The sequence below is a fragment of the Novosphingobium sp. TCA1 genome, from assembly GCF_009811895.1.
GTDB classification, from domain to species: Bacteria; Pseudomonadota; Alphaproteobacteria; order Sphingomonadales; family Sphingomonadaceae; genus Novosphingobium; species Novosphingobium panipatense_A.
Map to the genome: position 1 here is coordinate 1 of NZ_BLJH01000013.1, position 57,671 is coordinate 57,671.

A 57,671-nucleotide genomic window follows, 5' to 3' on the forward strand; every position below is an offset into this window, starting at 1 on the left:
GGTCAACACCCGTACCATCCGCCTTCACGCGCGGCTTTACGTTGTAGTCGATCACCCGCTTTACGGGCACGAGGATCTTCATAGCGCTCACTCCATTTCGAGGATGACGGCGTCCACGGCGAGGCTTTCGCCCGCCTTGGCATTGACCGCCTTCACGACGCCCGATTTCTCGGCACGCAGGATGTTCTCCATCTTCATCGCCTCGACGACGGCCAGCGGCTGACCCGCTTCCACCTTGTCGCCCTCACCCACATGGAGCGCGACGAGCAGGCCCGGCATCGGGCAGATTAGGTACTTCGAAAGATCCGGCGGGATCTTTTCGATCATGTGACTATTCAGTGCGGCAACGCGGGTGGGCAGCACCAGCACGTCGTGGATCGCGCCGCGCGTGGTCATCTTCAGGCCCGTGCGCGTGGGCGCGACGCGGATGCCGATGGCCTCGCCGTCGATCTCGGCATCGATCAGGCGGTCGCCCGGCGTATATTCCATTGCCAGCTCCACCTGAACGCCGTTCACGGTGACGTCCTCGTCATCGATGACGACTTCATACGGCGCCTTGTCGATGGTGACGGTCCACTCCGAAGGCGGCGAGAGACGGCGCGGCGCCAGCTGACCATCGACGCGGCGCGCACGGTCGGCCCGCGCGGTGGCGACGAAAGCAGCGACGGCGGCCAGCTTGCCCTTCAGTTCCTCCGACGCAGGCGCGCCGGTGAAGCCTTCGGGATATTCCTCGGCAATGAAGCCCGTGGTCAGCTCGCCCGAGCGGAAGCGCGGGTGCTGCATGATGGCCGAGACGAAATCGATGTTGTGGCCAAGGCCTTCGATCTCGAACAGGTCGAGCGCGGCAACCTGCTTGTCGGCCGCCTCGTCGCGAGTCTCGCCCCAGGTGACTAGCTTGGCGATCATCGGGTCATAGAACATCGAGACTTCGCCGCCTTCGTAGACGCCGTCATCGACGCGAATGCCGTCCACGCCTCGGCGGCCATTCTCCGAACCGTCGTCGGTCCAGCCGTCAACCGGCGGCTGATAGCGCACGAGGCGGCCGGTCGAGGGCAGGAAGCCGCGATAGGGATCTTCGGCATAGACGCGGTTTTCGATGGCCCAGCCGTCGATCTTCACGTCGGCCTGCGTCATCTCCAGCTTCTCGCCAGCAGCAACGCGGATCATCTGCTCGACCAGATCGACGCCGGTGATCGCTTCGGTAACCGGGTGCTCGACCTGAAGACGGGTGTTCATTTCCAGGAAGTAGAAGCTCTCTCCCGTCGGATCGGCGCCCGAGACGATCAGTTCCACCGTGCCCGCCGAATAGTAGCCCACCGCGCGCGACAGGGCGACACACTGCTCGCCCATGGCCTTGCGCATTGTCGGGGTCACAAAGGGCGACGGCGCTTCCTCCACCACCTTCTGATGGCGGCGCTGGATCGAGCATTCGCGCTCGTTCAGGTAGAGGATGTTGCCGTGCTTGTCGCCCAGGATCTGGATCTCGATATGGCGCGGGTTGAGGATGAACTTCTCGATGAAGACGCGGTCGTCACCGAAGGAGTTCAGGCCTTCGCGCTTCACGCTCTCGAAGCCCTCGCGTACGTCCTGCTCGCTATAGGCAAGGCGCATGCCCTTGCCGCCGCCGCCCGCGCTGGCCTTCATCATCACCGGATAGCCGATCTCGTTAGAGATGCGCACGGCGTGTTCGGTATCCTCGATCTCGCCGACGAAGCCGGGCACGACGTTGACGCCGGCCTGCTTGGCAAGCTTCTTGGATTCGATCTTGTCACCCATCGCGGCGATGGCGCCCACAGGAGGGCCGATGAACTCGATGCCCTCTGCGGCCAGCGCCTCTGCGAAGGAAGTACGCTCGGACAGGAAGCCGTAGCCCGGATGGACCGCTTCGGCGCCGGTCTGCTTGCAGGCCTGGATGATCTTGTCGGCAATCAGGTACGACTGCGCGGCGGGCGCGGGGCCGATGTGGACGGCCTCATCGGCCATCTGCACGAAAGGCGCGCGGGCATCGGCATCCGAATAGACGGCCACCGTCTGGATGCCCATGCGGCGCGCGGTCTTGATGACGCGGCAGGCAATCTCGCCACGGTTTGCAATCAGGATCTTTTTGAACATGTCACCTCGAAGCCCCATTCGGGGTCATGCTTGTTGTCGGTCGGAAACAGGAATTGCAGCGCCTGTGGCGAAAGGACGTGATAGGCAGTCGCGTGCGTCAGGTCGGTGCGCGGGGACAGGCAAACGAGCGAGCCCCCCACACCGGCAACACGCTCTGCCGCCTCGGCCGTCTCGGGCCCCTCGTTGGAATAAGTGAGGAACAGGGAACCGCGCTTCGGTTTGGCCGCAAGAAGCTCCGCCGCCGCTTTCGAAAGCGCGCCGTCGTCCCACCACAGGCTCGCATCGATGGCGGCATAACGGTGGAACAGGCTGGGTTCACGCAGCCAGGTTTCAACGATGAACAGTCCGGCGAGCGACTCGCCGATCACGCCGTCATCGCCATTGGTGCGATAGCCCGCTTCGATCAGGGGCTTGACCCGGTCGCGCAGGAAGGCGCGGAACTGGGCCGAATGCCCGGCGGTGGGATACTGCTTGTGCTCCGCAGCGTTACCCGGCGTGCCGATCAGTTCGGCGCGCCGGTCCTTGCTCTCGATTCCCACGACGATGACCGGCAGCGAGCGTCCCCACAGGGCATTGAGCGCGCTGGATCCGGCGACATGCAGGAAATCCTGAGAGAGCCCCCCATCGATCAGATAGAGGACGGGGTAACGCGCGTTTCCTTTCGCATAGTCTTCGGGAAGGTAGACGTTGACCTGTCTCTGATCGCCATCTGCAAAGGTGACGATGTGCGTCTCGCCGATCGTGATCGGAGACGCAGCGGACGTCGCGGCAATCGCAACGCCCGGCATGAAAGCTGGGCAGGACAGCGCCAGCAGCATCGATCCTGCCCATCTGATCATTCGGCAGCTTCCAGTTTCGCGCAGCCCTTGGGCATCCGCTGGGCTTCGACTTGCGCCGGGGTCAGTTCGATCGCCATCGGCTTGATGCCGAGACGGGCAAACATTGCCGCGTCATTGTCGTCGCCCGAGTTCGGCGCGGTCAGCAGCTTGTCGCCGGTGAAGATCGAATTCGCACCGGCCATGAAGCACATCGCCTGCGTCATTTCGGACATCGATTCGCGGCCCGCCGAGAGGCGCACCATCGAAAGCGGCATGGTGATGCGCGCCACCGCGACGGTGCGCACGAATTCCACGTCGTCGATCTTGGCGAGCGGGGTATCGGCCAGCATGTCGCCCAGCACGGTGCCCTTCACGGGAACCAGCGCGTTGACCGGCACCGACTGCGGGTGATCGGGCAGCGTCGCCAGCGTGTGGACGAAGCCCACGCGGTCGGCGCGCGTCTCGCCCATGCCGACGATGCCGCCGGAGCAGACGTTGATGCCCGCCATGCGCACGTTCGACAGCGTATCGAGGCGGTCGTCCATCGTGCGCGTGGTGATCACCTGATCGTAACGCTCGGGCGAGGTGTCGATGTTGTGGTTGTAGTAATCGAGGCCGGCTTCGGAGAGCATGTCCGCCTGATCGGGCGTCAGCATGCCCAGCGTCATGCAGGTTTCCATGCCCATGGCGCGCACGCCCTTCACCATCTCGATGATGGCGGGCATGTCGCGGTCCTTGGGGTTGCGCCAGGCGGCGCCCATGCAGAAGCGGGTGGAGCCCTGATCCGCCGCCTGCGCCGCGCGCTGCAGCACCTGCTGCACTTCCATCAGCTTGGTCGCCTTGACGCCGCTGTTCGCCGAAACCGACTGCGAGCAATAGCCGCAATCTTCCACGCAGCCGCCGGTCTTGATCGAAAGCAGCGTGGAAAGCTGCACTTCGTTATGCGGATGGCTGGCGCGATGGACTTCGGCTGCGCGGAAGACCAGTTCGGTGAACGGCAGGTCGAACAGCGCCGCGATTTCCTCGCGGGTCCAGTCGGTACGTGGGGTGACGGCGGGGGTCTCGGTCATAGTCATTCCTCAGGCGGTGCGCGCGGGATGACGCGCGGCCAAACCCCGGTCATAGGGCCAAGCGCGGCATCGATCCAGCATCACCGTCCTTATTCCGCCGCTTCCAGCGAAGAACCGAGCGGCGGCATGTTGTGGCCAAGCAGGCGCAGCACGTCGGCGGCGCATTCGACCACGTTGGAGCCCGGGCCGTAGATGCCCTGAACGCCCGCGTTGCGCAGGTATTCATAGTCCTGCGGCGGGATGACACCGCCCGCGATCACCTTGATGTCGCTGCGTCCGGCTTCGCGCAGTTTCTGGATCAGTTCGGGGATCAGCGTCTTGTGACCGGCCGCAAGACTGGACGCGCCGACCACGTCGACCGCGCTCTCCAGCGCCAGTACCACGGTTTCCTCGGGAGTCTGGAACAGCGGACCCGACACGACGTCGAAGCCCATGTCCCCGAAGGCGGAGGCGATCACGTTGGCGCCGCGATCGTGGCCGTCCTGCCCCATCTTGGCGACCAGCACCTTGGGCTTGCGGCCGAGACGGCGCTCCACCGCAGCCACGCCGTCCAGCACCTGCTGCCAGCGGCTGTCGCCTTCGTAAGGCGCGGCATAGACGCCCTTCACCGGGGTCGGCTGCGTGCCATAGCGCTGGAAGCTGTCTTCCATGGCCGAGCTGATCTCGCCCAGCGTGGCGCGCGCGCGGGCGCACTCCACGGCGAGCGCAAGCAGGTTGTTCTCGATGCTGGCGGGCGCGGCGGCACCGTCGCGCAGGGCCGCCAGCGCAGCCTGGCACGCAGCCTCGTCACGCTGCGCCTTCATCTTGTTGATGCGGGCAATCTGGCCTTCGCGGACCTTGGCGTTGTCCACTTCCAGCGTTTCCAGCAGATCTTCGCTGGCAAGGCGGTACTTGTTGACGCCGACGATCACGTCGTCGCCCCGGTCCACGCGGGCCTGACGGGCGGCGGCGGCGGTCTCGATCATCGCCTTGGGCCAGCCGGCGGCGACGGCCTTGGCCATGCCGCCGTCGGCCTGCACCCGCTCGATGATCTCCCAGGCCTGGTCGACCAGTTGCTGGGTCAGCGATTCAATGTAGTACGACCCACCCAGCGGATCGACGACATTGCACATGCCGGTCTCTTCCTGGATGATGATCTGCGTGTTGCGGGCGATGCGGGCCGAGAAGTCGGTCGGCAGCGCAATCGCTTCGTCCAGCGCGTTGGTGTGCAGCGACTGGGTGCCGCCCAGCATCGAGGCCATCGCCTCGATCGTGGTGCGGATGACGTTGTTGTAGGGGTCCTGCTCCTGCAAGCTCACGCCCGAAGTCTGGCAGTGGGTGCGCAGCATCTTCGATCGTTCGTCCTTGGCGTCAAGCTCCGTCATCACCCGGTGCCACAGCACCCGTGCGGCGCGCAGCTTGGCGACCTCCATGAAGAAGTTCATGCCGATGGCGAAGAAGAACGAGAGGCGGCCGGCGAACTTGTCGATATCGAGGCCCGATGCCACGCCGTACTTCACGTATTCCGCGCCGTCGGCGATGGTGAAGGCCAGTTCCTGCACCTGCGTCGCCCCGGCTTCCTGCATGTGGTAGCCGGAAATCGAGATCGAGTTGAACTTCGGCATCTCGCGGCTGGTGTAGCCGAAGATGTCCGAGATGATCCGCATCGAAGGCTCTGGCGGGTAGATGTAGGTGTTGCGGACCATGAACTCCTTGAGGATGTCGTTCTGGATGGTCCCGTCGAGCAGCTTGCGATCGACGCCCTGCTCTTCGCCGGCCACGATAAAGAAGGCCAGAATCGGGATCACTGCGCCGTTCATCGTCATCGAGACCGACATCTTGTCGAGCGGAATGCCGTCGAACAGGATCTTCATGTCCTCGACGGAATCGATGGCGACGCCCGCCTTGCCCACGTCACCCACGACGCGCGGATGGTCGCTGTCATAGCCGCGATGGGTGGCAAGGTCGAAGGCGACCGAAAGGCCCTTCTGGCCCGCCGCAAGGTTGCGGCGATAGAAGGCGTTCGATTCCTCGGCCGTGGAGAAGCCCGCGTACTGGCGGATGGTCCAGGGACGGCCGGCATACATCGAGGCGCGCACGCCGCGCGTGAACGGCGCAAAGCCGGGAAGGCCGGGATCGACGGTCACGTCCTCGGCGGTGTAGAGCGGCTTTACCGCGATACCCTCGGGCGTGTTCCAGGTCAGGTCCTTGCCCTTGACCTCCTTGTCGGCGGCTGCCTTCCAGTCGTTGATGTCTGCCATCTTCGGCTTCCTGCATCGTCGTCCCGGACTCGATCCGGGACCGGTGTCTGTCTTTAGGCGGGCGCTGTCTTCGGGGCGCCCTGCCGCGAGGTGGGCCGTTCTTGGCCAGCGGTCCCGGATCAAGTCCGGGACGACGTGAAACTTAATGCGCGCCCTTGGGCGTTTCCATGACCTCGGTGAGCTGACCGCCCATGTCCTTAGGGTGGACGAAGAAGATCAGCGTCCCGTGCGCGCCAATGCGCGGCTCACCCAGCACGCGCTTGCCAAGGCCTTCGAACCACGCCTTGGCGGCGTGAATGTCCGGCACTTCGTAGCAGATGTGGTGCTGGCCCCCGAGCGGGTTCTTTTCCAGCCATTTCCCCACGGCCGAGTCCACCGCAGTGGGCTGGAGCAGTTCGATCTGCGTACCGGCCGTGCCGTCCTCGCCGGGCGTGTTGACGAAGCAGACGCGCACTTGCTGGCTTTCCAGCACGAACGGCTCGGTAATATCGGTGGCGCCCATCACGTCGCGATAGAACGCGATCGAGGCGTCGAGATCGGGCGTGGCAACGCCGATATGGTTGAGACGACCCAGCTTCACGCCACATTCTCCAGCACGAGAGCAATGCCCTGCCCGCCGCCGATGCACATGGTGACGAGGCCGTACTTCCCGCCGGTGCGCTTCAACTCGTACATGCACTTGATGGCGAGCATCGTGCCGGTCGCGCCGACCGGATGGCCGATGGAGACGCCCGAACCATTGGGGTTTACCTTCTCGGGATCGAAGCCGAGTACCTTGGAAACGGCAGCGGCCTGCGCGGCGAAAGCCTCGTTGCTCTCGATCACGTCCATCTGATCAAGCGAGAGCCCGGCGCGCTTGAGTGCCACCGGCACCGCCTTGATCGGGCCTTCGCCCATATAGGCGGGCTCGACACCGGCATGGCCCCAGGCGACGATCTTCGCCATTGGCTTGAGGCCCCGCTTCTCGACTTCCGAAGCGGTCGCCAGCACCACGGCGGCAGCGCCGTCGTTGATGCCGGAGGCATTGCCGGCAGTGACCGCGCCGTCCTTCTTGAAGGCGGGCTTCATGCTGCCCAACGTCTCGACAGTGGTGTCGGCGCGGACATGTTCGTCGGTGTCGAAGACGGCGACGCCCTTGCGGGTCTTCACTTCGATGGGAAGGATCTGGTCCTTGAACCGACCTTCCGCAATCGCGCGAGAGGCGCGCTGGTGGCTGGTCGCGGCAAGCATGTCCATGTCCTCGCGGGTGACGCAGTGGCGTGTCGCAACGTTCTCGGCCGTGATGCCCATGTGGTAGCCGCCGATGGCGTCCGACAGGCCGACGGTCAGCGCGTCTTCCTGCGTGTTCGCGCCCATCTTCTTGCCCCAGCGCACGCCGTGGTCGTGATAGGGCACGTTCGACATCGATTCCGCGCCGCCCGCGACGGTGATCCCCGCCTCACCCAGCTTCATCATCTGCGCGGCCGAAACGATCGCCTGCACGCCCGATCCGCAAAGGCGGTTGAGCGTCAGCGAAGGCACGTCGAACGGCACGCCGGCATTGATGCCGATCACGCGGCTGAGCATCTCGTCCCTGGCGCTGGTCGGCATGACCTGGCCGATGACGATATGACCGACGTCCTCGGGCGAAACGCCCGCACGGGCCAGCGCCTCGGTCACGACCTTGCCGCCGAGATCGGACGGCATGAACGACTTCAGCGAGCCGCCGAAATCACCGACTGCCGTGCGCACGCCGCTGACGATGTAGATGTCTTCCATGACCTGACTTCCCAATTTTGCTGCTGACACATGCCGTCTTTCGCGGCCTAAAGAAGATCGCGGAACTCTCAAAAAAGAGGTGTCCCGCGGTACTCATGCGCGATCAGAGCGGAATGTTATCGTGCTTCTTCCAGGGGTTTTCGAGGCTCTTGCTCCGCAGCTTGCGCAGCCCCAGCGCGATGCGCTTGCGGGTCGAGTGCGGGTAGATAACCTCGTCGATATAACCCCGGCTCGCCGCCACGAAGGGATTGGCGAAGCGGTCTTCGTATTCCTTGGTCTTCTCGGCAATGCCTTCGGGCGAGAGGCCGCGGAAGATGATCTCCACCGCGCCCTTCGCGCCCATCACCGCGATTTCGGCGGTCGGCCAGGCGTAGTTGAGATCGCCGCGCAAATGCTTGGAGGCCATGACGTCGTAAGCGCCGCCATAGGCCTTGCGGGTGATCACGGTGATCTTCGGCACGGTCGCCTCGGCATAGGCGAACAGCAGCTTGGCGCCGTGCTTGATGATGCCGTTGTGTTCCTGATCGGTGCCCGGCAGGAAGCCCGGAACGTCCACGAAAGTGATGATCGGGATGTTGAAAGCATCGCAGAAGCGCACGAAACGCGCGGCCTTCTTGGACGAGTTGATGTCCAGCACGCCCGCCAGCACCATCGGCTGGTTGGCGACGACGCCCACGGTCTTGCCCTCGATGCGGCCGAAACCGACGATGATATTGCCGGCATGCAGCGGCTGAACCTCGAAGAAATCACCCTCGTCGAGCGTCTTCCTGATCACCTCATGCATGTCGTAAGGCTGGTTCGCCGAGGGCGGAATTACCGTGTCGAGGCTTTCCTCGGCACGGTCCCACGGATCGGCGCAGGGACGCTCGGGCACTTCCTCACGGTTGTTGAGCGGCAGGAAGTCGAAGAAATCGCGCGCCGCCAGCAGCGCCTCGATATCGTTCTCCAGCGCGAGGTCGGACACCGAGGTCTTGCTGGAGTGCGTGACCGCACCGCCCAGCTCTTCCTGGGTGACGACTTCGTTGGTGACGGTCTTCACCACGTCCGGCCCGGTGACGAACATGTAGGAGCTGTCCTTCACCATGAAGATGAAGTCCGTCATCGCCGGCGAGTAGACCGCACCGCCCGCGCAGGGGCCCATGATCAGCGAAAGCTGCGGCACCACGCCCGATGCGAGCACGTTGCGCTGGAACACTTCGGCATAACCGCCGAGCGAGGCCACGCCTTCCTGGATGCGCGCGCCGCCGGAATCGTTGAGGCCGATCACCGGCGCGCCGACCTTCATCGCATTGTCCATCAGCCTGCAGATCTTCTGCGCGTGACGGTGCGACAGAGAGCCGCCGAACACTGTGAAGTCCTGGCTGAACACGAAGACCAGACGGCCATTGATGGTACCCGAACCGGTGACGACGCCGTCGCCGGGGATGCGCTGGCTTTCCATGCCGAAGTCGGTGCAGTCATGCTCGACGTAGAGGTCGAATTCCTCGAAGCTGCCTTCGTCCAGCAGGATGTCGAGACGCTCCCGCGCCGTCAGCTTGCCCTTGGCATGCTGCGCGGCAATGCGCTTCTCGCCACCACCCAGCTTCGCTGCGGCGCGGCGCTTCTCCATCTCGGCTATATTGGCTGACATTTCCAAACCCAATGACGATGACTTTCCTTGGAAATGATGCCTCCCACCTGACTTGTCCAATGCAATTTTGCAAAGTTGCAAATCACAAGTTTGCAAAGTAGGCTCAAAAAAATGGGCATACGCAGGACATTTGCCGGAGCGAATCTGAAGAGCCTTCGCTCGAGCCGAAACTTGCGCCAATCGGAATTGGCAGCCACGCTCGGCATAAGCGCCTCCTACCTCTCTCAACTGGAAAACGACGATCGCCCGCTGACGCTCAGCCTGGCCGACCGCCTGCGCAAGGCATTTCCCGTGGAATGGCAGGACATTCCCATCGATAGAAGCGCAGAGCTTTTGCACACTTTGGAAGAGGCGATTTCCGATACCGCACAGCCTCGAAAAACCGTCACGGCAAATCTGAGCAAGCTCGTCGAGCAATTCCCGGAGTTCGCCGAAAGGTTCGTCGAGCTTCACCGAAGCCATCGTGCGGACCAGCAGCGCCTGGAAATGCTCGATGAAGCACTCGGCGCGGACAACACCGCTGGAGGGCGCCTGCCTTGGGAAGAAGTCAGAGACTGGTTTCATAACGTTAACAACTATGTCGACGAACTGGACAGACACGCGGAAGCATTTTGCGCGACGCTGTCACAGAAATCGGAAACGCCGTCGATCGACCAGATGCGAGAGTGGCTCGAACGTCGGAATATCACCTTGCAGTTCGAACGTCGCGGCCCGGTTCGTCGCTATGACAGTGCCACAAGAACCTTGATCATAAATAGCGCCCAGGCGAACGACAGCGTGAAGTTCCATATCTCTTGGCACATAACTACGGAATTATTTCGAAAGGAAATAAACCAGATCGTCGAGAATGCCGAATTGAAATCGGAAACGGCTCGGCAATTGCTGGCAATCGGGCTGGGGAACTACATGGCTGGGGCCTTGATAATGCCCTATGAACGGTTCCGGCGTGCCGCCGGTGAATTTCGTCACGACGTCGATGAATTGCGACATCTGTTCGGAACGACTTTCGAACAGGTCTGCCACCGCCTGTCGACGTTACAACGACCAAATGCCCGAGGCACGCCGATGTATTTCTGTCGTGTCGACATGGCCGGCAATATTACGAAGCGACATTCCGCCACGCGGTTACGCTTCGCACGCTTCGGCGGCGCTTGCCCGCTTTGGATCGTTCATGAAGCGGTAGCCGTCCCGGATCGCATTCATGTGCAACTCGCGGAAATGCCTGACGGTGTCCGCTATGTTTCGATTGCCAAGGGTCTTGTCAAACAGACGGGCAGCTATGCCCGCCGCGAGCGCCGATTTGCCGTTGCCCTGGGATGCGAGGCGGCCTTCGCAAGCGAATTCGTCTATGCGGACGAACTCAACCTGAACTGCAAGCAATCCGTCTCCCCCATCGGGGAATCGTGCAGGATCTGCCCCCGCGGCGATTGTGATCAGCGGGCATTTCCCCCCAATGACAGGGAAATAACGGTCGATCTCTCCAGGCGAGAAATAGTGCCTTATCAAATCAGTTCACGATGAATTGGCATTCGACAGATCATACCGACGACGATTTATTCATGAACTCAGGCTCCGCCTGATCTCATCCAGATCAAGGCCATGTCGCGCGACCTTGTAGTAGAACGTCTTGCGCGCCAGCCCCAGGTCGGCCATCGCCTTGCTGATATTTCCGCCCGCCACGCGGATCGCTTCCACCAGGATGCTGCGCTCGAAGGCGTCCATCTGTTGGTTGAGCGGCAGACGCGCCTGACCGGCCGTGGAGCTGTCCTCCAACCCGAGAACGACGCGTTCCGCGAAATGCGCCAGTTCCCGCACATTGCCCGGCCAGTCGTGGTCGACCAGCCTGGCCCAGGTCTGCCTATCGATCACCGGCACGTCCCGGCGAAGGCGACTGGCGGCAGCTTCCAGCAGGTGGGCGAAGATCAGCGGCACGTCTTCCCTGCGCTCCCGCAGCGGGGGGATCCGCAGGCGGATCGCCGCGAGACGATAGAGTAGGGCCGGTTGCACCTGCATTTCAGCGACATTTTCGCGCATGCAGGCGATCACGCGAACATCGACGGGCTGCGGTTCGCGGGCACCTTCGGGAAGGACCACCCTGTCCTCCATGAATTGCACCAGGTTTGCCTGAAGCGTGTCGCCGGCCTGGTCCACGTCATCCAGAAACAGGGTTCCGTCATGTGCCTGAAGGAGCTTGCCGTCGACCGGGCCATGCCCCGAACGCAAGCCGCCATGCAACATCGGCCGGGCGATCGCATCGGACAGGGCGCCGCAGGCGATGGTAACGAACCGCTGCCGCGCTCGCAGGCTGCGCTTGTGGATCATGCGCGCGACAAGCTCCTTGCCGGTGCCGGTTTCTCCTTCGATCAGCACGTCGATATCGGTCGCCGCCAGGCTCTCGATCGTCGCCCGGAGCCTTACGATCGCAGGGAAGTTGCCGATCAGCGGCGATGTCGGCTCGCTCACCATCTGTCGCAGCAGCCGGTTCTCCAGCACCAGGGCACGCTTCTCCGCCGCCCGCCCGACCGATGCGACGAGGCCGTCGGGATCGAACGGCTTGGTGAGGAAATCCCAGGCACCGCCCTTCAACGCAGCGATCGCCATTGGGACGTCACCGTGACCGGTGACGAGAATGACCGGAAGTTCGGCATCCATCGCCGCGATCGCACGGAACAGTTCGATACCCGACATGTGCGGCATCCGCACGTCGCTGACGACAACCCCGCGAAAACTTGCGTCGATGGCCTTGAGCGCCGCGCGCGGATCGTGAAACGACATGACCTCGTAGCCGGCGAGAGTCAGGGTCTGGCTCATGGCATCGCGCATGTCCTCGTCATCGTCGATCACCGCGACGCGGCGGATTTCGGGCAAAGGTTCGGTCATGCTCGGCGTAGCTCCATCTCGAAACAGGCCCCTCGTTCGACGGGTACCAGCCGCAGACCTCCGCCGAGATCCGCCATGATATCGCTGGCGATCACCAGCCCCAGGCCAAGCCCGGCCGGTCGGCTGGTGGCAAAGGGGGTGAACAACCGCTCCTGCATGTCCTGCGGGATGCCGGGACCGTTGTCCCGCACGCGGACGAGGACCCGTTCGTCCCTCGCCTCAACATCGATCGCGATCGCAGGAGCGGAGATGGTGTCCAGCGCCTCGAGCGCATTCTGCAGCAAGTTGACCAGCACCTGCTCCAGCCGGATCGCATCGGCCATGACGTGCAGGTCGTCGGGTATCTCGGAAATGGTCAGTTCCACCCCGCTCATGCGGGAGCGCAAGATCAACAGGCTGCCCTCGACCGGCACGCGGAGCGGGATCGCCGATATGGCACCCGTCGCCTTGCGGGAAAACCCGCGCAATTCGGCCGTTACCCGGCCGATCCGCTCCGTCAGCCGCTCGATCGTGGTGAGATTTTTCACGACCGAGGCAGTGTCCCCGCGCTCAAGGAGCTGACGGCCGTTGGCCGCATAAGCCCGGATCGCGGCCACCGGCTGGGCCGTCTCGTGCGCGATACCGGCGGTGATCTGCCCGAGCGAGGCCAGCCGATTGGCCTGGCGCAGCCCTTCGCGCAAAGCCTCGGCGCGTTCCTCTCCGGCGGCGCGTTCTTCCATTTCGCGGCGCAGTTCGCGCGTTCGTTCGGCAACGAGAGCTTCCAGTTCGCCGGTCCGCGCCGCGGCAAGCGCCGCGCGTTCGGCCCGCCGCAAGGCACGGTCCCGTGCGATCCAGCCCAGACCGGCCAGGACGACCAGCGCCAGCAGCGCGGAAATCCGCGCGGTGCGGGCGGCCCGATCCACACTGTCGGTCGACGTCAGGAGGTTGAGATGCCAGCCCGGCATGGCCATCGGTTCCGACGTCCACAGGAACCCCGCGCGCGCGCCTCCATCCAGCCTTACGATGCCGGATTCCATGTGCGTCAGCGGGGTTCTGGCAAGAGACCCCTTGCCGGACTGGAGTTCTGCCCGAAACTGTCGCCGGGCCATCGGTGAAAGTGGCCGCGTTGTCGTGAAGCGCCATTGCGGCCGGCTGGTGATAAGCACGATCCCTTCGGGTCCGGTGACGAATGTGATCTCACCCAGCCGCGCCCATTTTCGCTCGATTTCCTCGAACTCCAGCTTGACCACGATATAGCCGCCGCCACGCGTGCGCTGGGCAAGGTAGAGTCCCGGCCGTTCACTGACCGTGCCAAGCGCGAACTGGGCCCCAGCCCCTTGCCGCGCGGCGCTGCGGAAGTAATTTCGGAAGGCATAGTTCTGCCCCAGGAAACTGCGCGGCGTGGACGCATTGCTCGACGCCAGCGTCGTTCCCCGGGCATCGAGCAGATAGATCTGCGCCGCCCCGGTCGTCACCGCCAGGGTTTCCAGCTTGCGCGCGACCTGTCTCAGCGCGGCCTGCGATCCGGCCAGACCGGCAACGATATCGCTGTCGTCGGACAGGGCGACGGGAAGCAGGCGGAAGCGCTCGATCTCGCTTTCAAGGTAAGCCTCGCGCAGCACCGCCGCGGCGGCGGCATTCCGTTCCAGCCGCGTCCGCTCGCTGCTTGCGGCCATGCCGCCCGCAATCCAGACAACCGCGCCGCCGAGCATGAGCAGCACACATAAGCAGAGTGAGGGAATCAGATATCGGCGCGCCGTCATCCCCCGTCGATAGCGCCACGCGGGCACTGTGCCAATAGTGACACAATCTGAAAGACAACCTGTGCCAAAACCAGCACGAACAGGCATGGTCGCGATATCTAAAATATTTCTAATACTATGTTTAATAATGATATTTTTCTAGCAATTGGACAAATTGCATCAGCGTTCGGGCTGGAGATAATGCCGCAAAAATCAACCTCCCCGGCCACTCAACCATCGACGCGTGATCTGGCCGGGCCGGAAAGAGCCTTGCCATGCCTGCCCGTCCCCCGATCCGAAACCTCCGACAAGACCGCCTTTCAGGCATGCGCGACAATGCCTCCGCGTGGCCCGTTTCCGCCTAGGACCGTCGATCGTGCCAACAGTTCATCCGCGCCGGACGGTGCGCCTGGGCCTGAGTGCCTGCGCGGCAACCATGCTTCCGCTCACCCCGGCCTTCGCCGCTACTGACGACGAGACCGAAACCTATCCGGCCGAGGCGATCGGCGAAGGCAGTCTTTCGAAAGGCTACGGGCCGTCCCGCTGGGCCGAGGACTGGCGCCGCTATCGCGATCCGGCCAGCCGCGATGACCCGCTCGACCGGCTCAAGTTCCTGCCGCTGGACGGCGACGGCGACATCTACCTGTCGCTTAGCGGTGAACTGCGCCTGCGGATGAACCGCACCGGCAACCTGAACTTGCGCAATGCGGGCGACCAGCGGCAGGACATGATCCGCGTCATGGGGGCCGCCGACCTGCATGTCGGCCCGCATTTGCGGTTCTACGGAGAGCTGGCCCATGCCGGGATCTCGGGGCACAACATCGGCACGCCCGCCGGCTCGATGCGCAACGACCTCGTCGTGCTGCAGTCCTTTGCCGAGGCCCGGGGCCAGCTCGGCAATGTCGACATCGGTCTGCGCTATGGCCGTCAGGAGTTCATGGACGGCAGCAGCCTGCTGACCGCGCAGCGGGACAACAACGGGATCCGCTACGCACTGAACGGCGTGCGGGCCTGGGCCCGGACCGGCGCGGTGCGGATCGACGCATTCGATCTCAAGCCGACCCGCCTGGGCACCGGCGGCACGGGCGACGATAGCGTCGATCATGGCCAGCGTTTCTCGGGATTCACCGCAGGGCTGCGCATTCCGGCCAGGGCGCTGGGCGGATCGCGGCTCTACCTCGATCCGTTTTTCTGGCGACTGCGGAGCACCAGCATTACCCGCGGCGACACTTCCGCGCGGGAGGAGCGCCGCTTCACCGGCGCGCGGCTATGGGGAGAAGCGGGCCGCTGGGCGATAGACTGGACCGTCAATCACCAGTCCGGCCGTTTCGACGGGCGCAGGATCGATGCCTGGCAGGCCTTTCTGGCGCAGTCCTACAAGTTGCAGGGCCTGCCGCTTGCACCGCGCGTCGGGTTCCATGCCGACCACGCCGACGGAGGCGGCAGCTATACTTCGGGCAAGCTGACCGCGGCCACCACGCCGCACGGCAACAACGTCTACTTCAGCTATCAGCTCGCGCTTACCCCCACAAATCTGCGTACTGTCGCACCCAATCTGTCGCTGGCGCCCCTGCCCGGGGTGCGGGCGCTGCTGGAATACCAGTTCGCCTGGAGGCCCGATACGCGCGACGCCGTCTACCGCGCCAACCGTTCCGCCTATGCCGGGACCGAGCAGGTTGGCGGCCACAAAATCGGCGAATCCCTGCGTGCACAAGTGGTCTGGTCGGTCACGCCGCGCGTATCGATCACTGGCCGCTACGAACATCTCGATGCCGGCCCCGTGCTCACCCGCGCCGGCTTCGGCAATTCCGATTTCTTCGCCGCCTGGCTGAACCTGCGTTTCTGACGGGCGCACATCCATGAACCCCGCCCATTTAAGCCCCCGATCCGGTCCTTGCCAACCCTCTGTCCGCAAGGCCCGCAGTCCTTCGCAAACCGGAAGATCAGACACATGAACACTCCCATCAGACCGGCGCCTAGACCTCGCTCCCGGCGCGGCCTCAAGATTGCCGGCGGCGTAGTCCTCGCGCTGCTGCTTGCCTTCGTGGCCTTCCTCTATCGCCCGCTCTACTTCGGCGCGGCGCCGGCAGCCGAGAACGAGAAGCCGGTCGATGTCGTGGTGATCGGCGGCGGCATCATGAGCGTCACCCTGGCCACTTACCTCCAGGAACTGGAGCCGGGCTGGCAGGTGCGCCTGTTCGAGCGCATGGACAAAGTCGCCGCGGAAAGCTCGAACGGCTGGAACAACGCGGGAACCGGGCATTCCGGCTTCGCCGAGCTGAACTATACGCCGGAAAACGACGACGGCTCGATCGCGACCGCAAAAGCCGTCGAAATCGCGGAACAGTTCGAAGTCTCGCGCCAGTTCTGGTCCCACGAAGTCGCCGAAGGCCGCTTGCCGAAACCCTCCGCCTTCATCAATCCGACGCCGCACATGAGCTTCGTGTGGGGTGACGAGAACATCGCCTATCTGCACAAGCGGCAGCAGGCGCTGGTGAAGAACCCGCTGTTCTACGGCATGCAGTATTCCCAGGACCATGCCCAGATCGGCAAATGGGCGCCGCTGGTGATGGACGGCCGCGATCCTGCGCAGAAGGTCGCCGCGACGTACATGCCGCTTGGCACCGACGTCAATTTCGGCGTCATCACGCGCCAGCTCGCCCACTCGCTCCAGCGCAACCCCAACTTCCACATGCAGCTCGGCCATGAAGTGCGCGGGCTGCGCCGGAATGCCGACAGGACCTGGAACGTCACCGTCCGCGACCTTGCGACCGGGCATGACACCACGATCAAGTCGCGCTTCGTGTTCATCGGTGCGGGCGGTGCATCGCTCAAGCTCCTGCAGCTCTCCGGCATCCCCGAGGCCAAGAACTATGCAGGCTTCCCGGTCGGCGGCCAGTTCCTGGCGTTCCAAGCTCCTGCGGTCACCGGCCGTCACGACGTGAAAGTCTACGGCAAGGCGGAAGCCGGCTCGCCGCCGATGTCGGTCCCCCACCTCGATGCGCGCAAGCTCGACGGGCATGACATCACGCTGTTCGGCCCCTTCGCGCTGCAGAGCACGAAGTTCCTCAAGAACGGATCCTGGAGCGACCTGTTCGGTTCGGTGAACAACAACAATGTCGGCGGCATGATCAAGGTCGGCGCCGAGAACCTGGACCTCGTGCGCTACCTCTCGCAGCAGGCGATGCTTTCCGATGCCGACCGGCAGGCCGAACTGATGAAATACTACCCCAAGGCCCGCCGCGAAGACTGGAAGCTGATAACGGCGGGACAACGCGTGCAGATCATCAAACGCGACCCCAAGAAAGGCACCGTCCTGCAGTTCGGCACCGAGATCGTGACCGACAAGGACGGCACCATCGCCGCGCTGCTCGGCGCCTCGCCCGGTGCATCGACCTCGCCCGGCATCATGTTGGCCGTGATGGAAAAGGCATTCCCGCAGCAGATGAAGGGCGCATGGGGTGCCCGCGTTCGCCAGATGGTGCCTTCCTACGGGATGAAGCTGAACGACAGCCCGGCACTGACCAACCGTATCCGCCGGATGACCAGCGAGCGCCTTGGCCTGCCGTTCATCGCCGTCCCGGATAGTCTGAAGCAGGCGCCCCCTGCCCGCCGAAAGCCGGAGGTCGGACAAGACCGGAACCTCAACCGGGAGCAACAGGCACTGTGAATGAACGGCGTGCTGGGTGGATATCCGCCCGGCACGTCGCCCCTGCCTGAACAGTTGCCCAGTTTCTGTTCGAAGTTGCTTCAATTATATTATACGATATACATGAAGTGCTTTGACGGAGATGAGACTTGGACAGCGCTGATGAAGATACACTCGGCCCATCGCTCGAAAGTCGCCGCATCCCTCGCCGCCAGCTCCGCTCCAAGCCCTTCGGCGCGCTCGACCGACGGGGGGTGATCCGCGCGGGGCTGGCGGGTGTCTTCCTGCCTGCGCTTGAAGGGCAGTTGCAGGCCGCCCCTTCCCCGGCACCCGCGCCGCGAAAGATCGGCTCCCTACTCTCAGGTCGCGATAAACCCTTCAAGCTCGGCTTCGACGGCGGGCGTGTGACCAGTCTCACCTGCGCATCGCAGGCCGTACCGGGAGATTTCATCCATGCGGGCGCAGGTCTCGGGAATGCCACCGGGACCTACCGCATCCCGGATGGCCCGTGGCAGCGCTTCGAAACGCGCACGCTGGAGCCCGAGCACGTCAGGCAGTCCGAAAGCGGGGTGGAGACGCGCTACCTCCTCGCGCCCGGCATCTCCGTCACGAGCAGTGTCGCCCTCGAAGCCGAAGGGCTTTATCTGACCCTGACGCTTTCCAACGAGACCGCCTTGCCGGTCGAGTTCGGCGATCTTGCCCTTCCGCTGCCGATCAACATGATCCACGCGGCAAAGGGCGATCCCGACGCTCTCCTCAAGCATAGCTTCATTTCGGGCCGCAGTTCGCACATTTTCTGGCAGCGCAAGGACAGTCTCACCCCCTGGCTCGCCATGCTCCCGGAAAAGGGCGCGGCGCTCGAATACTGGGATGCGCCCAAGGATTCGCCAGACCTCTACCGGGTGTTCTTCCACGCCGCCGCCGAAGTCGCCGCCGTAAAGGCAGCGGGTTCGCGCTGGCGCCTGCCTGCGACCAGCCTCACGCTTGCGCCGGGGGCAACGGCCGGGCGAGGCGTGCGATTCCTGCTCGTGGACGGCTACGCGGCGATGCGCCGGACCATCGCCGAGCATGGGCTGATCGACGTCGAAGTGGTGCCGGGCATGACCGTGCCCACCGATCTCGACGTAGCGCTTTCGCTGGCATCCAGCGTATCGGTCGTCCGGCTGGAGCCCGAACATCCCGCGCACACCGAATGGACGCCGCTTGGAGAACGGGCCGGGCGGAAGCTCTTTCGGCTGCGCTTCGCCCGTCTCGGTGAGAACCACGTCACGCTGCATCAGGCGGACGGCGGGCGGACGACGCTGGAATTCTTCGTGACCGAGCCGGTCGAGACGATGATCGCCAAGCGCGGCGCCTTCATCGCCGCCCACCGTCACCGCGATCCCGCGAAGTGGTACGACGGCCTGCTGGCCGAATGGAACATGGAGAGCCAGACACTGCTCGGCCCGGACAATTACGACCGGATCAAGGGCTGGCGCATCTACGAAGTGACCTGCGACGATCCGGGCCTTTCCAAGCCCGCCTTCCTTGCCGCCAAGAACGCGGAATACCCGGTGCAGGCCGAGATCGACGCACTGGACGACTATATCGAGCACTTCGTCTGGGGCGGCCTCCAGCGCACCACCGAAGAGCAATGGCCTTACGCGCTCTACGGCATTCCCGACTGGAAGCGGAACCGCGACAGCGCCGATCCGGGCGAGAAGGGCCGCAAGCACTTCTGGCGGCCTTACGACTATCCGCATATCGCGCTGATGTATTTCGCGCTCTATCGCATCGCCAGGGACCGGCATGGCTTCCGCACGCGTCTTGCCGCCGCCGACTATCTCCAACGCGCCTTCGGCACCGCGCGGGCCATGTTCGTGATCCCCAAGGAGATCATCGACTGGACGGCGGACTCCACCGGCTTCTACAATGAACTGGTCATTCCCGACGTGATCGAGGCCCTGCGCCGCGAAGGCCTTGTAGCACAGGCGGACGAACTGGCCGGGCACTGGGAGCACAAGGTCGCGCACTTCGTGAACGAGGTCGACGATCTCTTCGCCTCGGAATACGCGTTCGATTCCACCGGCTTCGAATCGACGCAGGCGATCGCCCGCTATGCGCTCGACCGGCCGGAGCGCTTCCCGCCGGAACGTGCCCGCGCTTTCGCCAAGCGTCAGATGGACGCCAACCTGTTTTGCCGGGGCTGGCTGCAACCCTCGTATTACACGCTCGGCAGCGATTACCGCGCGCAGGCGGGCGATGCCTATACGCTGAGCTACATGGCGCAGATGGGCGGCTGGGCCATCCTCGATCATGCCCTGAACGACGCTTCCGATCATCGTCCCCTGCTGCGGCTTGGTCATGCCTCGGCGCTGAGCAGCTGGGCCTTGCTGAACAGCGGCACGCCGGAGAGCGGCTACGGCTACTGGTATCCCGGCAAGGCCAACGACGGCGGCGCGGGGGGCGGTTTCGAACCCGCCGCGCTTGGCGAGACATGGCTGGACCAGACCCACCGGCACGGGTCCTGGTACTATTCCTGCGAGATCGACCTCGGCTTCTGCGGCGCCCTGCGCGCGGCGGCCACCACGCTGGTCGACGACGAACTTTTCGGCCGCGTGGCACTTTCCGGTGTGCTGGAAGAACGCGATGACCAGCTTCTGGTCCATCCCCGCGACGGTGTGCGTCGGCGTTTTCACGCGCGCCTCGAAGAGCGTTCTCTCGATATCCAGTTGCTGGACGACGGCCGGTTCGCGTCCGACATGCCGATCCGGGTCAGCCCTCTGCTCGATCACTGCGAATTCGCGATCGACCACTCCTCCGGTCCCGCCCGTACCTTGCGGATCCGCATCTCCGGCAGAAATTCTTCGCGCTGGAATTTCACGGGAGCGGCCAAGGCCCTGAGCGCGGGCGAATACGCCATCGAGGTGAAGGAGGGCACGCGGCGAACGAACCTGAAGGCGCGAGCAGACCGGACAGGATAAGCCGCTTTTCCCGACGTGATGCGACGGTGCGTTCGCATCACGGGTCAAGCCCTACTGCGCGCGATAGCGGCTCGGCGGCGCACCCAGGACGCGTTTGAACATCGTCGAGAAATTGCCCGGTCCGTCATAGCCGAGATCGAGCGCGATCGCCGTGACGGAATCGCCTGCTGCCAGCCGCTGCAATGCTTCGGAGAGACAAGCCTGCTGCCGCCACTCGGCAAAGCTCATGCCCGTTTCGCGCCGGAACAGCCGGGTAAAGCGCCGACGGTTCATCGCCAGCGCATCCGACCACTGATCGATCGTCTCACTCGCCCGCGGACATTCGAGAAAGCGATGGCAGCGCTGCGCAAGCGCCGTATGGCGCGGAAAGGGCACGACGATCGGGATCACCGGCGCCAGGCAGATCTCCGCCACCAGCAGCGCCATCACCAGTCCGTCGCGTCCTTCCTCCACGTATTCGGCTGGCACCTCCGACGCCGCCACAAGAAGCTGGCGCAGCAGGGGGGATACCGAGACGACCCGGCAAGTATCGGCAAGGGTTGCGCTTGCCGCCTGGTCAATCAGCACACTGCGCGTCCGCACCGCGCCGACCATTCGCACCGAATGCGGCGTTCCGGCCGGAATCCAGACCGCACGCTCGGGCGGCGCGACCCAGGCCTTCGGGGGTGCTGACCGCCACAACCCCGCTTGCGGCATAAAGGAATTGCCCGCGCCGGTGGGTATGTTCGGCCAGTTCGAAAGATGCCGGATAATCGTTGCCTACCCCGACCACCGGGCGCGGCACATCCTCGAAATCGGCAGACTGGCGATGCTCGACTGGTTGTCCCATTTTCATAATTGATTGACCCATATGCCGAAGCGGGACGATCCAAAAGGGAATAAGTGCCGTCTTCTCAAATCGGGACAGGATGACAAGGAATGGCGACGAGTAGAACCAGTTCAGAGGCCGGGGCCAGGGCCGGGGGCGCGATCGACGGAACGGTGTTCGGCGTGATCGTCGCGATCAGTTTCTGCCACCTTCTGAACGACATGATGCAGTCGCTGCTTCCGGCGATCTATCCCGCGCTGAAAAGCGACCTGAAACTGAGCTTCGGCCAGATCGGACTGGTGACGCTCGCCTATCAGATCACCGCCTCGATCCTGCAACCGCTGGTCGGGCTCTATGCAGACAAACGGCCCACGCCGCTGGCCTTGCCCGGCGGCACACTGTTCTCGCTGGCCGGACTGACGGTGCTCTCCGCAGCGCATAGCTATTGGCTGGTGCTCGTCGGCGCCTCCTTGCTGGGCATGGGATCGTCCGTGTTCCATCCCGAATCCTCGCGCGTGGCACGGATGGCCGCCGGTGGACGGCACGGCCTTGCCCAATCCTTGTTCCAGGTCGGCGGCAATGCCGGACAGGCGCTGGGACCGCTGGCCGCCGCGCTGGTGGTGGTGCGCTGGGGCCAATCCAGCCTGGCCTTCTTCGCGCTGTTGGCGCTGCTCTCCGGCGCGGTGCTGTGGAACGTCGCCGCCTGGTATCGCAGCCACGGCCTCGAACGCCTCGCCGCCGGTCGCAAGGCCGCACTCTCCGGCGCCCTGCCGAAAGGACAGGCCGCGCGCGGCATCGCGATATTGCTGGCGCTGATCTTCTCCAAATACGTCTATCTCGCCAGCCTGACGAGCTACTTCACATTCTACCTGATCCACCGTTTCGGACTCTCCGTGCAGAACGCGCAGTTCCATCTGTTTGCCTTTCTGGCAGCCGTCGCCGTGGGCACGGTCATGGGCGGGCCGCTGGGCGATCGCTTCGGCCGCAAGTACGTGATCTGGTTCTCGATCCTGGGCGCCCTGCCCTTCACCCTGCTCCTGCCCTATGCCAGCCTGTTCTGGACCGGCCCGCTGACCGTGGCGATCGGCCTGATCCTGGCTTCCGCGTTTCCCGCTATCGTCGTGTTCGCGCAGGAACTGGTTCCCGGCAAAGTGGGCATGATCTCAGGCCTGTTCTTCGGGTTCTCGTTCGGAATGGGCGGCATAGGCGCCGCTGTGCTGGGTTGGCTGGCCGATCGCACGAGTATCGAAACGGTCTACCATATCTGCGCCTTTCTCCCGGCAATCGGCCTCCTGACCGCGTTGCTTCCGCGTCTCGACAAGAACTGAGCTATCCGCGAAATCACGGCCAAGGGGCTACTCTCGTCCCGTCAATGCGAAGACGTTGCCATGCGCTCACGCAGCCAGGCCATGGCCGGATCGTGCTGGGTCCGCTCATGCCAGGTGAGCAGCTTGGTGAAGCCCGGCACATCCAGCGGCGGATCGCGCAGGCATAGCCCTTCCAGCCCGCGCACCAGCCGCTCGGGCAGCAGTGCGCAAGTGTCCGAAGCGCGGATCAGGTCGAGCACGAAGCCGAAGTTGGGCACGGAGAGCACGACCCGGCGGCTGCGGCCCATGGCGTCGAGGGCACGGTCGGTAGCACCATGGAACTGGGTGCCGTCATGCGACATGAGCGCATGATCGAGCGCACAGAAGGCATCGAGATCGAGCGGACGCCGCGTTGCCGGATGGCCATGCCGCATCACGCAAACGTAGCGCTCGTCGAACAGTCGCCGGGCGCGAAGATGCTCGGGCGCCATTTCCGGGGTGATCAGCGCGAAATCGAGGTGCCCCTGCTCCATGTCCCGTGCCAGCGTGGCCATGTCGACCGGGCGGATCGACATGCGGATACCCGGTGCGATCCGCCGCAACTCGGTGAGGAACGGCAGGATAACCACGCGCTGCGCATAGTCGGTGGCGGCAATGCTGATCGTCATTTCAGCGCTGGCGGGATCGAAAGCCTCGGGCTGAAGCAGAACCTCGATCTCGCGCAGCGCCGCCTTCAGCGGCCCGGCCAACGCTTCGGCGCGCGGGGTGGGCAGCACACCGCGCTGCGCTCGAACGAACAGCGGATCGTGAAAGGCTTCGCGCAGGCGGGTCAACATGCCGCTGACCGCCGGCTGGGTCAGCCCGAGTCGCTCTGCGGCGCGCGTGACCGAGCGTGTTTCCAGCAGCGCATCCAGCGCCTTTAGGAGATTGAGGTCCAGCCCCCTGATATCACCCTGCATGATGATGGAAATACCACTTCCTGATTTCTCTTATATCAAATGCCCGCTTATCTGTTCCCCAGTCAAGCTTTCCCCCCCGAAGCGCAGGAGACCCATGTGAGCGACATCCTCTGGCCGGCCGGCTATGTGCCCGGCTTCACCGACAATTTCTGTTCCAACGAAGTGATCGTGGCAGGCCTGACCACGGCCGATGTCTGGCCCTTCCTGGCCGAACCGCTGCGCTGGTCCGACTATTACGCCAACAGTTCCGACGTGGCGTTTCACGATGGCGCGGGCCCGATCCTCGAACAGGGTGATCGTTTCTTCTTCAAGACTTTCGGCTTCCCGGTCGAATCGCAAGTGGTCGAATGCGTGCCGCCGGTGGAAGGCCAGCCCGCACGGATCGCGTGGCATGGCTGGTCGGGCGAAGGTGATACCCGGCTCGACGTTCATCACGCCTGGCTGATCGAAGACCTCTCGGCCGGGCGCGTGCGCATCCTCACGCAGGAAAGCCAGAAGGGTAACCCCGCCAAGGAACTGGCCAAGACCAAGCCCAACCCGATGATCAACGGCCATCAGGACTGGCTGGACGGCCTCGTCACCGCCGCGTTCGCAGCCAAGGCGTAAGGAGAAACGGCATGAAAATCCTGATCGTTCTCACCTCGCACGCACAGATCGGCGAGACCGGCCGCTCCACCGGCGTCTGGATCGAGGAACTGACCACGCCCTACTACGCCTTCATCGATGCCGGAGCTGACGTGGACCTGGCATCAACGGCGGGCGGCGAAGTGCCGGTCGATCCCGGCTCGATGGCCGAGGCGGACCGTCCGGAAAGCGTCGCCCGTTTCCTCGCTGATGCACCGGCGGTGAAGAAGCTGAAGCACTCGCTGAAGGTCGCGGACCTGACCGCCGAACCCTACGATGCAGTGTTCCTGCCCGGCGGCCACGGCACCATGTGGGACTTGCCCGAAAGCACCGCGCTGGCCGATCTGCTGACCACGGCGTTTGCCGAGGGCAAGGTCGTCTCCGCCGTCTGCCACGGCCCGGCCGGCCTCGTGAACGCCAAGGATACCGAGGGCAAGCCGCTGGTCGCCGGTCGCAAGGTCAGTGCCTTTACGAACAGCGAGGAAGAGGCCGCCGGGCTTACCCACGCCGTGCCGTTCCTGCTGGAAACGCGCATCCGCGACCTTGGCGCGCTTTACGAACGCGGGCCGGATTTCCAACCCCATGCGGTGCGCGACGGCAATCTCGTCACCGGGCAGAACCCGGCCTCATCAACGCGCGTGGCGCAACTGGTGCTCGAAGCCATCGGCTGAGCCCGCCTACTCACTTTCGTTTTCTCTCTCCCCAACCGGAGGACGCATGTCCGCGCTTTTCACTCCCTTCACGCTCAAGGACGTCACCTTGCGCAACCGCATCGCGGTGCCGCCCATGTGCCAGTATTCCGCCGAGGACGGTGTCACCACCGACTGGCACCTTGCCCACTACACCGGCATGGCACGCGGCGGTGCCGGCCTTGTCATCGTCGAGGCGACCGGCGTTTCGCCCGAAGGCCGCATCACTCCGGGCTGCACCGGGCTCTGGAATGACGCGCAAGTGCCCGGCATGGCCGCCATCGCCGCCGAAATTCGCAAGGCGGGCGCGGTGCCCGGCATCCAGATCGGCCATGCCGGTCGCAAGGCCAGCGCCAACAAGCCGTGGGAAGGCGACGACCATATCCCCGACGATGCCCCCGGCGGCTGGCCAACGATCTCGCCGTCCGCCCTCGCCTTCGGCGGCGGCCTGCCCAAGGTGCCGAGGGAAATGACGCTGGACGACATCGCCCGCGTCAAGGCGGACTTCGTTGCCGCCGCAAAGCGCGCGCGCGATGCCGGGTTCCAGTGGCTGGAACTGCATTTCGCCCACGGTTACCTCGCGCAGAGCTTCTTTTCGGTCCATGCCAATACCCGCACCGACCAATACGGCGGCAGCGCCGAGAACCGGGGCCGCTTCCTTATCGAAACGCTGCAGGCCGTTCGCGAAGTCTGGCCGGAAAACCTGCCGCTCACCGCCCGCTTCGGGGTGCTGGAATTCGACGGTCTGGACGAGGAAACGCTGGTGGAATCGATCGCGCTCGTGAACCGCATGCGCGCGGAAGGGCTGGACTTCCTCAACGTCTCGATGGGCTTTTCGACGATCGAGGCGAAGGTGCCGTGGGGCCCCGCCTTCATGGCCCCGATCGCCCAACGCGTACGAACCGAGACCGGCCTGCACGTCGCCACCGCATGGGGCATGGACGTTCCCACCGATGCCGAGCGCGCGATTGCAGAGGCGCAGATGGATCTGGTGATGGTCGGGCGCGGTGTGCTGGCCGACCCGCACTATCCGTTCCGCACGGCGCGCGAACTGGGCGTACCGAAGGCCTCCTCGCTGCTGCCGGAGCAATATGCCTATTGGCTCTCGCGCTATCCGGGGCCGCAGAACGGCGAAGTGATCGATTGAGGCGATCGCCCTTCCGGTGATCGATCCCGCCGGAAGGGCGCTCCCGTGGTCGGCCTTTGCCCTGTCAAGGCTGTAGACTTTCGTGACCCGCCATATTGCGAATTGATCGCAAGAGAGCTAGGCGCGCCCCAAATGCACTCCAACGCCGCTGCCTTGACGCGCCTGCTGCTGACGGAACGCCGCTCGCTTCTGCGGCTGGCGCAGCGCATCGTCGGCAGTGTCCCGGCAGCGGAGGATGTGACGCAGAGCCTGTGGTTCCGGGTCCAGCGGGTAGAGGACGATCCGCCGATCGTGAACAAGCGGGCCTTCCTCTACCGCCTCGCCACCAACCTTGCGACCGACCATGTCCGCGCCGCCACGCGCCACGGCAAGCTGTTCGAGGGCGGAGATCTTCCGCTCGACGTTTCCGCGAACACGCCTTCGGCAGAGACACGGCTGGTCGATAGGGAAAGGCTGCAACGCCTCGAAGCGGCGCTGGAGGAACTGCCGCTGCGCTGCCGACAGGTCTTCACGCTGCGCCGGATCGACGGCGTTCCGGCCGACGAAGTGGCGCAGCGGCTTGGCATCACGCTCAACGCCGTCGCCAAGCATGTGCGGATCGCGGTACGCCATTGTCATGCCAGACTTCAGGATGATCTTCAGGATGATACGGGCGCATGACTGCCTATTCTCGCCGCGAAAAGTCCCGATCCGCGCGTGCCGGACGTCTTGCATATGAAGGCCGGTGCGGCGCCTTGGTGCGCCGCACGGCAAAGGAACCGCGCTGGTGATGGCTGACAGTCCCATTCCTAAGGAAATCGCCGATGAGGCCGCACGCTGGTTCGCCGATCGCGACAGCGGCCTGCTCGAAGATGAGACCGAACTGAACGCCTGGCTGAACGCCGACCCGCGCCATGCGCAGGCCTTTGCGGAGATGGAAGTCGTCTGGTCCGATCTGGGCGGGGTGACGGTCCCTCCCGCGCTGCGTGCTTCTCTCGCCCCGCCCCCGCCCCGCCTGCCGTCCGGCCTGCCGTCCGCCTCGGTACATCCGCGGCGCGGCCTCTCCCGCCGCTGGGTGCCGACAGCTCTGGCCGCAAGCCTTGCCCTAGTAGTGGTGGTCGGCGCGGCGAACGACTGGCCCACGCGCTGGCGGGCCGATGCGATGACCGCGCCCGGCGAACAGCGCACGATCGCCATGCCGGATGGTTCGCATATCCTGCTCAATACCCGCAGCGCGGTGGCCTTCGACTATGCTCCGGGTCGGCGCACCGTCCGGCTGCTCAAAGGCGAAGCGGCCTTCACCGTCGCCCCCGACCGCAGGCGCCCGTTCACGGTGGAGGCAGGTGGCGGGAGCACGACCGCGCTAGGCACCCGTTTCCTCGTCCGCACGCTGGACGACGGCGCGCAAGTCAGCGTCACCGAGCACCGGGTGCGCGTATCCGTCCCGGCTGCGCAAGGCAGGACGGCGGAAGTCGGCGAAGGGCAGAGCATCCGCTATCGCGGCGAACGGGGCCTCGGCCCCCTCGAAACCGGCAAAGTCGCCGATGCCGATGCCTGGACACAGGGCTTCCTGACGTTCGAGGATCGCCCCCTATCCGAAGTCGTTGCCGAACTGGGGCGCTATCACAGCGGCTACCTCCAGGTGATCGGCGGGGACGTCCGCGCCCGGCGGGTGAGCGGCGTGTTCAACATCCACGATCCGGTCGGCGCCATTGCCAAGCTTCAGGCCTCGCTCGGCCTCAGATCGACCCGCCTGACCGACCGCCTGATCTTCATCTACAGCTGATTTTCCGGCCCTTTCGGAAAAATCCGAAAAAATTGCATCCGGCAAAGTCCCGTTTTTGCAGGGTCGCTCGTCTGATGAATGAGAGCGCGTCGCAATAGCGAAGTCCGCGCTCGTGTTCTGTCATGATCCGGGGGTATTTTTCCGTGAATTCGAACCGCCTGCACCGCCCTGTCCGTTCGGCGGCGCGCAGCCTTGCTTTCGCTCTGCTGGCCACCACCACGCTTTGTGCCGCGTTGCCGGGCACCGCTGCAGCCCAGAGCGCTGCGGCCTATGACATTGCCGCCGGGCCGCTTCCCGCCGCGCTCAACCAGCTTGCCCGGCAGGCCCGGATCGAGCTGGTCTACGACGCACCGCTGACGCAGGGCATCTCGACTTCCGGGGTCAAGGGCAGCCTTGCCCCCGCCGAAGCGCTGTCGCGCCTCCTGGCGGGCACGGGCCTCACCTTCCGCCAGACCGCGCCGCGCACTTTCACCATCGAACGCGCGCCGCAAGTATCGGACGGCACCACTCAACTCGGCCCGGTCCGCGTCGAGGGCGGCAGCGAAACTGCAACCGGCACCGGAACCGACGGCGCCGGGCTTGCCCTGACGATGACCGAGGGCACGAAATCGCTGGCCGGACAGTACGCCCAGGTCGGCGGCAAGTCCGCCGAACGCCTCCGCGAGATTCCGCGCAGCGTCACCGTGCTGACCGCGCAGGAGATCGAGGACAAGGACATCACCACCGTCACCGCCGCGCTAGATCAGGTGACCGGCATCTACGTCGCCTCGTACAATACGCGCACGCCGGTGTTCTATTCGCGCGGGTTTCTGCTCCAGAACCTGACCATCGACGGCGGCAGCCCGATGCGCATGCATGACGGCTTGCAATCGATCATCAACGGCGTCGGCCTGCCCAACCTGCTCGCCTACGATCACGTCGAGGTGATGCGCGGCGCGGACGGGCTCTATTCGGGCAACGGCGATGCCAGCGGCACCGTCAATCTCGTGCGCAAGCGCCCGACGGCGGAGCGCCAGATCAAGTTCGCCGCCTATGCCGGAAGCTGGAACAACTACCGCGCCGAACTGGACGTGGGTGGCCCGCTCAACCAGTCCGGCACCCTGCGCGCGCGCGTGGTTGCGGGCTGGCAGGACGCCGATTCCTATTTCACCGGCGCCTATACCAAGGACAAGTTCGGCTACGGCATCATCGAGTGGGACGTCACGCCCGACACCACGTTGTCTGCGGGCCTGAGCTATGACGATCTCAATGCCCAGAAGTACGAACGCACGCTGGCATGGCGGGCGGGCAGTCTTGGCACCCCGGAGAACCTGCCGATCCTGTCCAAGCGGGATTCGTGGATGCCCGAATGGGCCTACGACAAGGCGCAGACGCTCCAGTACTTCGCCAAAGTCAGCCACGACTTCGGCGCCGACTGGAACCTGACCGTCAACGCCACTCGCAACGAAACCGATTCCAACGAACTCTACGGCTACTACGGCATCGGCATCAATTCGGACGCGGCGACGCCCAGCGGCTACTTCATGCGCTGGATGTCGCACGGCCATGCCAACCAGACCCTGCTGGACGCCAACCTCAAGGGCAAGTTCACCCTGTTCGGCCAGCAGCACGACCTTGCCGTGGGCGCCAACTGGTCGCGCAGCCAGGCCAATTCGACCAACCCCATCGGCGGCATCGCCGGGGTCACGGTCGAGGATTACCTCACCTACTACCGCTACGCGAAGCCAACCAAGGCCGAGATCGCGACGTGGAGCGGCTATGGCACCTGGGGCAGCGTCTATAGCGACAACGGCTGGGATACCACGCGCTATGGCTTCTGGGGCACGCTGGGCATGCATCTGGCCGACCCGGTCAAGCTGATCGTCGGCGGACGCTACAGCCGCAACGAGAATTTCCGCGGCCAGTCCATCGGCAAGTTCGTGCCCTATGCCGCCGCGACCTACGACTTCTCGCGCGACTGGACGGCCTATGCCAGCTACGCGCAGATATTCGAGCCTATGCAGAACATCGTGCCGATCGGTCAGTGGAACGAAGACCCGGCACTGATCACATACTCGGACAAGCCGACCACTGGCCGCAACTACGAAGCGGGCGTCAAGGGCGACCTCGCCGGAGGGGCGCTTCAGGCCGCCGTCTCGGTATTCTATATCGAGAAGAACAACGTCTATGTGAATGACGAGGAGCAGGGGCAGGTCGTCATCCCCGGCTATGGCACCACCTACATGCAGCGCGTGGCCAAGCTTCAGACCAGCAAGGGCTTCGATGCCGAACTGAAAGGCGCGCTGACGCGCAGCTGGCAGATTTCGGCGGGCTATACCTTCAACGTCACCAAGAACAAGGAAGACGATGGCGCGCCGATCCTGCTCTGGGCGCCCAAGCATTCGGCGCGGGTATGGAGCACCTACCAGCTTTCCGGCGCGCTCGAAGGTCTGCGGCTGGGCGGCGGTGTCCGGGTGTTCGGCAACAGCGATTTGCGCAAGGGCTATGCCGTGATCGGCGCGAGTGCCGACTACGAGATCGACCGTCACCTGACGCTCGGCATCTATCTCGACAACCTAGCCAACGAGACCTACCGCGTCTCCACCAGCAGCGCGGCGACTTACGGCAATCCGCGCAACTTCATGGTGACCCTGCGCGGGACCTACTGAGGCGATGCCGGGTGCGAAATCTCCGGGCTTTCGCCAGTCGATGGCGGCGCTCCACACCTGGGTGGGGCTGCTGCCCGGCTGGCTGCTGTTCCTGATCTTCCTGTTCGGGACGACGGCCTATTTCCAGCAGGAGATTTCGCGCTGGATGCGACCGGAAATGTCGTCCGGCGCGCTGTCGATGAAGGCATTGGCAGCGGCCGACACACTCCTGCACGACCGGGCTGGCGGCGCGCAGGCGTGGACCGTTTCGCTGCCCGCGCGCGGCGGGCAGGTCGTGCGTGTTTCGTGGGAGGGGGCCGAGGGAGAAGGCCCTGAAAACGAGGGCAAGGCCACGCTCGATCCCGCAACGGGCCGCGACGTGAAAGTGCGCGACACGCAGGGCGGCAATTTCCTCTATCGCTTTCATTACGACCTCTACGCCGTGCCGCGCCTCTGGGCGCGCAGCCTGGTCTGCGTGGCGGCGCTCGCGATGCTGGTGGCGATCCTCTCCGGCGTGGTGACGCACAAGAAGATCTTCGCAGACTTCTTCACCCTGCGCTTCGGCAAAGGCCAGCGATCCTGGCTGGACGGCCACAACGCTACCGCCGTGCTGGCCCTGCCGTTTCACCTGATGATCACCTACACCGGCCTTGCCGCGCTGCTGTTCACGATCATGCCATGGGCGATTTCCGCGAATTTCCCGACCCGCGCCGCCTACAACGACGTGGTCTATCCCGATGCGCCGGAATATCCCGCGGCCGGCAGGCCAAAGCCCATGCTGCCCCTGTCCCTGCTGGCACAGCGCGCCCAGGCGGCGTGGGATGGCGGCCATGTCGGGGGCCTTACGATCACCCATCCCGGCGACGTCCAGGCAACGGCATCGTTCTACGCCCAGCGCGACCGTCTGGGCATACCGGCACCGCGCCTGATCCTTTCCGCGATCGATGGACATGTACTCTATCGCGCGCCTGCCGAGGGCGGCGCACGGGCGGCTCAGGACGTGATGATCCTGCTCCACCTGGGCACTTTCGCCGACACCGCCTTGCGTTGGCTCTATTTCGTGTCGGGCGTGTCGGGAACGGCGATGGTGGGAACGGGTCTTGTCCTGTGGACCGTGAAGCGCCGCGCCCGCCTGCCCGATCCCGCCCGCCCCCATTTCGGATTCCGGCTGGTGGAGCGTCTCAACATCGCCATGATCGTCGGTCCAATGGCCGGGATCGCCGCCTATTTCCTCGCCAATCGCCTGCTGCCGCTGGACCTTGCCGAGCGCGGCGCGTGCGAGATCGACTGCCTGTTCCTGACATGGGGCGCCTTGCTCCTCTGGACACTGCTGCGGCCCGCTGCCCGGGCCTGGATCGAAGCGCTCGCTCTATCCGCCTTGCTCTATGCACTGGTGCCGCTTGTGAATGCCCTCACGACCACGCACGGATTGGCCGCAAGTCTCCTCGCGGGGGATTGGGTCTTCGCCGGGTTCGACCTCATGATGCTGGCGACCTCCGCCACATTGGCATTCGCCGCACGGCGGCTCGCCGCGCGCAAGGTGCGATCATGACCCTTCGTACTTGCTCCCGGATCCTGGCCGGGACGCTGGGCGCCTATGGACTGACGGCGCTGGCGACGGTGGCCGTCTCGCGCGTCCTGATCCGCCTCGGCGCCGATCCGGTGGAAGCAGTCACCGGCGTGACGCTGGCCAGCTTTGCCCTGTTCGCAGGCGTCTCGATGACCATCTTCCATGCCCGCAGCACGGCCCGAGCCTGGTTCTGGCTGCTGGCCCTCACCCTGCCTTGCGGTCTTGCCGTTCTGGCCTTGTCCGCCGAGTGACGCCGATGCCGATTCTCCCGCCTGCAACCCGCTTCGCCGATCGGCCCACTTCTCCTGCCGCGCGCCTGGCAGGACTGTGCGGCACCGGATCGACCGGACTGGCCATTCTCGCAGGCCTGTTCCTGACCTGGCAGCACCATACCGCCGCCCTGCCCGCCTCGACGTTGACGGCCTTCAACGTCGCACCACCTGCTGCACCGCCCGAACCCGTTCGCGAAGTTCCGCCGGGCCCAGAGCAGGCAAGGAAGGACAAATCCGTCCCGCAACCGCAGAGAGCCACGATAGAGGCACCGGAAATCGCCATTCCGACAAGCAATGTCGTTGCAGCAGCCCCACCTGCTCCGCCGGTAACGCCCGATCCCGGGCCGCCGGTCAAGGAAACCACCGCCCCCGTCAGCAAGCCGGCCCCGCCCGCCCCCCAAGTCTCCAGCGGCAAGCCGACCTGGCAGGGCCTCGTGCTCGCCGCGCTCGACAAAGTGAAGCGCTACCCGCGCGCTGCCCACTTCGCGCGCCAGCAGGGCGTGCCCTATATCCGCTTCACGATAGACAGACAGGGCAAAGTGCTGTCGGTCTCGCTGGAGCGATCCTCAGGTTTCCGCTCGCTCGACCAGGAGGCATTATCGCTGCCCAAGCGTGCCCAGCCGCTGCCGAAACCGCCGGAAGACGTGAAGGGCGAGACCATCGAACTGGTCGTCCCGGTCGAATTCTTCATGCGTTGAGCAGGAGCGTTTCATGACTCACAGCAACCGCACCCTGCATCGCCGCCCCCGCATCGAACGCCGCGTGCTGGCGATCCTGAGAGGCGCCGAGCCGTTTGACGGCGATGCGGAAAAAAGTAACGCCTTCCGCCGTCTTCGCCACATCGCCGCGCGCAAGGATATGGAAATCCTGTCGCCGACCTGAAGCTCTATCCACTAACGCTCTACAGGCCTTGGCTGCCGGTCGCCCAGTGACCTGCACGGATGAAGCGGGCGCCGCGCCGCTTCAGCGATCCGATCCCGGCCCATAAAGCCCTGTTGTACCGCTCTCGAAACCTGCAATCGTCTTTTCCAGTTCCGCGATGCGTTCGTGGAGGGGACGAACCGCCTGTTCGATCTCCCGTTCCGTGAAGCGCGGGGTGATGTGCTGCGGGCAATTCCAGTCGAACGCCGCCAGTCGCAACCGGAAGATCCGCTCGGGCCGGGCCTTGTATCCGGGATCGAGGACAAGCTCGGTCAATGCCGGATCGGCGTCCAGCGACAGCTTCTCGACATGGGCATAGATCTTCAGCCGCATGCGCCGGGGATAGTCCATCAGGATCAGGCAGGCCCGGTCGTTGGCGGCGAGATTGCCGGTGCTGATATACTGGCGGTTGCCGCGATAGTCGGCGAAAGCGAGAGTACGTTCGTCCACCAGCTTGAGAAACCCCGCCGGGCCGCCGCGATGCTGGACATAGGGCCAGCCGTCTTCCGATACCGACCCCATGTAGAAACTGTCGCGCGCGGCAATGAAGGCAGCCTCGTTGCGGGTGAAGCGGTCGAATTCGCGATCGCCCTCGAACGCGGCCCATTGCCTGTCGGCGCCCATTTCCGCCTGGGCTGCGCGGACGCTGGGGGTCGTGGCGATATCCAGAAATCCGTAAGACATGATGCATCTCCGATATTGGCGCCGGGGAGCCTTTTGCGGGGCCGCCCCGGCCGGTCGGTCAGCGGGGAGCGACCTTGCGATCGAGGAAGTCGCGGATCAGCGGGCCCATCTCGTCCAGCTTGTCCTCCAGGGCGAAATGCCCGGTATCGAGAAGGTGGAGTTCCGCCTCGGGAAGGTCGCGCAAGTAGGGGTGGGCGCCCGGTTCGGGAAAGATCTTGTCGTTCTTGCCCCAGACGATCAGCGTCGGCGGCTTGCGCTCGCGGAAGAACTGCTGGAACTGCGGGTAGAGCGGCACATTGGTGCGATAATCGTAGAACAGGTCGAGCTGGATGTCCTTATTGCCCGGCCGGTCGAGCAGGGCCTGATCGTGGACCCAGTTGTCCGGGCTGATACGCGACAGGTCGCTGACGCCGTCGGTATACTGGAATATCGTAGCCTTCTGCGTCACCAGCCAGGCCTGCGCCTCGCGGTCCTTCGCCGACCCGCTCTTCCAGTAGGCCTTGATCGGATCCCAGAACGCGCCGAGCCCTTCGTCATAGGCATTGCCGTTCTGGACGATGAGCCCGCTGACCCGCTCGGGATGCTTGATCGCCAGCCGGTAGCCGACCGGCGCGCCGTAATCCATGACGTACATGGCATAGCGCTGCGCACCAATCTGCCCCATCAGTTCATCCACCATGTCGGCATAGTGTCCGAAGCTGTAGACGAACTGCTTGTGATCGGGCGCATTGCTCTGCCCGAAGCCGGGATAGTCGGGCGCGATCACGTGGTAACGATCGGCCAGCAGCGGGATCAGGTTGCGGAACATGTGCGAGCTGGTGGGAAAACCGTGCAGCAGCAGAACCACCGGGCCGTCGGCCGGGCCGGCTTCGCGGTTGGCCATCTTCACGCCGTCCACGGTTGCCGTGCGGTAGTGGACGGTAGTGGGCGCGGTGCTTGTGGCTGCAGCAATTTGCGAAGGCGCCGCCATCGCGCTTGCCGGCGCGGTAACTACTGCGGTAACTGGCGCGGTCGCCAGCATCAGGGAAAGGATCAGTCGCTTGGTCATGTCTTCCACCTTGTTCAGTGCCGCTGCGCGATCGGCGTCAGCTTCTGATGGAAGATGTAATTGCTGCGCCCTGCCTCGTTAATTCTCCATTTTTGAAAGACATTATTCCGTAAATAGGAACAATAGAGTCATTGCAGCAAGGCATTGTCGCGTAGCCGCTCCACCACGAGGTCGATGAAGGCACGCACCTTGGCCGTGGCATGCCGTCCCTCGACATGGACGACGTGAACGGGGATCGGACTGTCCGCATGATCGTCCAGCACCGATTGCAGACGCCCTTCCGCCAGTGCCGGAGCGACCTGGTAGGACAGCACGCGGGCTATGCCCCACCCTTGTTCCGCCGCGGAGATGGCGGCCTCGTTGGTATTGCAGAACAGGCGCGGATGCACGGTGACGCTGGTGCGCCCGTCCGGCCCGAAATGCCATTCGGGAGAGGTCCAGGCGCCGGTGGGCATGATGATCCGGTGTCGCGCAAGCTCGGCAGGCGTACCGGGAACCCCATGTTTATCGAAATAGGATGGCGCCCCGCAGATCGTGCGACGAACCCAGCCGACCCGTGTGGCGCTCAGACCCGAGGGCGGAAGACTGCCGATCCTGACGGCAACATCGATCCCTTCCTCGACGATGTTTACCGGACGATCGACGAACAGCGTCTGCCCCGCCACGCCCGGAAAGCGATCGAGATATTCGAGCAGGATGGGAAGCACATGCATTCGCCCGAACATGACCGGCCCGGTGACGGTAAGCGTGCCTGTCGGGTTACCATGCGTCCCCGCTGCGGACGCTTCGGCTTCGGCAATGTCCGCCAGGATACGGCGACAGTCCTCGAAGTACCGCTGCCCGGCCTCGGTCAGCTTGACCGAGCGCGTCGTCCGGGTGAGCAACCTCACGCCGATCTGCTCCTCCAGCGCGGTTATCGCCCGTGTGACGGCCGGCGGACTGAGCCGCATCTGCCGTGCGGCTTCCGCAAAGCTCGCCGTCTCTGCCACTCGGGCAAATATCCTCATGGATTGCCAGCGGTCCAAACCCCATTGCCCTTCGTCTGCGCTCTAAAATACTGGAATATTGCGCGGAACTGCACGCCATCGTCAATCCGAGGGTGCGCCACCTTCAGCTCTCGCCCAGACCGTTCAGGATGAAGTCCGTAAATGCCGCCTCGATCTCTGCGTCGGAGGCGATCCCCGGCGGGAAGAGCCAGTCGCGAAATGCCACGGCGCCAAGCACGGCGGCAAAGGACACGCGCACGGCCATCCGGTGCCCCCCCACCTGACCGCCTCCCTGATCGCTCTCGCCAAGCCGCTTCGCCCGCATGGCCGCTCCCGCCTCGAAATATTGCGACAAGGCCGCGATCGGCCCGCTTTCCTCGCCGCCTGCAAAAGCCTGGGAGGCCAGGAGCGCCACCATCAGTTGCCGGTTGTCGCCAAGGAAAGCGATGAGATCCTTGATATAGCACTCGGCTGCGCTGCGATCCCCGGCAACGAACGGCGACTGCGCCGACTGGAATTCCGTGAAATGGGTATTCAGCGCGCCGAACACGGCTTCGCGGAAAAGCGCGGCCTTGGTCGGGAAATATCGGAACAACTGGGCTTCGGTCACGCCAGCACGGCGGGCGATCGCGGCCGTGGTGGCACCGGTCGGCCCGCGCTCGTCGAACTCGGCTCGGGCCGCCGCGAGTATCGCAGCGGTCAGTTCACCTGCCCCCCGCCGCTTGCGATGCGATTTGCCGTCTGGATGGTCTGATCCGTCCAACGCCGTCTCCTTGCAGTCTTGCCACACACAATGATAGTACGTACTATCAAATGAACAGACACGATAGCGTCGGATTGGGAGATCGACCACCATGGCCTTGGCATTGCCGCGATCCACGCTGCCTTCCGCGCCCGGCAAAGGTCTGCTCCAGACGGAGCATTTCCAGATCGCCTATGCGACCAACGATATCGAGCGTGCCTGCGCCCTGTTCCGCAATCAGCTTGGCATTGGAGAGTTTCGCCGGCTCGAAGGCCGAACCCCGGCAGGCGGCACGGTCCGGGTCGAACTCGCCTGGATCGGCCCGGTCATGTACGAATTGCTTACAGCGAGCGGTCCGGGCTCGGCGATCTACATGGACCGCCTGCCCGAAGGTCCGGGATTCGCCCTGAATCACCACCACCTCGGCTATCTCGTCTCCTCCCACGGCGAATGGGATGAACTCATCGCCGGAGCGGCGGCGGCGAACTTCGCAGTGCCCTACCGGAACGACAACCCCGGATTCCTGCGCAGTTGCTTCATCGATGCCGCGCCGCTCGGGCACTACCTCGAATATATCCTGCCCGAGCCTGCCGGGCTCGACTTCTTCAAATCCATCCCACGCAACTGAGGAACCGGCCATGCCAATCATGCACGATTTCACCGGTAAGATCGTCGTCGTGACGGGCGGCGGCGAAGGCATCGGGGCCGAGACCGCCCGCCAGTTCGCACGCGCCGGAGCCACGGTGATCATTGCCGGGCGCACGGCCGCGACGCTCGACCGTACGGCTGAAGCCATAGCATCCGAAACCGGGAGCACCTGCATCGGCATTCCCACCGACGTGACCGAAGAGGCCCGGTGCATCGCGTTGGTCGAGGCAGTGGACACCCGCTTCGGCAGGGTGGACGTGCTGGTCAACAATGCCGGAGGCGCGCGGCAGGTGCCGATCCGCCAGTTCCGCAGCGACAAGTACCTCGCCGAGTTCGACCTCAACCTGCATTCGGCCTTCTACTGCGCAAGGGCAGCGGCAGAGCGGATGATCGCGCAAGGAGAAGGCGCGATCGTCAACGTCTCTTCGTTGGCGGGCGTCCACGGCACCATGGGCGTCGCCCCATATGCCACCGCCAAGGCCGGGCTCCAGATGATGACGCGGGTTTCCGCCGCCGAATGGGGACCTTGCGGGATCCGGGTCAACTGCGTTGCGGCGGGGTTGATCGCCACGGAGAAGGCCAGGGCGAAGTGGGCGCGCGCCGGGTTCGACGAAAGCGGGGCGACTGCCGCCATCCCGCTGCGGCGGGCCGGGACACCGGAGGACGTGGCGCAGGCGATCCTTTTCCTTGCCGGTGATGCTGCTTCGTACATCAGCGGGGAAACAATGGTCGTGGGCGGCGGGCCCCAGCTCAGGGGAATGATCGATGTCGACTGACCTGCACCTTACCCCTCTGCTTGCCCCGCTGGAGGAGGCGATCGCTCAACTGGGCGACACCTGGCGCCCTGACGACCCGGCCTACCGGGCCGACGTCCTGCGTCAGACGATGACCAGCCTGTCCTATGCCTGTTTCGCCTATTTCCACGCCGATGCCGAGCATCCCGACTGGGCCCCGCTCTGGAACCCGGTCTACACGCTACAACCCAACCCGGACGACATCTACCTCCAGTCCCCGATCCGGGGCGACCTGACCTACCGCGTCTCGGGCAACCGCGGCACCTGCCGGATTCTCAGCTTCACCACACAGCGGGCGCTGTCAGGCACGGTCGACGAAATGCCCCGGCCCAGCGGCCACAACGAGGTGGACGACGCCGACCTGGGCCTGGCTCCTGGCGAGGACTTCGAGGTGATCTTCAGCGCCCGGCGCCCCGCCGGCTATACCGGGCGCTGGGCGCCGATCGATCCAGAGGCGCGCGGCATGATCGTGCGCTACCGCAGTTACGACTGGCTCAACGAGGTCGATCCGGTGCTGTCGATCGAGTGCCTCGATCCCGTGCCTCCCAAACCGCGCCTGACGCCCGACGATATCGTAAGCCGTATCGGCGAAATGGCGCGTTTCCCCGCCCGCAAGACCCGGCTCTACTATCCCATGCAGAACGGCGTGAAGGAGCGGGTCGGCTTCAACGTGTTCGAGCCCGTGCGAATGCCGGGGGCGCTTGCCAAGCAGGTCTACTGGCCGGCCTGCTTTCAATTCGATCCCGACGAGGCGCTGATCATCGAAACCGAACTGCCGCCGGACCGGCCCTACTGGAACATCCAGCTCAACGATCCGCTCTTCAACGCGCTCGAATATGTCTACCGCCTGTCGAGCACCAACGGCCACTATGCCCGCGCAAGCGCCGACGGCAAGTTGCGGGCGGTGATCGCGCTGACCGATCCGGGCGTGCCCAACTGGCTCGATCCGGCGGGCTACACCGAGGGCGGCATCTACGGCCGCTGGTACGATTGCAGCAGCGCGCCGACGCCGACGATTACCCGGGTCAAGCTGGCCGCGCTGCGCGACCACCTGCCCGCCGACACCCCCGTCGTCACCCCGGAGCAGCGGGCGGAGGAGCTGCGCCAGCGCGTCCGCGCCTGCCAGCGCCGCCGCCGTTGGTAGGAGGACTTCGCATGACCACGATACCCGTTGCGCCCGCGCGATTCCGGGATGCGGGCGACCAGCTCCACGAGCTGGTCGCCCGCGAACTCGGCTGCGACGATTTTGGCCCGGCCGACTATCGGTCCGGGCTCGACATGCTGCTCCACTCGATGGACTACGACCCATCCTTTACCGCCAGGGGCCGCGAAATAGCGTGGGCCCAGGTGCTAGGCGTGTTGCGCAGCCGCGCGGCTGCCTACCGATCGATGCGCGAGCATCCCCACTACGCCGATACACCGATCGTCAGCCCGGTGGTGATCACCGGAATTCCGCGCACCGGCACGACCGCACTTCATAAACTGATGGCGCTCGATCCCCGCTTCCAGGGGTTGCAGACCTGGCTGCTTGAGGCGCCCCGCCCCAGGCCGCCGCGCACCACCTGGGAGAACTATCCCGAGTTCCAGCGGACCGCGGCACGGCTGGCGCGCCGCCATGCCGACGCACCGGTCAAGCACACCGCACATGCCATGGCCGCCGAAGAGGTCGACGAATGCTGCCTGCTGCTTTGGCAGAGCTTCGTCTCGAACCTGTGGACGGCGGGATGGTCGGCGGCCAGTTACGACGCCTGGTGGCAAACACAGACCGAGGCGCCCGCCTATGCGCACTACAAGCGCTGCGTGCAGCTAATCGGGTGCGGCGAACCGGATCGGCGCTGGCTGCTCAAAAACCCGGGACATATCGACAACCTCGATCTGCTCCTGGCGATCTTCCCCGATGCCCGCATCATCCAGATGCATCGCGACCCGGCCAAGGCGATCCCCTCGCTGGTGTCGCTGCTGATGGCGGGCCACGATGCGATGGAAACGGGACGGCGCGAGCAGCGCGGACAGATCATGATCCGGCGCGAAACGGCGAAGTGGGCGTGCGCGCTGGTCCGGGCGGATCAGGTCCGATCGCGGCATCCCGATCAGGTGCTCAACGTGATCCAGCGCGATCTGCACCGCGATCCGCTGCGTGTGATCGAGCGTATCTACGCCTTCATCGGCATGGATCTGCCCGGCCCGGTCGCAGCGGCGATGCGGGTCCATGCACAGGGAGGGCAGGACGGCGCGGCACATGGCGAGCACCGTTATGCCATTGCCGATTACGGGATCGGCGCAGAGGCCGTGCGCGCCGCCTTCGGCGATTATGCCGAGCGGTTCGCACTGATGGAGGGTGCGCGATGAAGGCGGCAATCTATCCGGGACAAGGCGGCACCGTCAGGATCGAGACCCTGCCCGATCCTGTGCCCGGCCCCGGCGACGTCGTCATCCGCGTCGATCGCTGCGGCATCTGCGGAACGGATCTGGCGATGACCCGCGGAGGCGCCTGGGACTATGCCCCGGACAGCCAGTTCGGGCATGAGTTCGCGGGCGAGGTGGTAGCGGTGGGGCGCGAGGTCGACAGCATCAGGCCGGGCGATCGCATCGCCGTGCTGCCCTCGGTCGCCTGCGGAACCTGTGCCCAATGTACAGGTCATGGCAACAATGTGCTGTGCCGGTCCTCGTCCGAAACCCTGACCGGCGGCTTTGCCCAATATGCCCGCCTGCCCGCACGCAATACCACGCTGCTTCCGGCAACGCTCTCGCTGGCCGACGGAGCACTGATCGAACCGCTTGCAGTCGCCCTCTACGGCCTGCGCATGGCCGGAATCGCGCCGGGCGAGCGCGTGCTCGTGCTGGGCAGCGGATCGGTGGCGGCTTATGCGATCTATTGGGCGCGGCGGATGGGTGCGGGGCGGATAGTCGCCCTGTCTCGCTCGACCCGCCGAACCGACCTGATGCGTCTGATGGGCGCCGACGCATTGCTACCCTTCGGTCCCGACGAAGTCGGCGAAGCGGAGGCCGCGCTGGGAGGCTCGCCATCGGTCGTCCTGGAATGCATCGGGGCCGAAGGCATGCTCGGCAAGGCGATCCAGCATGCCGCCCCGTTCGCCCGGGTGGTATCGCTGGGCTTTTGCACGGCGCCCGATCCGGTCGTGCCCGCTGTCGCTGCCTACAAGTGCCTGTCCCTGCACTTCTCGGTCGGTTATTCGATGCGCGAATTCATCGACGTGGCGGACGCCATGGACAAGGGCCACTGCGATCCCAAGGCGTCGATCACAGCCACGGTCCCGCTCGCCGCGCTACCCGCAACGATCGAGCGGCTGCGAGGAAACCATGCCGAAACCAAGGTTCACGTTACTCCCTGACGGACGACGCCTCAACCGCCCGCACCATTGTGGACGTCGCTGCCATCCCCATAGTTGCGATTCATTCGCAAGATCGATAGGGCGCACTCGCCATGTCGAGCAACGCCGCCTTGCTATCCCGTCTCCTGACCGCCGAGCGCGCCGCGCTGGTGCGCTGGCTGGCGAGGATGGTGGGCAGCGTCCCGGCAGCGGAGGATGTCGCGCAGAACCTCTATCTGCGCGTGCAAAGCGTGAAAGACGATCCGCCGATCATCAACAAGCGCTCCTTCCTGTTCCGCCTCGCCTCGAACCTGGCGCTGGACCATCTGCGCGCCGCGCGGCGACAGGCAGCCCTGTTTGCCGAGGAAGCCGATGGTCACGGCGTCGCTTCGCCGGATCCCGATGCTGAAACGCGCCTGCTCGATCAGGAAAAAGTCCGCCAGATTGCTGCGGTAGTCGATACGATGCCGCTGCGTTGCCGGCAGGTCTTCGTGCTGGTCAAGATCGACGAACTGAGCGTCTCGGAGGCAGCGGAGCGGTTGTCGATCAGCCAGGACATGGTCCGCAAGCATATCCGTCATGCCCTGCTGCTGTGTCATCAGGCTTTGTCGGATGCGGCCGAAGCATGAGCGAGCCTGTGATGACACCCTCTCGTTTTGCTTGCGCCGAACGTCATGGGATGAAAGCGAAATGCAGATTGGCGGCAATTTCGCATGGGAAATGACTGTAATGCCGGGTGATACCGAGGCTCCTTTGCCGAATTCGCTTGCCGATGAAGCGGCCTATTGGGTTTCCGCCGATTTCGACGGCGAACTGCCTGCCGAAAGGCGCGCCGAGCGCGATGCCTGGCTTGCCCGAGATCCAGAACACGCGCGCGCCTATGCCCGGATGCAGGACCTGTGGATGCAGATGAGTGCTGTGCCGGAAACTCCGGCGCTGCGCGCCTCCCTGCCGCCAGCGCCCGTCCGCAAGACCCGGAGGCTCGATCCGGCAAGGTCCCGTGTGCGGCGACGTTGGGCGACCTCCGCCATCGCTGCGAGCCTCGCCTTTGTTCTGGTCTGGTCAGGGCAGGACTGGGTAACGATGCTCCGGGCCGACGTGATGACCGACACGGGAGAGCGGCGCACGATGCAGCTTGCCGATGGTTCCACGATGCAGTTGGGGACACACAGCGCAGTAGCTTTCGATTTCTCAGGCGACCACCGCGTTGTGCGCCTGCTGACGGGCGAGGCCGCTTTCACTGTCGCGCCCGATCCTTCGCGCCCGTTCCGCGTGGAAGCCGGGACGGGATCGGCGACGGCGCTCGGCACCCGCTTCCTCGTGCGCAGAAACGGCGCCGAAACGCGCGTGACCGTCACCGAGCACAAGGTCCGCATCCGCTATCCGGCCGAGGGCGGCGCCTCGGCCGTGCTCCCCGAAGGCCAGAGCCTTTCCTATGGACCGGCAGCGGGGATCGGCCCTGCTTCCAGGATCAATCCGGGAGATGCCACGGCCTGGACCGAAGGGGCGCTGGTATTCAAGGATGCACCGCTCAACGAAGTCGTCACCGAGATCGGGCGCTACCACCGGGGCTATCTGGGCGTGCTGGGAAAAGCGCGTAATTTGCGCGTCAGCGGTGTGTTCCGCATCGATGACCCCGTCGCAGCGATCGACCAACTCCAACGCTCGCTAGGTTTGCGCTCGGCACAATTTACCGACCACATGATATTGATTTTCAACTGATTTTTTCGAACGATCGGTCTGCGCAAAAATATTTGCGCTCGGACCTCTCGTTTCAAAATCTCCAGACGTCTTAGGTGCAAGGCGTTCTCATTAGCAACAACGCCTGGGGTTCAACGACGTTCGGGGATGATCCAGAGTGACGATTTCGATGAAGACGCGCGGCGGGGCGCGCGCGAGCGGCAGGTTGATGGCTGCCGTACTGCTTGCCGGTACGACCATGGGGTTGTCGGCAGGACTGGCCGCTCCGGCGCTGGCACAGGAAGCCCGTAGCTACGATATTCCCGCCGGCGCACTCGCCGATGTTCTCAACACTTATGCCCGGCAGGCCGGTGTGGAACTGGCCTATCGCGCGGAATTGACAGCGGGCATTTCCAGTCCCGGCCTCAAGGGCAGCTTTTCCCCGGCGGAAGCGCTGTCGCGCATCCTTGCCGGTAGCGGGCTCACATTCCGCCAGACTGGGCCGCGCGCCTTCACGCTGGAGGCTGCGCCCCGTACTGCGGACGGCACCATCCAGCTTGGGCCGGTGCAGGTTCAAGGCAGTGATGGCGGAACCGGCGGCAGCCTGGCTGCACTGACCAGCGATCCTGCCGTCAGCGAGGGAACCCGTTCCTACACCGTACGCAGCACGTCGACCGCCACCAAGCTGGCGCTCTCCCCGCGGGAGACGCCCCAGTCGGTCTCGGTCGTCACGCGCCAGAAGATGGACGACCAGAACGTCCAGTCGCTCGACGATATCGCCCGCACCACGACGGGCATCACTTATACCGAGCTCGGCACCGATCGCTCGACCTACTACGCGCGCGGATCGGAGATCACCGATATCCAGTTCGACGGAATTCCGAGCAACATTTCCGAGAACTACTCGATGGACGTCATGTCCACCGCGAACATGGCGATCTACGATCGGGTCGAGGTGGTACGCGGCGCCAACGGGCTTCTGCAGGGGACCGGCAATCCTTCCGCGGCGATCAATCTCGTGCGCAAGCGGGCGACGCGGGACTTTCAACTGGGTGTCGAGGCAGGCGTCGGATCATGGTCCAACTATCGCGGGCAGGTGGACGTTTCGGGCCCTATAACCAAGGACGGTGACGTGCGGGCGCGCGCCGTGGCTTTCTATAACTCGGCGGACAGTTACCGTGACGGCGCCAGCAGGGACAATCGCCTGCTCTACCTGACGGCGGAAGGCAATCTTACCCCCGGCACGCTGCTGCGCGTCGGCGGCACCGCGCAGCGGGACTACAATAACGGTTACGACTGGGGCGGGCTCAACACCGACGTCAGCGGCGCCTTCTACGATCTGCCGCGTTCCGCCTCGCTGGCGGGCAAATGGGCTTATCTCAAGCGCCGCAACTATTCGGCGTTTGGTGAGCTGCAACAGCAGATCGGCAGCGACTGGAAGATCGTCGTCGCCCCCAGCGCAATCTGGTCGGACGCGGGCTTTCGTTCGTCCTATCCTGCCCGCTCCTCGGGGAACATCTACCGGCTGGTCGTCTCCGACGTGGACTACCGCGATCGGCAGGTGGGGCTCGATGTCTATGCCACCGGCCATTACCGGCTGCTCGGCGGCGAGCATCAGCTTGTCCTTGGCGGCAGCTTGCGGCGCGACAAGTTCGATTTCACGATCCACACCGCATCGAACACGCCGACAGTCGATATCACCGACTATGACTATGCGTCGATCACGGCCCCGGTGCTCAATACCGCCAGCACTTATTACAAGTATAACCGCAAGGAGGGCGGCCTTTACGGTTCGACCCGTCTGGGCCTGTTCGATGGTCTTCATGCCATTCTCGGCGCCCGCCTGAGTTGGTCGAGCTACACCGTCCTGAGCCCCTATGTGGATGACGAATACCGCTCGAAAGCCCGGTTCCTGCCCTACGCCGGTGTTGTCTACGACCTCGACGACCACCATTCGCTCTACGCCAGCTACACGGAAGTCTACAAGACGCAGAGTTACTACAGCGCGGGCAACACGCTGCTCGATCCGATCCAGGGGCAGAACTACGAAGCCGGCGTAAAGGGTGAATACTTCGACGGGCGCCTGAACGCGTCGCTGGCGGTGTTCCAGTCCAGCCTGCTCAACATGCCCGAGGCCACGACGGCGGACAGGACTTGCGGCGTCACCGGCACTTCCACCTGCTACGTCGAAGGCGGCCGGGTGCGCAATCGCGGCTTCGAGGTCGAGGTTTCCGGCTCTCCGCTGCCGGACTGGAACGCGACGCTCGGCTTCACCTACAGCGACCCCGAATATGTCGCGGGCCTCAACAAGGGGACGGACTACAACACCCGCATCCCGCGCAAGCTGTTCAAGTTCTCGACCGACTACCGCCTGCCGGGCAGCTTCAACCGCATGCGGCTGGGCGGCGACCTCTATGTCCAGAGCAGAATGTACACGCAGACCGCGAGCTACACGATCAAGCAGGGCGGTTACGCGCTGGTTGGACTGCACGCGCGCTATGATGTCAGCGAAGCGGTCGAACTGGGGCTCAATGTCAACAATCTGCTGGACAAGACCTATTACCAGTCCATCCCGACTTCGAACAATTTCGGCGGGCTGTTCTACGGCGACCCGCGCAGCGTGATGGCGACGGTGCGCGGACGTTTCTAAGTGGCGTCCAACAAGCCGATGATACTGTCACCCTCCTCGGATAGCCCTGCGCTACCCGAGGAGGATACCCCTGCGCGAAATGACACTGTCGGCAGGCGATTTGCGAGCGATTCAAGAACCCTTCGCTACGCGGATCAACCGGATTCGCTGACCACGCGTCTGGTCGGATTGGGCGGGACAAGCGCGATCGGCCTGGCGATTCTTGCGGGGCTGTTCCTGACCTGGCAGACTTATAGGGCCACGCCGCCGCCTGCGACGCTGACGGCGTTCGATGTCGCACGCCCGGCTGCTCCGCCCGAACCCGTTCGCGAAGTGCCGCCAGGGCCGGAGCAGGTGAAGAAGGACAAGCCCGTCCCGAAGCCTCGAGTACCCGAGATCGAAGCGCCGAAGATCGTCGTTCCGACCACCAATGTCGTTTCAGCGGCGCCGCCTGCCAAACTCGTACCGCCGGATCCCGGCCCTCCGGTCAAGGATACGACGGCCCCGGCCAGCAAGCCCGCACCGCCTGCCCCGCAAGTGTCGAGCGGCAAGCCGACCTGGCAGGGCCTCGTCCTCGGCGCCCTCGACAAGGTGAAGCGCTATCCGCGCGATGCCCATTTCGCCCGGCAGCAGGGCGTGCCCTATATCCGCTTCGTCATGGACCGGCAGGGGAAGGTGCTGTCGGTCAGGCTGGAGCGCTCGTCAGGGTTCCGTTCGCTGGATAACGAGGCCCTGGCCCTTCCGAAGCGAGCCCAGCCGCTGCCCAAGCCGCCGGAGTATGTGAAGGGCGAGGCCATCGAACTGGTCGTGCCGGTCGAGTTCTTCATGACTTGATGGCGGCCGTTCCATCGTTGCCTCGATGAAGGTCGGCGCCTTTGCAGAGCCGATCGAAAGCTATATCGCGACAAACAAAGCACAGCATCGCCCGGCGCAAGCCCCGAGCAATCAATAACTTTCTTCAGACAGACATGAGATCTATTGTGACAAGACCTGACCACATCCGCCGCTGTTCCGCCCTGGCGTGCGGTGCCTTTGCCATCTCTCTGCTCGGCGGCGCCCAGGCATCCCTCGCCGAAACGACTGAGGATATCGCCCAATCCATGGGTGAGGCCGAAAGCGGATGTACCCAGAAGGAATTCAACCAGTTCCTCGACGCATTCATCGCCTCACCCGCGGTACGCGCCAGATACACAGCGCCGCAAGTCGAACAGCGAGGATTTCGGCAACCTTCGAAGGCAACCGGCAGCAGCCTTCCTGCCAGTGCATACCAGTCTTTGAACGTCTCACACGTAGACTGGCAATTCGCCGATAGTGCATCCGTCGCGCGCTGGCGGGCTGACCCGAACCAGCCCTACACCGCGCTTGATGTGAAATTCGAAGACCTGCCGGACGGCAGTTTCAAGTTCACTTATCAGCCTGCTATCCTGCGCGACGACGAAGAGGGCGACGGCTGGACCGTGGAACGCCATATCGGAAAACCGGCGCCTATCTGTTCTCATGGCGAAGCGGCTGCTGGCAGCTGACGCAGGACTATCGCTGACAGGGTTGTAACGAGCCACCGCTGCAAGTGGCGGTAGCCCGTTACAGAAGCATTACGGTAGAGTTCAACACGCCTTCGCGGGCTTTGCCGGCAATGCCAGGCGTGCGGGATGATCGTGAAACACATCCGCACCGATCCTGTGGCTGTTCGCGTATACCTCGCTCAGGACGGCGAAGAGCATCGGATCATAGGTCTGCAGATCCCTGTCGGAAACGACCATGCCGCCTTCGTGCCGGAACGCCTTGTTGGAATTGAACCAGAACTGCGTGCCCTCGGCCCAGTATTCCTGCACGGTGACCGAGGCATAATCGCCCTTCCACAAGCCCTGCTCCAGAGCATGGCTATAAGCCGCCTCGACGCGCCCGTAGAGGGCGGGATCGACCCTTTCGATGGCGGAAAGGATATTGTGCGAGAACTCGTGGACGAGGATGTTCTCGCCGAAATAGCGCGTGTCCGGCACGCCCAGCAGGTTCTCGGCGGCTCCGGTCGTATAGAGGCCGCCCATGCCGCGTGCCCGGCTGTTCCAATACTCGGCATCGGTCATGGCGGCGATCCTGGCGTAGTTCGCCCGTTCGCAGGGCGTCAGGCGCGGATCGTCCGCAGCAGGTTTCTTCCAGTCCCGCTGCTCGGGAAGATGCATCGTCCCTTCGTCGATCGCCATGACACCGACCCGCGCGCCGCTGCGGACCAGCTCGCGGCGAATGTCGGGCCGCTCGGCAGTCTCGGCAAGCACGATATCGCGGGCGATCAGCAAGGCGCTGTCCGGGACTTTCGCGGAAGAGACCACCGGGATGCCGCCCGCATCGGCATACTTGGCGTAGAAAGGATCAAGACCGAGCGCGGCGGGCGGCGCGCTTATCGTCCAGCTTTCGTAACTTCCGATCACGGCATGGGCCATGCGCGCATCCTTCCCCGGCGGATGCGTACAGGCCGCGATGAGGAGCGGCAGTACAAGGGCCAGGCGGTGCGGGTTCATCGATGTTCTCCGGTTTCGAGGATCGGCCCGGATCTGCCGAGGCGGAACCGGGCCGGCCATTATCAGCGGTGGAAGCGCAGGCTCAGGAAGAACGTGCGGCCGATCACGTCGTAGACGCCCGACTGGTAGCTCAGTTCGAAGTTGGCCCCGCCCGCCTCGGCGCCCGGTATGCGCGGCGGCTTGCGGTCGAAGGCGTTGTTGAGGCCGCCCGACAACTCGATATTGTCGGTCAGCGCCACGAAAGCCGAGAAGTCGTTGTAGAACACGTTCGGCGTCCAGACCTTGCTGTACTTGTCCGGCGTGATCGTGGTGGCGGCCTTCATCGGCGAGAAATGACGCAAGGTCCAGGTCACGCCCATGCCCTCGCGCGCATAGCTCGTGCGCACGACACCCTTCCACTTGGGTGACCCGAAGATACCGGCATATTCGGTGATCGAATTGGGATCGGTGGGATCGAGCGTATAACGGCGTTTGAGCAGGCGGGTGTAGTTGGCGTCGATCGAGAACTTGCCCGCATCGTCGGACAGCCCCAGCCTGGACAACGGCAGGCTGTATCCCAGCCCGAAATCGATGCCCCGCGTCAGGTACTGTGACAGGTTCAGCTTCTGCGTCATCACGGATTCGAGATTGCCGTTGGCATCGCGCTGGATGAGCGGGCAGAAGATATTGTCGAGACTGGACTGGTCGACGCACTTGTCGATCAGCATCTGGGCGCCGAATGCGTCGATCGCATTGCGCAAGTCGATGTTGTAGTAGTCGACGGTAAACGACAGGCCGGGCACGAAGCGCGGTTGGAGCACGGCGCCGAGCGTCAGGGTTTTGGCGGTCTCCGGCTTCAGGTCGAGATTGCCGCTCGATATGATGTCGCGGTAGAGCCAGTAGCTGACGGTATCGGCGGGATTGATCGTGGCGCAGTTGGCGGCCGTATACTGGGTGCGGGTCGCGCGGTTGGCCAGATTGTAGGTATTGCAGGGATCGGTGATCCACAGGCCCGAAATGCTGTCCGCCGTATAGAGTTCGCCGATATTGGGCGCGCGGACGGCCTGTCCGTAAGTGGCGCGGAAGCGGATGTCGGGGATCGGCGCCCATTCGCCGCCCACCTTCCAGGTCGTGGTCGATCCGGCGGTGCTGTAGTCCGACAGGCGCAGGGCACCGTCGACCGAGAGCGTATCGAAGAACGGCGTGTTCTTCAGGATCGGCACATGGACTTCGCCGTAGACTTCCTTGACCGAATACTTGCCCACCAGCGTGCCCTGCATGGTGCCGATCGTCGGATCGTAGAGCGGGCTGTCCGGGTTGTATTCGGGGATTGCGCCGATATCGTTGCGCTCCTTGCGGTATTCGCCGCCGAGCACGACCTGCACTGCCCCGCCCGGCAGGTCGAACAGGCCGCCGGAGACGTAGCCTGAGAGCACCTGCTGGGTCAGCGTCGATCTCGACCAGTGCGAGGTATAAGTGATGTAGTCGATCATCTCCGGGGTCAGCGTGACCAGCGGGTTGATCGCCACGCAGTCGTTGCCGGGATCGTCGAGCGTACTGCGGCAGACGGCTTCGCCGTTGGCGCCGGTCGTGCTGTCGATGCCCAGATACCAGCGGTCATAGGCGGTCGAATTCACATCGCGCACGCGCTGGGTGGTCTTGCCGTAGGAGTAGTAGGTCGAATAGTTCCAGGGCTGGGCAAAGAGCGTGAAGTCGCCTTCCGCCCCAGCCACGGCCTGGAACAGCTTGCGGTCGTATTCGGTGCGCGGGGCGGGCAGTTCCATGAAGCGCCGCGCGAACTGGACACCGCCCGCAGGCACCGCGCCGCCATTGGCCGCGCGCATCTCGTCGGTGATGAAGGGGCTGTCGGCCGGCACGACGTCGGTGCCGAACGCGGTCATCTGGAGAGAGCCCGAAGTCGAGGTATTGTGCGCGAAAGTGGCATTGGCGAAGAGTTTCAGCGCATCGCTGACCTCGAAACTGGCCGCGGCGCGGGTGTTGAAGCGTTCGGAGGGGACCGAAAGAAACCAGCCGTCATAGCGGCCGTTGTATTCGCCGCCGTCGGTCAGCAAAGTGCCGAGCGGGTCGGTAGATGTGCCGAGGTTGACCGGCACGACGTTGACCAGGCCGCCGGGTCCGAGGATGGGATCGCGCAAGGTGCCGCTGTCGCGGCCCACCGAATAGAGCTTGCCGCCCAGCACCACTTGCGCGGCATCGGCCGTGTTGATGTTGCGGACGTGGTCCTGGATGAAATAGGGACTGGAGCTGCTGGTGCGGGCGTAGATCGGGTAGCCGTCCGCCGTCCACGGCCGATCGGAACCGCTCACCGTGCCGGGCGTGTTCTCGTAGAAGCCGTAGACCGTGACGTTGCCGCGCCCCTCGGAGAAGTTCGTGCCTGCCAGAAGGTCGAACCCGTAAGTGTCCATGTCGCCGCGCGTCGAGGCGCTGTAGCGGGTGTTCGCCTCGATACCCTGGAAGTCCTTCTTGAGGATGAAGTTGGCCACGCCCGCAACCGCATCCGCACCGTAGAGCGCCGAGGCGCCGCCGGTGATCACTTCCACGCGCTGGACCAGGCTGGAGGGAATGTTGCTGAGATCGACCGCAGAAGTGCCGGGGATTGCCGCGACCTGGCGGCGGCCATCGACCAGCACCAGCGTGCGCTGTGTTCCCATGCCGCGCAAATCGAGCGCATTGACGCCTGCATTGCCCGCAAGGTTGCTGGTCTGATTGGTCTGGGTGACCGCCAGCGCCGGAAGCTGGTTGACGACATCGGCGATGTTCTGGGTGCCGGTCGCCTTGATCTGGTCGGCATCAACCACGGCGATGGGCGATGGGCTGTCCGCAGCGGCGCGGCGGATGCGCGATCCCGTGACGACGATGTCGTTGGCAGGTCGTTCGGCTGCGGCATCGTCCTCGGTAACCGGGGCCGTCTGCGCGTAGACCCCGGTCGAAAGGCCAAGACAACTGAGCATGAGTAACGTCCGCAGCCCTGCTGCGGCGGTCCGATGATTGTTCATGTGGTTTATCGCTCTCTGACCCGCAACAATCCGTTACGAGCGAGTCGTATACGATATTTTTAATACAAATTTGTCAAGGGAGATCGGGTCGGGATTCGGAACGACATGACGTCGTATCGCTTGTCCACTCAGCTTACGTGATCAAGATAATAGCCGGGCAGCGAAGCTCGCGATGTGAAAGGGCTGGCGAAAGACTTGTAGCCAGAACTCGCCGGTCAGTTCACGAACCTAGCTCGGCTGTACCCACATAACGGGCTACCATGCGGCCCAGCCAGGGGCCGACCACGATCACTGCAAGCAGACGGGTGACCTGCATGGACATCACGAACGACACATCGACATCGGTCGTCGTGGCGATGACGGCCGCGAAGTCGGCGCCGCCCGGGCTGGTTGCGAGGTAGGCCGTCAGGGGATCCACATCGAAGACATGGGCAATCAGGAAACCACAGCCCCCGCAGAAGGCGATCAGGGACCCGACAGCGGCCAATAGCGCCGGCGCGGCCTTTCGTGCCGTCGCGATGACCGGAGGCGTGAACCCGAGACCGATCCTCATGCCGGTGAAAAGATAGGCCCCGCCCAGGAGCCAGCCCGGCAATTGCGGCTGCGCCAGCCCTGCGCCCGTTGCCAGCGCGCCGAGAAACATGGGGCCGAGCAAAGGGGCGGCAGGCACCCCCAGTCGCCGGGCACCCCAGACACCGATGAGCGCGATGACAACCGTTTCGCAGAGGCGGCGCGGTTGCAGATCGGGGAACCACGCGCCGCCCGGAGCCCCTCCCCCAACTGCGCTCCCCCCGGAGTGTGCGGAAAAGGACAAGGCCAGAATCGAGGCGATCCCGGCCACCAGTATGACCCGCAAATAGGCCATCACGGCAACGAGTTGCCAATCCGCATCCTCGTCCCGGGCCATCAGCACCATGGCGGTCGCGGCGCCCGGCATCAATCCCCAGATCGCGGCCGTGCCGGGAAGTACCCGCATCCGGGCCGCGATTGCTCCCATACACGTGGCGGCGACCACGATGGCGATCGTCGTGCCCAAGAACATCCAGGGTGCCTGCGCCACCCGCGTCAACGCAGGGAGAGTGAGCGACCGCGCGATCATCAGTCCGATCATCGCCTGGGCCGCCATGGCCAGCCAGGACGGAAGGCGCAGCGCGCCCCCGCGCGAGGCGAAGATGACGGCCGCCAGGAGCGGCCCCAGCAGCAGGCCGGCAGGCATGCCGAGCACCTCGAAAAGCCCCGCGAACAGGGCGGCGCCCGGCAGGAGGCGGATCCACGGCAGCACGCGGCTCATCGCACCGGTCATTGTGCGGAACGGCACCGCGCCATCACGGGCGGGGAAGCTGGGCCGCGGTCTGCCGTGCGATTTCGCCTGCCGTCAGGAACGTCACCTCGGGTTTTTCGCGCAAGGTGCGGAGCAAGTCTTCAAGCGCGCCGATGCGGTAGGGCAGCCCCATGATGTAGGGCGTGAGATGCAGTGGCAGCATCCGCGCGCCGAAGCGGGTCGCTTCGTCTACCAGCCATGCGCAGGCGTCTTCCACCTGCTGCCGGTAACTGTCGGCCGACTGCTGCTGAACCGTGACGATCTGGCGGTCGGACAGTTCATGGTTGAGAGGAACGTTGAGAACGGGTCCTGCAGACGTCGTCATCCAGTAGGGAAGCTCGTCGTTGACCCAGTCCAGCATGTAGTCGAGCCCGGCATCGGCGAGCAGCCCCGGCGTGGACCAGCTCTGCGAACGGGCGATCGACAGCCAGCCGCGAGGACGGGACCCCGTTGCCGCTTCCAGGGTATCGAGCGCGCGGGCGATCAGGTCGCGCTCGTCCGCCTCGTCCATCCCGCTGGCGATAGTGCCGTTCATGTCGGTGGAGTGCGCGGCGATCTCGTGTCCGGCCGCGACGATGTCGCGGACGATCGAGGGATAGCGCTCCGCGATCGCGGCGTTGACCGCCACGGTCACCCGCGCATCCACCGCCGCGAAGGCATCGAGTAGTCGGTAGAAGCCGACCCGCGTGCCATATTCGCGCGCCGTGTAGTGGCGATAGTCGGGATAGGCCGTCTGCATGTGCCCCGGCGCGCGGAACGGCGTGTCGGAGGGTTGGATAGGAAACCACTCCAGCGAGACCACGATGGGCACCGCGACCTTGGCACCGCCATCCCAGGCGAGTGGCTTGCGGGCGAACAGGTTCGACCAGGGGTAGAGATCGTGGTCCATCCCGCGGCGGCGGCGTTCGTAGACCAGATAGGAAGGATCGAGGCTCATCGTGCGTTCTCCGCTACGCGGGCGGCATCGGCGGCCACTGCGTCGTAATCATGCCGGAGGAAATGGTCGGCGATGTCGCCGCTGCGGGTGATCCATGCGCGGCCGTCCGCCGCAATATGGCGCAGCACTTCCTCGAACGCGCCGATGCGGTGGGGCTGGCCGATCAGGTAGGAATGAAGCGGGATGCACATCACGGTGCCGGACGTCTCACCCTCGGCGGCGAGCCTGTCGTACTGGCGGATCAGTGCGTCGGCATAGTCGCGCGGGCTCATGTTGTAGACGAAGAAGCCGTAATGGTCGTTCACTTCCAGGCTGTAGGGCATGGAGATGAGGCGGTTCGATTTCACATGAACCGGCGCGGGCTGATCGTCGTGGTAGAGGTCGCAGGTGTAAGTCAGGCCATATTCGGCGATCAGGTCCAGCGTGCGCGGCGTATGGGTCAGCGCCGGGGCCAGCCAGCCCCGGATGGTCTGCCCGGTCGCCTCGCGGACGGTGCGGATCGAATCCTCTATGATCGCACGTTCCTGCGCCTCATCCATGCCGTAGGAATAGCGCGTGTTGTAGATGCCGTGGCTGAAGAACTCCCAGCCGCGCGCGTTCGCATCCTCCACGACCTCGGGGACATGCTGGCACAGCGCCACCGAGAGTGAGACGGAACCCGGAAAGCCGTGCCGGGTCATGACGTCCGCCATGCGCCAGTGCCCGACGCGGTTGGCGTGATCGCGGTGGCCGTAACCGACGACGTCGGGATGGGGTTTCGCCCAGCTCTTGCGGTGCGGATTTGCCGGCGGGTCGATCTCGTAGAATTCGAGATTGGGGGACACCCAGACCGCCACCGACTTGCCGCCGGGCCAGCGGATCGGCGTCCGGTTGCGGTAGGGGCGGAAATCGTAGAGACCGGGATCGGCTTCGCCTTCGCGCATCAGCGTGCCTCCAGCCAGTCGATCACTGCCTGCACCGGTTCGACGTCGGCATATTTGAGCTGAAGGTCGGTGAGGTTGGCGAAGTGGTAGCTCTCGTGCTTGTCCGCGCAGGTTTCGATCGGCACGATCGTGCGGTAGCCGCGACTGAGCGCGTCGACGGCGGTCGCCCGCACGCAGCCGGACGTGGAGCCGCCGGTGATCACCACCGTATCGACCTTGTGCCACACCAGCAGGCTTTGCAGCGGCGTCTCGAAGAAGGCGGACGGCATGTGCTTGTCGTAGATCATGTCGTTGGCGCCAACTTGGCAGCGGTCGTCGAGCGCATGGCGGCGCGAACCGTGCTTGATGTTCTGCAGGCTGTCGGGCGTATTCGTGCGCGTGCCCCAGACACCGGCATCCGCCGCATTCTCATGATAGGCCACGCGGGTCCAGACGACGGGCATGCCCTGCGCGCGGGCGAGCCGCGAGATGGTGTTCACATGCTCGATCTGGCGGGGGTCCGTCTCATAGGCGGTCTTGAACTCGTCGATCCGCGTGTAGACGTTCTGGAAGTCCACGTTGACGATCGCCAGCCGCTCGCCGAAGCCGAACTTGGCGCGGGCAGGGTTCGCCATCACGTCCTCGAAGATCTGGCGGGCGGTGCGATGGTCCGAGACCATCCGGGTGCCGACGATCGTGCTCATTGTGCCGTCTCCATTGCGAAATCGGTTCGTGTTCCGGCGGGTGTGAAGCCCAGCGGCAACCCGGCCTCCGGTGTAAAGCCATAGAGCGGCTCTTCCGGCAGCGCCGCGTGTAAGATACGGCGCACGTCCAGCAGCCCGGGCAGGTCGATGCCCGTATCCAAACCCATCGCCTCCAGCATGAAGACCAGATCCTCGGTGACGATGTTGCCGCTCGCGCCGGGGGCGAAGGGACAGCCGCCGAGTCCGCCAAGCGACGAATCGAACGTCGTCAGCCCCGCCTCCAGCCCCGCGAGCACATTGGCAAGACCGAGACCACGGGTATTGTGCAGGTGGATTCCCGTAACCGCAGCCTCTCCGGCGACGCCGCGCACCAGGCGAACCATGCGCCTGACGCCAGAAGGATCGGCATAGCCGTTCGTATCCGCAAGCCCGATCTCGTCGCATCCGGCCGCCATCAGCGCCTCGGCGAGACGCGCGATCTGCCGATCCGGGATCGCGCCTTCCAGGGTGCAACCGAAGACGGTGGAGAGGCTGCCTTCGAAGTGGGGGCGACACTCGGCAGGCAGGTCCGCGATCAGCGCGGCGATCTGTCCGGCTTCCGCAATCACCTGCTCGTGTGTGCGGCGCAGGTTCGCCAGGCTATGCGATTCGGAAACGGAAAGCGGCAGGGTGATCTTGTGCGCCCCGGCGGCGATCGCGGCCGCCGCACCCTTGGCGTTCGGTACCAGCGCGGCAACCGTGAGGCCGGGAATCGTGCGCGCATAGGCCACGATCTCTCCGGTATCCGCGAGCTGCGGAAGCAGCTTCGCCGGAACGAAGCTGCCCACTTCGATCTCGGTTACGCCGGCAGCGGCTTCGGCGGCGATCCAGGCCTTCTTCACATCGGTCGGCAGGACCGGCGCGATGCTCTGCAAGCCGTCGCGCGGGCCGACCTCGCTGATTAAAATTCTCGCTGACATCCGAGGCTCCTTGGCTTTTATGTATTAGTGTTATAACAAATAAGCCTGCCCTGTCGAGAGGGCTGTCAATTCAAGAAGGAGAGTCGATCGATGAGGGAGGAGCTTCCGCTCAGCGGCATCCGCGTGATCGAGTTCACGCATATGGTGATGGGGCCGTCGGTAGGATTGATCCTCGCGGACCTGGGTGCGGACGTGATCAAGGTGGAACCCAAGGGCGGCGACCAGACGCGCCGGTTGCTGGGATCCGGCGCCGGGTATTTCCCGATGTTCAACCGCAACAAGCGCAGCGTCTGCCTCGATCTCAAGAGCGACGCGGGCAAGACTGCGGCGATCGCGCTGGTGGAAAGCGCCGACGTGCTGATCGAGAATTTCCGCCCCGGCACGCTCGCGCGGCTGGGCCTCGGCCATGAGGATTTCGTGGAGCGCCATCCGGGCCTCATCTACTGCTCGGCCAAGGGCTTTCTGGCCGGCCCTTATGAAAAGCGCACCGCGCTGGACGAAGTGACCCAGATGATGGGCGGCCTCGCCTACATGACCGGTCCTCCGGGCCGCCCCTTGCGCGCGGGCGCATCGGTGGTGGACATCACCGGGGGCATGTTCGGTGCGATCGGCATTCTCGCCGCGCTGGAGCGACGGCACCGGACCGGTCGCGGCGGCGAGGTGAAGTGCGCCCTGTTCGAGACGACCGCCTTCCTCGTCGGCCAGCACATGGCGCAGGAGGCGGTAACGGGCAAGGCGCCCCGCCCCATGCCGGAGCGGATCTCGGCCTGGGCGGTCTACGATGTGTTCGAGACGAAGATGCCGGACGAGCAGCTCTTCGTAGGCGTCGTCAGCGACGGCCAGTGGAAGGCCTTCTGCGAAGCCTTCGGACTGGACGCCCTGCTGGACGACGCTTCCCTTGAGACCAACAACCAGCGGGTTGAAGCGCGCGACAGGATCCTGCCCGTGGTCCGCGCCTGTTTCGCGGGAATGCCGCGCGAGGAGGCAGTCGATCTGCTGGAGCGTCTGGGCCTTCCTTTCGCGCCGATTGCGACCCCTTCGGACTTGTTCGAGGATCGCCATCTCGCCGCGGGCGGACTGGTGGACGTCACGCTGGATGAGGGGCGCCAAACCCGCCTTCCGGGCCTGCCGATCGAGCTGGACGGAACACGCATGCCCTGCCGTCTCGACCTGCCGCAGGCGGGTGAGCATGGCGCGGCACTGCTGCGCGAGGCCGGGATGGACGCGGCGGCCATCGCCGCCGCGCTCGACTGACGTCAGCCG

49 protein-coding genes and 1 pseudogene (1 of these 50 running past the window's edge) are annotated in these 57,671 nt (G+C 64.6%); 26 read left to right on the plus strand and 24 right to left on the minus strand.

Translation table 11 applies throughout. The features are described from left to right. The 8 genes and pseudogenes from NTCA1_RS15195 to NTCA1_RS15230 all read right to left on the minus strand — a co-directional run. Window positions 1–82: pseudogene (locus tag NTCA1_RS15195) on the minus strand (electron transfer flavoprotein subunit beta/FixA family protein); the annotation flags it as partial. Window positions 83–87: 5 nt separating this feature from the next. Continuing rightward, the gene (locus NTCA1_RS15200) at window positions 88–2,112 is read right to left on the minus strand and encodes an acetyl/propionyl/methylcrotonyl-CoA carboxylase subunit alpha (protein ID WP_159831133.1); all 2,025 of its coding nucleotides are present in this window, start codon (window positions 2,110–2,112) and stop codon (window positions 88–90) included. Further along, window positions 2,094–2,951, minus strand: a complete 858-nt coding sequence (locus NTCA1_RS15205; RefSeq protein WP_236549354.1) for an alpha/beta hydrolase — start codon at window positions 2,949–2,951, stop codon at window positions 2,094–2,096. Before NTCA1_RS15205 ends, NTCA1_RS15200 begins: the two co-directional genes overlap by 19 nt. Then, on the minus strand, window positions 2,948–4,000 hold the full coding sequence (gene bioB, locus NTCA1_RS15210; protein ID WP_086491987.1) for a biotin synthase BioB: 1,053 nt from the start codon (window positions 3,998–4,000) through the stop codon (window positions 2,948–2,950). Before bioB ends, NTCA1_RS15205 begins: the two co-directional genes overlap by 4 nt. A gap of 89 nt (window positions 4,001–4,089) precedes the next feature. Then, complete coding sequence (gene scpA, locus NTCA1_RS15215) at window positions 4,090–6,240, minus strand: methylmalonyl-CoA mutase (protein WP_159831134.1); 2,151 nt, start codon at window positions 6,238–6,240, stop codon at window positions 4,090–4,092. Between the two features lie 142 nt (window positions 6,241–6,382). Then, window positions 6,383–6,820, minus strand: coding sequence for a methylmalonyl-CoA epimerase (gene mce, locus NTCA1_RS15220; protein WP_159831135.1), 438 nt, complete (start codon window positions 6,818–6,820; stop codon window positions 6,383–6,385). Further along, window positions 6,817–7,998 carry a beta-ketothiolase BktB gene (gene bktB, locus NTCA1_RS15225; RefSeq protein WP_159831136.1) on the minus strand — a complete coding sequence of 394 codons (1,182 nt, stop codon included), beginning with the start codon at window positions 7,996–7,998 and terminating at the stop codon, window positions 6,817–6,819. The genes mce and bktB overlap by 4 nt, the downstream gene beginning before the upstream one ends. Before the next feature lie 103 nt (window positions 7,999–8,101). Then, the gene (locus NTCA1_RS15230) at window positions 8,102–9,628 is read right to left on the minus strand and encodes an acyl-CoA carboxylase subunit beta (RefSeq protein ID WP_159831137.1); all 1,527 of its coding nucleotides are present in this window, start codon (window positions 9,626–9,628) and stop codon (window positions 8,102–8,104) included. A gap of 111 nt (window positions 9,629–9,739) precedes the next feature. Between NTCA1_RS15230 and NTCA1_RS15235 the strand changes: the two genes are divergently transcribed. Then, window positions 9,740–11,149 carry a short-chain fatty acyl-CoA regulator family protein gene (locus tag NTCA1_RS15235; protein ID WP_159831138.1) on the plus strand — a complete coding sequence of 470 codons (1,410 nt, stop codon included), beginning with the start codon at window positions 9,740–9,742 and terminating at the stop codon, window positions 11,147–11,149. A 36-nt stretch (window positions 11,150–11,185) separates the two neighbouring features. On the opposite strand, the gene NTCA1_RS15240 is transcribed toward NTCA1_RS15235, so the two are convergent. After that, complete coding sequence (locus NTCA1_RS15240; RefSeq protein WP_159831139.1) at window positions 11,186–12,508, minus strand: sigma-54 dependent transcriptional regulator; 1,323 nt, start codon at window positions 12,506–12,508, stop codon at window positions 11,186–11,188. Further along, a complete protein-coding gene (locus tag NTCA1_RS15245) occupies window positions 12,505–14,163 on the minus strand; it encodes an ATP-binding protein (RefSeq protein WP_236549355.1) in 1,659 nt (552 codons plus the stop codon). The genes NTCA1_RS15240 and NTCA1_RS15245 overlap by 4 nt, the downstream gene beginning before the upstream one ends. A 502-nt stretch (window positions 14,164–14,665) precedes the next feature. On the opposite strand from NTCA1_RS15245, the gene NTCA1_RS15250 reads away from it, so the two are divergent. The 3 genes from NTCA1_RS15250 (at window position 14,666) to NTCA1_RS15260 (ending at window position 20,841) form a co-directional block, all read left to right on the plus strand. Then, window positions 14,666–16,075 (plus strand): alginate export family protein, encoded by a 1,410-nt coding sequence (locus NTCA1_RS15250; protein ID WP_159831167.1) that lies wholly within the window; start codon window positions 14,666–14,668, stop codon window positions 16,073–16,075. 105 nt (window positions 16,076–16,180) lie between these two features. Next, a complete protein-coding gene (gene mqo / locus NTCA1_RS15255) occupies window positions 16,181–17,899 on the plus strand; it encodes a malate dehydrogenase (quinone) (RefSeq protein WP_159831141.1) in 1,719 nt (572 codons plus the stop codon). Between the two features lie 128 nt (window positions 17,900–18,027). After that, a complete protein-coding gene (locus NTCA1_RS15260; RefSeq protein WP_159831142.1) occupies window positions 18,028–20,841 on the plus strand; it encodes a DUF5695 domain-containing protein in 2,814 nt (937 codons plus the stop codon). Window positions 20,842–20,892: 51 nt separating this feature from the next. On the opposite strand, the gene NTCA1_RS15265 is transcribed toward NTCA1_RS15260, so the two are convergent. Then, entirely contained in the window at window positions 20,893–21,537 is a 645-nt protein-coding gene (locus NTCA1_RS15265) for a helix-turn-helix domain-containing protein (RefSeq protein WP_236549357.1), read from the minus strand. Between the two features lie 222 nt (window positions 21,538–21,759). On the opposite strand from NTCA1_RS15265, the gene NTCA1_RS15270 reads away from it, so the two are divergent. Beyond that, on the plus strand, window positions 21,760–22,977 hold the full coding sequence (locus NTCA1_RS15270; protein ID WP_159831143.1) for an MFS transporter: 1,218 nt from the start codon (window positions 21,760–21,762) through the stop codon (window positions 22,975–22,977). A 41-nt stretch (window positions 22,978–23,018) separates the two neighbouring features. Here the strand turns inward: NTCA1_RS15270 and NTCA1_RS15275 are convergent, their stop codons facing one another. Further along, window positions 23,019–23,915 (minus strand): LysR family transcriptional regulator, encoded by an 897-nt coding sequence (locus NTCA1_RS15275; protein WP_086491954.1) that lies wholly within the window; start codon window positions 23,913–23,915, stop codon window positions 23,019–23,021. A 96-nt stretch (window positions 23,916–24,011) separates the two neighbouring features. Here NTCA1_RS15275 and NTCA1_RS15280 point away from each other — a divergent pair, with 96 nt between their 5' ends. From NTCA1_RS15280 to NTCA1_RS15325, 10 genes are all read left to right on the plus strand, one after another. Beyond that, on the plus strand, window positions 24,012–24,521 hold the full coding sequence (locus tag NTCA1_RS15280; protein WP_159831144.1) for an SRPBCC domain-containing protein: 510 nt from the start codon (window positions 24,012–24,014) through the stop codon (window positions 24,519–24,521). A gap of 11 nt (window positions 24,522–24,532) precedes the next feature. After that, window positions 24,533–25,210 (plus strand): type 1 glutamine amidotransferase domain-containing protein, encoded by a 678-nt coding sequence (locus NTCA1_RS15285; protein ID WP_159831145.1) that lies wholly within the window; start codon window positions 24,533–24,535, stop codon window positions 25,208–25,210. A 46-nt stretch (window positions 25,211–25,256) separates the two neighbouring features. After that, window positions 25,257–26,375: an NADH:flavin oxidoreductase/NADH oxidase gene (locus NTCA1_RS15290; protein ID WP_159831146.1), complete on the plus strand. Its 1,119-nt coding sequence runs from the start codon at window positions 25,257–25,259 to the stop codon at window positions 26,373–26,375. A 132-nt stretch (window positions 26,376–26,507) separates the two neighbouring features. Further along, the gene (locus tag NTCA1_RS15295; RefSeq protein ID WP_086491950.1) at window positions 26,508–27,035 is read left to right on the plus strand and encodes an RNA polymerase sigma factor; all 528 of its coding nucleotides are present in this window, start codon (window positions 26,508–26,510) and stop codon (window positions 27,033–27,035) included. Window positions 27,036–27,144: 109 nt separating this feature from the next. Continuing rightward, window positions 27,145–28,140, plus strand: a complete 996-nt coding sequence (locus NTCA1_RS15300; protein WP_159831147.1) for a FecR family protein — start codon at window positions 27,145–27,147, stop codon at window positions 28,138–28,140. Window positions 28,141–28,283: 143 nt separating this feature from the next. Beyond that, a complete protein-coding gene (locus tag NTCA1_RS15305) occupies window positions 28,284–30,788 on the plus strand; it encodes a TonB-dependent receptor (RefSeq protein WP_159831148.1) in 2,505 nt (834 codons plus the stop codon). Between the two features lie 4 nt (window positions 30,789–30,792). Continuing rightward, window positions 30,793–32,319 carry a PepSY domain-containing protein gene (locus NTCA1_RS15310; RefSeq protein WP_159831149.1) on the plus strand — a complete coding sequence of 509 codons (1,527 nt, stop codon included), beginning with the start codon at window positions 30,793–30,795 and terminating at the stop codon, window positions 32,317–32,319. Continuing rightward, on the plus strand, window positions 32,316–32,588 hold the full coding sequence (locus NTCA1_RS15315) for a hypothetical protein (protein ID WP_159831150.1): 273 nt from the start codon (window positions 32,316–32,318) through the stop codon (window positions 32,586–32,588). The genes NTCA1_RS15310 and NTCA1_RS15315 overlap by 4 nt, the downstream gene beginning before the upstream one ends. Before the next feature lie 5 nt (window positions 32,589–32,593). Beyond that, on the plus strand, window positions 32,594–33,307 hold the full coding sequence (locus NTCA1_RS29060; protein WP_159831151.1) for an energy transducer TonB: 714 nt from the start codon (window positions 32,594–32,596) through the stop codon (window positions 33,305–33,307). 13 nt (window positions 33,308–33,320) lie between these two features. Then, on the plus strand, window positions 33,321–33,491 hold the full coding sequence (locus tag NTCA1_RS15325) for a hypothetical protein (RefSeq protein WP_159831152.1): 171 nt from the start codon (window positions 33,321–33,323) through the stop codon (window positions 33,489–33,491). A gap of 81 nt (window positions 33,492–33,572) precedes the next feature. Here NTCA1_RS15325 and NTCA1_RS15330 read toward each other — a convergent pair whose 3' ends face one another. The 4 genes from NTCA1_RS15330 to NTCA1_RS15345 all read right to left on the minus strand — a co-directional run bounded on the left by NTCA1_RS15330 (window position 33,573) and on the right by NTCA1_RS15345 (window position 37,128). Continuing rightward, window positions 33,573–34,214, minus strand: coding sequence for a pyridoxamine 5'-phosphate oxidase family protein (locus NTCA1_RS15330; RefSeq protein WP_236549358.1), 642 nt, complete (start codon window positions 34,212–34,214; stop codon window positions 33,573–33,575). Between the two features lie 58 nt (window positions 34,215–34,272). Continuing rightward, a complete protein-coding gene (locus NTCA1_RS15335; RefSeq protein WP_133084496.1) occupies window positions 34,273–35,262 on the minus strand; it encodes an alpha/beta fold hydrolase in 990 nt (329 codons plus the stop codon). Between the two features lie 128 nt (window positions 35,263–35,390). After that, window positions 35,391–36,269 carry a LysR family transcriptional regulator gene (locus NTCA1_RS15340; RefSeq protein WP_201282497.1) on the minus strand — a complete coding sequence of 293 codons (879 nt, stop codon included), beginning with the start codon at window positions 36,267–36,269 and terminating at the stop codon, window positions 35,391–35,393. A gap of 103 nt (window positions 36,270–36,372) precedes the next feature. Continuing rightward, complete coding sequence (locus tag NTCA1_RS15345; RefSeq protein ID WP_133084494.1) at window positions 36,373–37,128, minus strand: TetR/AcrR family transcriptional regulator; 756 nt, start codon at window positions 37,126–37,128, stop codon at window positions 36,373–36,375. On the opposite strand from NTCA1_RS15345, the gene NTCA1_RS15350 reads away from it, so the two are divergent. The 10 genes from NTCA1_RS15350 to NTCA1_RS15395 all read left to right on the plus strand — a co-directional run bounded on the left by NTCA1_RS15350 (window position 37,103) and on the right by NTCA1_RS15395 (window position 47,596). Continuing rightward, complete coding sequence (locus NTCA1_RS15350) at window positions 37,103–37,618, plus strand: VOC family protein (protein WP_133084493.1); 516 nt, start codon at window positions 37,103–37,105, stop codon at window positions 37,616–37,618. The genes NTCA1_RS15345 and NTCA1_RS15350 overlap by 26 nt on opposite strands. A 10-nt stretch (window positions 37,619–37,628) precedes the next feature. Continuing rightward, complete coding sequence (locus tag NTCA1_RS15355; RefSeq protein ID WP_133084492.1) at window positions 37,629–38,414, plus strand: SDR family NAD(P)-dependent oxidoreductase; 786 nt, start codon at window positions 37,629–37,631, stop codon at window positions 38,412–38,414. Continuing rightward, complete coding sequence (locus NTCA1_RS15360; protein WP_133084491.1) at window positions 38,404–39,576, plus strand: hypothetical protein; 1,173 nt, start codon at window positions 38,404–38,406, stop codon at window positions 39,574–39,576. Before NTCA1_RS15355 ends, NTCA1_RS15360 begins: the two co-directional genes overlap by 11 nt. An 11-nt stretch (window positions 39,577–39,587) precedes the next feature. Further along, a complete protein-coding gene (locus NTCA1_RS15365; protein ID WP_133084490.1) occupies window positions 39,588–40,781 on the plus strand; it encodes a sulfotransferase in 1,194 nt (397 codons plus the stop codon). Further along, a complete protein-coding gene (locus NTCA1_RS15370) occupies window positions 40,778–41,785 on the plus strand; it encodes an alcohol dehydrogenase catalytic domain-containing protein (protein ID WP_133084489.1) in 1,008 nt (335 codons plus the stop codon). Before NTCA1_RS15365 ends, NTCA1_RS15370 begins: the two co-directional genes overlap by 4 nt. Before the next feature lie 92 nt (window positions 41,786–41,877). Continuing rightward, window positions 41,878–42,393 (plus strand): RNA polymerase sigma factor, encoded by a 516-nt coding sequence (locus NTCA1_RS15375; protein ID WP_086491935.1) that lies wholly within the window; start codon window positions 41,878–41,880, stop codon window positions 42,391–42,393. 100 nt (window positions 42,394–42,493) lie between these two features. Then, window positions 42,494–43,486 (plus strand): FecR family protein, encoded by a 993-nt coding sequence (locus NTCA1_RS15380; RefSeq protein WP_159831153.1) that lies wholly within the window; start codon window positions 42,494–42,496, stop codon window positions 43,484–43,486. Between the two features lie 136 nt (window positions 43,487–43,622). Continuing rightward, complete coding sequence (locus NTCA1_RS15385) at window positions 43,623–46,094, plus strand: TonB-dependent siderophore receptor (protein WP_201282498.1); 2,472 nt, start codon at window positions 43,623–43,625, stop codon at window positions 46,092–46,094. A 168-nt stretch (window positions 46,095–46,262) separates the two neighbouring features. Continuing rightward, the gene (locus NTCA1_RS15390) at window positions 46,263–46,907 is read left to right on the plus strand and encodes an energy transducer TonB (RefSeq protein ID WP_236549359.1); all 645 of its coding nucleotides are present in this window, start codon (window positions 46,263–46,265) and stop codon (window positions 46,905–46,907) included. A 146-nt stretch (window positions 46,908–47,053) separates the two neighbouring features. Continuing rightward, window positions 47,054–47,596: a hypothetical protein gene (locus NTCA1_RS15395; protein ID WP_159831154.1), complete on the plus strand. Its 543-nt coding sequence runs from the start codon at window positions 47,054–47,056 to the stop codon at window positions 47,594–47,596. 81 nt (window positions 47,597–47,677) lie between these two features. Here the strand turns inward: NTCA1_RS15395 and NTCA1_RS15400 are convergent, their stop codons facing one another. The 7 genes from NTCA1_RS15400 to NTCA1_RS15430 all read right to left on the minus strand — a co-directional run bounded on the left by NTCA1_RS15400 (window position 47,678) and on the right by NTCA1_RS15430 (window position 56,408). After that, the gene (locus NTCA1_RS15400) at window positions 47,678–48,589 is read right to left on the minus strand and encodes a glycoside hydrolase (protein WP_236549360.1); all 912 of its coding nucleotides are present in this window, start codon (window positions 48,587–48,589) and stop codon (window positions 47,678–47,680) included. A 62-nt stretch (window positions 48,590–48,651) separates the two neighbouring features. Further along, the gene (locus tag NTCA1_RS15405; RefSeq protein WP_236549361.1) at window positions 48,652–51,540 is read right to left on the minus strand and encodes a TonB-dependent siderophore receptor; all 2,889 of its coding nucleotides are present in this window, start codon (window positions 51,538–51,540) and stop codon (window positions 48,652–48,654) included. Between the two features lie 265 nt (window positions 51,541–51,805). Further along, window positions 51,806–52,903, minus strand: a complete 1,098-nt coding sequence (locus tag NTCA1_RS15410; RefSeq protein WP_133084485.1) for an AbrB family transcriptional regulator — start codon at window positions 52,901–52,903, stop codon at window positions 51,806–51,808. 7 nt (window positions 52,904–52,910) lie between these two features. Further along, window positions 52,911–53,843, minus strand: coding sequence for a polysaccharide deacetylase family protein (locus NTCA1_RS15415; protein ID WP_159831156.1), 933 nt, complete (start codon window positions 53,841–53,843; stop codon window positions 52,911–52,913). After that, the gene (locus NTCA1_RS15420; protein ID WP_133084484.1) at window positions 53,840–54,766 is read right to left on the minus strand and encodes a polysaccharide deacetylase family protein; all 927 of its coding nucleotides are present in this window, start codon (window positions 54,764–54,766) and stop codon (window positions 53,840–53,842) included. Before NTCA1_RS15420 ends, NTCA1_RS15415 begins: the two co-directional genes overlap by 4 nt. Continuing rightward, window positions 54,766–55,449 carry an isochorismatase family protein gene (locus NTCA1_RS15425; protein WP_201282499.1) on the minus strand — a complete coding sequence of 228 codons (684 nt, stop codon included), beginning with the start codon at window positions 55,447–55,449 and terminating at the stop codon, window positions 54,766–54,768. Before NTCA1_RS15425 ends, NTCA1_RS15420 begins: the two co-directional genes overlap by 1 nt. Next, window positions 55,446–56,408, minus strand: a complete 963-nt coding sequence (locus tag NTCA1_RS15430; RefSeq protein WP_133084483.1) for a hydroxymethylglutaryl-CoA lyase — start codon at window positions 56,406–56,408, stop codon at window positions 55,446–55,448. Before NTCA1_RS15430 ends, NTCA1_RS15425 begins: the two co-directional genes overlap by 4 nt. A 90-nt stretch (window positions 56,409–56,498) precedes the next feature. Here NTCA1_RS15430 and NTCA1_RS15435 point away from each other — a divergent pair, with 90 nt between their 5' ends. Continuing rightward, window positions 56,499–57,662: a CaiB/BaiF CoA-transferase family protein gene (locus tag NTCA1_RS15435; RefSeq protein ID WP_133084482.1), complete on the plus strand. Its 1,164-nt coding sequence runs from the start codon at window positions 56,499–56,501 to the stop codon at window positions 57,660–57,662. A 2-nt stretch (window positions 57,663–57,664) separates the two neighbouring features. On the opposite strand, the gene NTCA1_RS15440 is transcribed toward NTCA1_RS15435, so the two are convergent. Further along, window positions 57,665–57,671: the 3' end of a GntR family transcriptional regulator gene (locus NTCA1_RS15440; protein WP_133084481.1), read on the minus strand. Its footprint extends 779 nt past the window's final position; 7 of the gene's 786 nt are visible here — the last part of the coding sequence; its start codon lies beyond the right edge, outside the window — the gene reads right to left on this strand; its stop codon occupies window positions 57,665–57,667.

Excerpts from the sequence above, each read along its gene's own strand:
- NTCA1_RS15200 (WP_159831133.1), bottom strand. The coding sequence starts at position 2,112 with ATGTTCAAAAAGATCCTGATTGCAAACCGTGGCGAGATTGCCTGCCGC.
- NTCA1_RS15205 (WP_236549354.1), bottom strand. The coding sequence starts at position 2,951 with ATGATCAGATGGGCAGGATCGATGCTGCTGGCGCTGTCCTGCCCAGCT.
- bioB (WP_086491987.1), bottom strand. The coding sequence starts at position 4,000 with ATGACCGAGACCCCCGCCGTCACCCCACGTACCGACTGGACCCGCGAG.
- scpA (WP_159831134.1), bottom strand. The coding sequence starts at position 6,240 with ATGGCAGACATCAACGACTGGAAGGCAGCCGCCGACAAGGAGGTCAAG.
- bktB (WP_159831136.1), bottom strand. The coding sequence starts at position 7,998 with ATGGAAGACATCTACATCGTCAGCGGCGTGCGCACGGCAGTCGGTGAT.
- NTCA1_RS15230 (WP_159831137.1), bottom strand. The coding sequence starts at position 9,628 with ATGTCAGCCAATATAGCCGAGATGGAGAAGCGCCGCGCCGCAGCGAAG.
- NTCA1_RS15235 (WP_159831138.1), top strand. The coding sequence starts at position 9,740 with ATGGGCATACGCAGGACATTTGCCGGAGCGAATCTGAAGAGCCTTCGC.
- NTCA1_RS15240 (WP_159831139.1), bottom strand. The coding sequence starts at position 12,508 with ATGACCGAACCTTTGCCCGAAATCCGCCGCGTCGCGGTGATCGACGAT.
- NTCA1_RS15245 (WP_236549355.1), bottom strand. The coding sequence starts at position 14,163 with ATGGCCGCAAGCAGCGAGCGGACGCGGCTGGAACGGAATGCCGCCGCC.
- NTCA1_RS15250 (WP_159831167.1), top strand. The coding sequence starts at position 14,666 with ATGCTTCCGCTCACCCCGGCCTTCGCCGCTACTGACGACGAGACCGAA.
- mqo (WP_159831141.1), top strand. The coding sequence starts at position 16,181 with ATGAACACTCCCATCAGACCGGCGCCTAGACCTCGCTCCCGGCGCGGC.
- NTCA1_RS15265 (WP_236549357.1), bottom strand. The coding sequence starts at position 21,537 with ATGCCGCAAGCGGGGTTGTGGCGGTCAGCACCCCCGAAGGCCTGGGTC.
- NTCA1_RS15270 (WP_159831143.1), top strand. The coding sequence starts at position 21,760 with ATGGCGACGAGTAGAACCAGTTCAGAGGCCGGGGCCAGGGCCGGGGGC.
- NTCA1_RS15275 (WP_086491954.1), bottom strand. The coding sequence starts at position 23,915 with ATGCAGGGTGATATCAGGGGGCTGGACCTCAATCTCCTAAAGGCGCTG.
- NTCA1_RS15285 (WP_159831145.1), top strand. The coding sequence starts at position 24,533 with ATGAAAATCCTGATCGTTCTCACCTCGCACGCACAGATCGGCGAGACC.
- NTCA1_RS15290 (WP_159831146.1), top strand. The coding sequence starts at position 25,257 with ATGTCCGCGCTTTTCACTCCCTTCACGCTCAAGGACGTCACCTTGCGC.
- NTCA1_RS15295 (WP_086491950.1), top strand. The coding sequence starts at position 26,508 with ATGCACTCCAACGCCGCTGCCTTGACGCGCCTGCTGCTGACGGAACGC.
- NTCA1_RS15300 (WP_159831147.1), top strand. The coding sequence starts at position 27,145 with ATGGCTGACAGTCCCATTCCTAAGGAAATCGCCGATGAGGCCGCACGC.
- NTCA1_RS15310 (WP_159831149.1), top strand. The coding sequence starts at position 30,793 with ATGCCGGGTGCGAAATCTCCGGGCTTTCGCCAGTCGATGGCGGCGCTC.
- NTCA1_RS15315 (WP_159831150.1), top strand. The coding sequence starts at position 32,316 with ATGACCCTTCGTACTTGCTCCCGGATCCTGGCCGGGACGCTGGGCGCC.
- NTCA1_RS29060 (WP_159831151.1), top strand. The coding sequence starts at position 32,594 with ATGCCGATTCTCCCGCCTGCAACCCGCTTCGCCGATCGGCCCACTTCT.
- NTCA1_RS15325 (WP_159831152.1), top strand. The coding sequence starts at position 33,321 with ATGACTCACAGCAACCGCACCCTGCATCGCCGCCCCCGCATCGAACGC.
- NTCA1_RS15330 (WP_236549358.1), bottom strand. The coding sequence starts at position 34,214 with ATGTCTTACGGATTTCTGGATATCGCCACGACCCCCAGCGTCCGCGCA.
- NTCA1_RS15335 (WP_133084496.1), bottom strand. The coding sequence starts at position 35,262 with ATGACCAAGCGACTGATCCTTTCCCTGATGCTGGCGACCGCGCCAGTT.
- NTCA1_RS15340 (WP_201282497.1), bottom strand. The coding sequence starts at position 36,269 with ATGAGGATATTTGCCCGAGTGGCAGAGACGGCGAGCTTTGCGGAAGCC.
- NTCA1_RS15350 (WP_133084493.1), top strand. The coding sequence starts at position 37,103 with ATGGCCTTGGCATTGCCGCGATCCACGCTGCCTTCCGCGCCCGGCAAA.
- NTCA1_RS15355 (WP_133084492.1), top strand. The coding sequence starts at position 37,629 with ATGCCAATCATGCACGATTTCACCGGTAAGATCGTCGTCGTGACGGGC.
- NTCA1_RS15360 (WP_133084491.1), top strand. The coding sequence starts at position 38,404 with ATGTCGACTGACCTGCACCTTACCCCTCTGCTTGCCCCGCTGGAGGAG.
- NTCA1_RS15365 (WP_133084490.1), top strand. The coding sequence starts at position 39,588 with ATGACCACGATACCCGTTGCGCCCGCGCGATTCCGGGATGCGGGCGAC.
- NTCA1_RS15370 (WP_133084489.1), top strand. The coding sequence starts at position 40,778 with ATGAAGGCGGCAATCTATCCGGGACAAGGCGGCACCGTCAGGATCGAG.
- NTCA1_RS15375 (WP_086491935.1), top strand. The coding sequence starts at position 41,878 with ATGTCGAGCAACGCCGCCTTGCTATCCCGTCTCCTGACCGCCGAGCGC.
- NTCA1_RS15380 (WP_159831153.1), top strand. The coding sequence starts at position 42,494 with ATGCCGGGTGATACCGAGGCTCCTTTGCCGAATTCGCTTGCCGATGAA.
- NTCA1_RS15400 (WP_236549360.1), bottom strand. The coding sequence starts at position 48,589 with ATGAACCCGCACCGCCTGGCCCTTGTACTGCCGCTCCTCATCGCGGCC.
- NTCA1_RS15405 (WP_236549361.1), bottom strand. The coding sequence starts at position 51,540 with ATGCTCAGTTGTCTTGGCCTTTCGACCGGGGTCTACGCGCAGACGGCC.
- NTCA1_RS15415 (WP_159831156.1), bottom strand. The coding sequence starts at position 53,843 with ATGAGCCTCGATCCTTCCTATCTGGTCTACGAACGCCGCCGCCGCGGG.
- NTCA1_RS15420 (WP_133084484.1), bottom strand. The coding sequence starts at position 54,766 with ATGCGCGAAGGCGAAGCCGATCCCGGTCTCTACGATTTCCGCCCCTAC.
- NTCA1_RS15425 (WP_201282499.1), bottom strand. The coding sequence starts at position 55,449 with ATGAGCACGATCGTCGGCACCCGGATGGTCTCGGACCATCGCACCGCC.
- NTCA1_RS15430 (WP_133084483.1), bottom strand. The coding sequence starts at position 56,408 with ATGTCAGCGAGAATTTTAATCAGCGAGGTCGGCCCGCGCGACGGCTTG.
- NTCA1_RS15435 (WP_133084482.1), top strand. The coding sequence starts at position 56,499 with ATGAGGGAGGAGCTTCCGCTCAGCGGCATCCGCGTGATCGAGTTCACG.